The organism is Aeromonas sp. Y318-1 (genome assembly GCF_027706125.1).
Taxonomy (GTDB): domain Bacteria; phylum Pseudomonadota; class Gammaproteobacteria; order Enterobacterales; family Aeromonadaceae; genus Aeromonas; species Aeromonas hydrophila.
This window is the reverse complement of sequence record NZ_JAPDCM010000002.1, coordinates 56673-114343: the sequence shown is the minus strand read 5'-3', so window position 1 is coordinate 114343 and position 57671 is coordinate 56673. Positions and strand designations below refer to the sequence as shown.

48 protein-coding genes, 1 tRNA gene and 2 pseudogenes (2 of these 51 cut by a window edge) are annotated in these 57671 nt (G+C 61.4%); 19 read left to right on the top strand and 32 right to left on the bottom strand.

From position 1 onward, the window contains the following. From OKB87_RS03110 to OKB87_RS03100, 3 genes are all read right to left on the bottom strand, one after another. Nucleotides 1–543, bottom strand: partial view of an alkene reductase gene (locus OKB87_RS03110; protein WP_270826422.1) — the 5' portion only. 579 nt of this gene lie to the left of the window's left edge; 543 of the gene's 1122 nt are visible here — the first part of the coding sequence; the start codon lies at nt 541–543; its stop codon lies beyond the left edge, outside the window. 189 nt (nt 544–732) lie between these two features. Continuing rightward, complete coding sequence (locus tag OKB87_RS03105; protein ID WP_011706466.1) at nt 733–2268, bottom strand: TerC family protein; 1536 nt, start codon at nt 2266–2268, stop codon at nt 733–735. Nucleotides 2269–2581: 313 nt separating this feature from the next. Further along, nucleotides 2582–3508: a cation diffusion facilitator family transporter gene (locus OKB87_RS03100; RefSeq protein ID WP_201355789.1), complete on the bottom strand. Its 927-nt coding sequence runs from the start codon at nt 3506–3508 to the stop codon at nt 2582–2584. A gap of 169 nt (nt 3509–3677) precedes the next feature. Between OKB87_RS03100 and ydiJ the strand changes: the two genes are divergently transcribed. From ydiJ to OKB87_RS03080, 4 genes are all read left to right on the top strand, one after another. Then, nucleotides 3678–6737 carry a D-2-hydroxyglutarate dehydrogenase YdiJ gene (ydiJ, locus tag OKB87_RS03095; RefSeq protein ID WP_270826420.1) on the top strand — a complete coding sequence of 1020 codons (3060 nt, stop codon included), beginning with the start codon at nt 3678–3680 and terminating at the stop codon, nt 6735–6737. Further along, a complete protein-coding gene (locus OKB87_RS03090; RefSeq protein ID WP_041217621.1) occupies nt 6737–7225 on the top strand; it encodes a hypothetical protein in 489 nt (162 codons plus the stop codon). Before ydiJ ends, OKB87_RS03090 begins: the two co-directional genes overlap by 1 nt. Nucleotides 7226–7351: 126 nt before the next feature. After that, a complete protein-coding gene (locus tag OKB87_RS03085; RefSeq protein WP_270826419.1) occupies nt 7352–7813 on the top strand; it encodes a hotdog fold thioesterase in 462 nt (153 codons plus the stop codon). A 180-nt stretch (nt 7814–7993) separates the two neighbouring features. Next, nucleotides 7994–9889, top strand: coding sequence for a DEAD/DEAH box helicase (locus OKB87_RS03080; protein WP_016351112.1), 1896 nt, complete (start codon nt 7994–7996; stop codon nt 9887–9889). Between the two features lie 365 nt (nt 9890–10254). Here the strand turns inward: OKB87_RS03080 and OKB87_RS03075 are convergent, their stop codons facing one another. Continuing rightward, nucleotides 10255–11577: a Na+/H+ antiporter family protein gene (locus OKB87_RS03075; RefSeq protein WP_024944876.1), complete on the bottom strand. Its 1323-nt coding sequence runs from the start codon at nt 11575–11577 to the stop codon at nt 10255–10257. 247 nt (nt 11578–11824) lie between these two features. Then, nucleotides 11825–12484, bottom strand: coding sequence for a ribonuclease T (gene rnt / locus OKB87_RS03070; RefSeq protein WP_029300258.1), 660 nt, complete (start codon nt 12482–12484; stop codon nt 11825–11827). Nucleotides 12485–12632: 148 nt separating this feature from the next. On the opposite strand from rnt, the gene OKB87_RS03065 reads away from it, so the two are divergent. Both OKB87_RS03065 and OKB87_RS03060 read left to right on the top strand, forming a co-directional pair. Beyond that, on the top strand, nt 12633–14606 hold the full coding sequence (locus tag OKB87_RS03065; protein WP_219280159.1) for a methyl-accepting chemotaxis protein: 1974 nt from the start codon (nt 12633–12635) through the stop codon (nt 14604–14606). A 68-nt stretch (nt 14607–14674) separates the two neighbouring features. Beyond that, nucleotides 14675–15550, top strand: a complete 876-nt coding sequence (locus OKB87_RS03060; protein WP_024944879.1) for a flagellar protein MotY — start codon at nt 14675–14677, stop codon at nt 15548–15550. Nucleotides 15551–15615: 65 nt separating this feature from the next. On the opposite strand, the gene gloA is transcribed toward OKB87_RS03060, so the two are convergent. From gloA to rsxA, 8 genes and pseudogenes are all read right to left on the bottom strand, one after another. After that, entirely contained in the window at nt 15616–16029 is a 414-nt protein-coding gene (gene gloA, locus OKB87_RS03055) for a lactoylglutathione lyase (RefSeq protein ID WP_016351107.1), read from the bottom strand. 133 nt (nt 16030–16162) lie between these two features. Then, nucleotides 16163–16804: an endonuclease III gene (gene nth / locus OKB87_RS03050; protein ID WP_017408071.1), complete on the bottom strand. Its 642-nt coding sequence runs from the start codon at nt 16802–16804 to the stop codon at nt 16163–16165. A gap of 14 nt (nt 16805–16818) precedes the next feature. Further along, nucleotides 16819–17577, bottom strand: coding sequence for an electron transport complex subunit E (locus tag OKB87_RS03045; RefSeq protein WP_039214550.1), 759 nt, complete (start codon nt 17575–17577; stop codon nt 16819–16821). A gap of 16 nt (nt 17578–17593) precedes the next feature. Next, nucleotides 17594–18226, bottom strand: coding sequence for an electron transport complex subunit RsxG (gene rsxG / locus OKB87_RS03040; protein ID WP_270826417.1), 633 nt, complete (start codon nt 18224–18226; stop codon nt 17594–17596). A gap of 34 nt (nt 18227–18260) precedes the next feature. Next, nucleotides 18261–19313: an electron transport complex subunit RsxD gene (gene rsxD / locus OKB87_RS03035; protein WP_011706452.1), complete on the bottom strand. Its 1053-nt coding sequence runs from the start codon at nt 19311–19313 to the stop codon at nt 18261–18263. Nucleotides 19314–19340: 27 nt separating this feature from the next. Next, nucleotides 19341–21455 (bottom strand): annotated as a pseudogene (gene rsxC / locus OKB87_RS03030) (electron transport complex subunit RsxC); the annotation flags it as partial. Nucleotides 21456–21461: 6 nt separating this feature from the next. Beyond that, a complete protein-coding gene (gene rsxB, locus OKB87_RS03025; protein ID WP_011706450.1) occupies nt 21462–22025 on the bottom strand; it encodes an electron transport complex subunit RsxB in 564 nt (187 codons plus the stop codon). A 4-nt stretch (nt 22026–22029) separates the two neighbouring features. After that, the gene (rsxA, locus tag OKB87_RS03020) at nt 22030–22611 is read right to left on the bottom strand and encodes an electron transport complex subunit RsxA (RefSeq protein ID WP_005302262.1); all 582 of its coding nucleotides are present in this window, start codon (nt 22609–22611) and stop codon (nt 22030–22032) included. A 112-nt stretch (nt 22612–22723) separates the two neighbouring features. Here rsxA and OKB87_RS03015 point away from each other — a divergent pair, with 112 nt between their 5' ends. Continuing rightward, nucleotides 22724–23620 (top strand): DMT family transporter, encoded by an 897-nt coding sequence (locus OKB87_RS03015; protein WP_219280164.1) that lies wholly within the window; start codon nt 22724–22726, stop codon nt 23618–23620. Nucleotides 23621–23670: 50 nt separating this feature from the next. Beyond that, nucleotides 23671–23868, top strand: coding sequence for a hypothetical protein (locus OKB87_RS03010; protein WP_118880955.1), 198 nt, complete (start codon nt 23671–23673; stop codon nt 23866–23868). A 59-nt stretch (nt 23869–23927) separates the two neighbouring features. Here OKB87_RS03010 and OKB87_RS23645 read toward each other — a convergent pair whose 3' ends face one another. Continuing rightward, entirely contained in the window at nt 23928–24359 is a 432-nt protein-coding gene (locus OKB87_RS23645) for a methyl-accepting chemotaxis protein (protein WP_258955074.1), read from the bottom strand. A gap of 108 nt (nt 24360–24467) precedes the next feature. Continuing rightward, a pseudogene (locus tag OKB87_RS23640) lies at nt 24468–25226 on the bottom strand (PAS domain-containing protein); the annotation flags it as partial. Nucleotides 25227–25551: 325 nt separating this feature from the next. Here OKB87_RS23640 and fabV point away from each other — a divergent pair. Together fabV and OKB87_RS02995 are read left to right on the top strand one after the other, a co-directional pair. After that, nucleotides 25552–26745: an enoyl-ACP reductase FabV gene (gene fabV / locus OKB87_RS03000; protein WP_017408076.1), complete on the top strand. Its 1194-nt coding sequence runs from the start codon at nt 25552–25554 to the stop codon at nt 26743–26745. A 163-nt stretch (nt 26746–26908) separates the two neighbouring features. Continuing rightward, nucleotides 26909–28384, top strand: coding sequence for a YfcC family protein (locus tag OKB87_RS02995; protein ID WP_103828540.1), 1476 nt, complete (start codon nt 26909–26911; stop codon nt 28382–28384). A 65-nt stretch (nt 28385–28449) separates the two neighbouring features. On the opposite strand, the gene OKB87_RS02990 is transcribed toward OKB87_RS02995, so the two are convergent. Then, nucleotides 28450–29664 (bottom strand): pyridoxal phosphate-dependent aminotransferase, encoded by a 1215-nt coding sequence (locus OKB87_RS02990; protein ID WP_011706443.1) that lies wholly within the window; start codon nt 29662–29664, stop codon nt 28450–28452. Between the two features lie 379 nt (nt 29665–30043). Here OKB87_RS02990 and OKB87_RS02985 point away from each other — a divergent pair, with 379 nt between their 5' ends. Beyond that, nucleotides 30044–30256, top strand: a complete 213-nt coding sequence (locus OKB87_RS02985) for a DUF1653 domain-containing protein (protein ID WP_017408079.1) — start codon at nt 30044–30046, stop codon at nt 30254–30256. Between the two features lie 57 nt (nt 30257–30313). Here OKB87_RS02985 and OKB87_RS02980 read toward each other — a convergent pair whose 3' ends face one another. The 11 genes from OKB87_RS02980 to OKB87_RS02930 all read right to left on the bottom strand — a co-directional run bounded on the left by OKB87_RS02980 (nt 30314) and on the right by OKB87_RS02930 (nt 45116). Further along, entirely contained in the window at nt 30314–30577 is a 264-nt protein-coding gene (locus OKB87_RS02980) for a GrxA family glutaredoxin (protein WP_010633640.1), read from the bottom strand. 142 nt (nt 30578–30719) lie between these two features. After that, on the bottom strand, nt 30720–32156 hold the full coding sequence (gene dacB / locus OKB87_RS02975) for a D-alanyl-D-alanine carboxypeptidase/D-alanyl-D-alanine endopeptidase (protein WP_270826413.1): 1437 nt from the start codon (nt 32154–32156) through the stop codon (nt 30720–30722). A gap of 132 nt (nt 32157–32288) precedes the next feature. Continuing rightward, nucleotides 32289–34049, bottom strand: a complete 1761-nt coding sequence (locus tag OKB87_RS02970; protein WP_270826412.1) for a DEAD/DEAH box helicase — start codon at nt 34047–34049, stop codon at nt 32289–32291. Between the two features lie 113 nt (nt 34050–34162). Next, a complete protein-coding gene (locus OKB87_RS02965; RefSeq protein ID WP_017408082.1) occupies nt 34163–35200 on the bottom strand; it encodes an HlyD family secretion protein in 1038 nt (345 codons plus the stop codon). A 3-nt stretch (nt 35201–35203) separates the two neighbouring features. Further along, nucleotides 35204–35542, bottom strand: coding sequence for a DUF3302 domain-containing protein (locus tag OKB87_RS02960; RefSeq protein WP_017408083.1), 339 nt, complete (start codon nt 35540–35542; stop codon nt 35204–35206). 289 nt (nt 35543–35831) lie between these two features. Continuing rightward, nucleotides 35832–37253, bottom strand: coding sequence for a carbon starvation CstA family protein (locus tag OKB87_RS02955; RefSeq protein ID WP_039214540.1), 1422 nt, complete (start codon nt 37251–37253; stop codon nt 35832–35834). A 140-nt stretch (nt 37254–37393) separates the two neighbouring features. Further along, nucleotides 37394–38098 (bottom strand): two-component system response regulator BtsR, encoded by a 705-nt coding sequence (btsR, locus tag OKB87_RS02950; protein WP_270826411.1) that lies wholly within the window; start codon nt 38096–38098, stop codon nt 37394–37396. Nucleotides 38099–38155: 57 nt separating this feature from the next. Then, on the bottom strand, nt 38156–39826 hold the full coding sequence (locus tag OKB87_RS02945; RefSeq protein ID WP_041216999.1) for a sensor histidine kinase: 1671 nt from the start codon (nt 39824–39826) through the stop codon (nt 38156–38158). 353 nt (nt 39827–40179) lie between these two features. Next, on the bottom strand, nt 40180–41415 hold the full coding sequence (locus OKB87_RS02940; protein ID WP_011706434.1) for an HD-GYP domain-containing protein: 1236 nt from the start codon (nt 41413–41415) through the stop codon (nt 40180–40182). Nucleotides 41416–41524: 109 nt separating this feature from the next. Further along, nucleotides 41525–44188 (bottom strand): bifunctional acetaldehyde-CoA/alcohol dehydrogenase, encoded by a 2664-nt coding sequence (adhE, locus tag OKB87_RS02935; RefSeq protein ID WP_016351087.1) that lies wholly within the window; start codon nt 44186–44188, stop codon nt 41525–41527. Between the two features lie 295 nt (nt 44189–44483). Then, nucleotides 44484–45116 (bottom strand): 2OG-Fe dioxygenase family protein, encoded by a 633-nt coding sequence (locus tag OKB87_RS02930; protein WP_270826410.1) that lies wholly within the window; start codon nt 45114–45116, stop codon nt 44484–44486. A 269-nt stretch (nt 45117–45385) separates the two neighbouring features. On the opposite strand from OKB87_RS02930, the gene OKB87_RS02925 reads away from it, so the two are divergent. The 7 genes from OKB87_RS02925 to OKB87_RS02895 all read left to right on the top strand — a co-directional run bounded on the left by OKB87_RS02925 (nt 45386) and on the right by OKB87_RS02895 (nt 53221). Then, entirely contained in the window at nt 45386–46021 is a 636-nt protein-coding gene (locus OKB87_RS02925) for a YchE family NAAT transporter (protein WP_016351085.1), read from the top strand. Between the two features lie 279 nt (nt 46022–46300). Then, nucleotides 46301–47920 (top strand): ABC transporter substrate-binding protein, encoded by a 1620-nt coding sequence (locus OKB87_RS02920; RefSeq protein ID WP_011706430.1) that lies wholly within the window; start codon nt 46301–46303, stop codon nt 47918–47920. A 97-nt stretch (nt 47921–48017) separates the two neighbouring features. After that, on the top strand, nt 48018–48938 hold the full coding sequence (oppB, locus tag OKB87_RS02915; protein ID WP_011706429.1) for an oligopeptide ABC transporter permease OppB: 921 nt from the start codon (nt 48018–48020) through the stop codon (nt 48936–48938). A gap of 14 nt (nt 48939–48952) precedes the next feature. Next, entirely contained in the window at nt 48953–49864 is a 912-nt protein-coding gene (oppC, locus tag OKB87_RS02910; RefSeq protein ID WP_011706428.1) for an oligopeptide ABC transporter permease OppC, read from the top strand. 140 nt (nt 49865–50004) lie between these two features. Continuing rightward, nucleotides 50005–50985: an ABC transporter ATP-binding protein gene (locus tag OKB87_RS02905; RefSeq protein ID WP_270826409.1), complete on the top strand. Its 981-nt coding sequence runs from the start codon at nt 50005–50007 to the stop codon at nt 50983–50985. Further along, nucleotides 50986–51981 carry a murein tripeptide/oligopeptide ABC transporter ATP binding protein OppF gene (gene oppF, locus OKB87_RS02900; protein WP_011706426.1) on the top strand — a complete coding sequence of 332 codons (996 nt, stop codon included), beginning with the start codon at nt 50986–50988 and terminating at the stop codon, nt 51979–51981. Nucleotides 51982–52276: 295 nt separating this feature from the next. Continuing rightward, the gene (locus OKB87_RS02895; RefSeq protein WP_270826408.1) at nt 52277–53221 is read left to right on the top strand and encodes a TerC family protein; all 945 of its coding nucleotides are present in this window, start codon (nt 52277–52279) and stop codon (nt 53219–53221) included. 56 nt (nt 53222–53277) lie between these two features. Here the strand turns inward: OKB87_RS02895 and alr are convergent, their stop codons facing one another. Continuing rightward, on the bottom strand, nt 53278–54504 hold the full coding sequence (gene alr, locus OKB87_RS02890; protein ID WP_011706424.1) for an alanine racemase: 1227 nt from the start codon (nt 54502–54504) through the stop codon (nt 53278–53280). Between the two features lie 189 nt (nt 54505–54693). On the opposite strand from alr, the gene OKB87_RS02885 reads away from it, so the two are divergent. Further along, nucleotides 54694–55149, top strand: a complete 456-nt coding sequence (locus OKB87_RS02885) for a methyltransferase family protein (RefSeq protein WP_270826407.1) — start codon at nt 54694–54696, stop codon at nt 55147–55149. 75 nt (nt 55150–55224) lie between these two features. On the opposite strand, the gene OKB87_RS02880 is transcribed toward OKB87_RS02885, so the two are convergent. From OKB87_RS02880 to OKB87_RS02865, 4 genes are all read right to left on the bottom strand, one after another. Next, nucleotides 55225–56484 (bottom strand): dicarboxylate/amino acid:cation symporter, encoded by a 1260-nt coding sequence (locus OKB87_RS02880; protein WP_026080087.1) that lies wholly within the window; start codon nt 56482–56484, stop codon nt 55225–55227. Between the two features lie 205 nt (nt 56485–56689). Continuing rightward, a complete protein-coding gene (locus tag OKB87_RS02875) occupies nt 56690–57166 on the bottom strand; it encodes a CC0125/CC1285 family lipoprotein (protein ID WP_016351078.1) in 477 nt (158 codons plus the stop codon). A 133-nt stretch (nt 57167–57299) separates the two neighbouring features. Then, a tRNA-Pro gene (locus tag OKB87_RS02870) sits at nt 57300–57376 on the bottom strand. 232 nt (nt 57377–57608) lie between these two features. Continuing rightward, nucleotides 57609–57671, bottom strand: partial view of a dihydroorotase gene (locus OKB87_RS02865; RefSeq protein ID WP_005302169.1) — the end only. 1281 nt of this gene lie beyond the right edge of the window; 63 of the gene's 1344 nt are visible here — the last part of the coding sequence; the start codon falls outside the window, past its right edge; its stop codon occupies nt 57609–57611.

The window sequence follows — 57671 nt, the reverse complement described above, 5'->3', positions numbered from 1 at the left end:
CAGCTCGATGCCGTCAAAACCGGCCAGCATGGCGTTGCGAGCCGCCTGACGGAACTGCCCCACTACCGCGTCGATATCGGCCTGGGTCATGGCGCGCGGGGTGACGGTCTCGACGAACCCGGGGGCATCGCTGCCATTGTCGACGAACACCCGCACCCCTTTCGCCTGAATGGCGGAGGAGGAGATGGGCTGGGCACCGCCGAGGTTGTCAGGGTGAGTGACCCGGCCCACGTGCCAGAGCTGGGCGAACATGGTGCCGCCCTTGGCGTGGACGGCGTCGGTCACCTGCTTCCAGCCGGCCACCTGTTCGGCGCTGTGGATCCCCGGCGTCCAGGCGTAGCCCTTGCCCATGGGGTCAATCTGGGTGCCTTCACTGATGATGAGGCCGGCCTCGGCGCGCTGGGCGTAATAGGTGGCCATCATGGCATTGGCCACGTCACCGGGCTGGCTGGCGCGGGAGCGGGTCATGGGGGGCATGACGATGCGATTGTTGAGGTGCAGCTGGCCGAGACGCAGGGGGCAGAACAGGTGATCGTGGTGCATGGTGAATTCCTCATGGTGATGATGGGCTCACTCTAGTGCCGGCATCCCTTGCGAAAAAGAGGGGTAATTGCACAAAAGAATTGCGCTGATGACAGCAATGGTGAAAAGAGGGAGTGGCAGGGGGAGGCGCCTGAATAAAAAAAGGGGGCCCGCAAGGCCCCCTTTTTCAGCATGGTTCACGCAATGGCGTCAGGCCTCCAGCGGCATGACGCGCACCCGCTCGATGCGCCGCTCGCTCACCTCGACCACCTCGAAGCCGAGCTGCTGCAGTTGCAGCTGCTGGCCCGGGGCGGGCAGGGTGCCGAAGTGGGAGAGCAGCATGCCGGCCAGGGTCACGTACTCGTCGCTCTCGCTCACCAGCCCTTCGTGTTCCAGCACCTGTTCCACGTGGTGGATGTTGGTGCTGCCGTTGATGAGCCAGCCTTCTCCATCGCGGACGATGTCCGGCGTTTCGTCTTCATCGGGCAGCTCGCCGACGATGGCCTCCAGCAGGTCGTGGGTGGTCACCAGGCCCTGGATCACGCCGAACTCGTCGGCCACCAGGATGAGGCTGCCCTTGGCCTGGCGCAGCTCTGCCAGCAGCTTAATCACGTTGATGGTCTGCGGCACTATGATGGGGTCGTTCTGCTTGGCCAGCTCGCTCAAGGATTGCCCTTCATTGAGGGCAAACAGCAGATCGCGTGCCTTGACCACCCCGATCACCTCGTCCAGATCGCCGTCACAGACCGGGAACAGGCTGTGGGGCTCCTGCTGCAGCAGGGCGCGGATCTCGTCGTTGGAGTCGTTGACGTCGATCCAGGCCATCTCGGAGCGCGGGGTCATGATGGTGCGGATGGAGCGTTCGGCCAGCGACAGCACCCCGGTCACCATGTAGCGCTCCTCCTCGCCAAAGCTCACCGGCTCGGCGGCGGGGGCGTCCAGATCGTCGTCCGGTCGGTCCTGATACGCCTTGCTGCCCATCAGTTTGAAAATGGCGGCGGTGGTGCGCTCGCGCAGGGGCTGCTTGGCTTCGTGGCGCTCGGCACTGCGCTGGGAGAGCTGGTTGAAGAATTCGATCAGCACCGAGAAGCCGATGGCCGCGTAGAGATAACCCTTCGGAATATGGAAGCCAAACCCTTCCGCCACCAGGCTAAAACCGATCATCAGCAGGAAGCTCAGACAGAGCACCACCACTGTGGGGTGGGCGTTGACGAAGCGGGTCAGCGGCTTGGAGGCGAGCACCATCACCAGCATGGCGATGGTGACGGCCGCCATCATGACGCCCAGGTGTTCCACCATGCCGACGGCGGTGATGATGGAGTCCAGCGAGAAGATGGCATCCAGCACCAGGATCTGGGTGATCACCACGCCGAAGCTGGCGTAGACGCCGACCGGCCCGTCTTCGGGCGGCTTGGCTTCCAGCCGCTCATGCAGCTCGGAGGTGGCCTTGAACAGCAGGAACAGGCCGCCCCCCATCAGGATCAGGTCCCGGCCGGAGAAGGGGTGATCCCACAGATGCAAAATGGGGGTGGTCAGGGTGACCAGCCAGGACATCACGCTCAAGAGCCCCAGGCGCATCAGCAGGGCCAGCGACAGGCCGATGACGCGGGCCTTGTCCCGCTGGGCGGGGGGCAGCTTTTTCACCAGGATGGCGATGAAGACCAGGTTGTCGATCCCGAGCACGATTTCCAGGACGATCAGAGTAAACAGACCGATCCAGATGTGGGGATCCAGCAGCAATTCCATGTAGTGACCTCAATAAAAAACAGACAGAGCAGAGAGTGAGCACTGCGTACGATGGCCGCAGTGACAGCAAGGCAATGGCGTTATTCAGAGGCGCTGATTAAGCAGATAAAGATAGGCTTTGACGGGAAGAAACGAAGGGCAACTTCGGGGATTGTCCATGATGGGCAATAAAACCTCGGGTTAAAAGTGAGCCCTGATGATAACGGGAATCCCGTATTTGGCAAGAGGGGGCGGGCAGCACCGGGGGAGGCGCGCTCGCCCAGCGGGGCGACAGGAGCGGGCGGAGCTTGCCAGGCAAGCCCCGCCGTGCGGCTTACAGCCAGCGTTTCTCGCGGGTGAAGCAGACCGACAGCCAGGCGTCCCCCAGGGTATCGCCGAGGCGGGACCAGAGTTCCTGGCGCAGGGCATCCTGGCGCTCGACGGGCCACTCCTGGCCGGGGGCCACCAGAATGTTGAGTTCGAGATCGAAGCGGCGGCCGCTTTTCGCCAGATGGCTGTAGCACTCGAAGCCATGGCGCAGGCGCAGGGCCTCGACTTCGCTGGCCACCAGCCGGGAGACATCCCCCTTGGGGGCGATCTTCAGCACTTCCCGCAGGTTGCGACCGAGCACCTTGATGGGGATGAGGGTGGCGCACAGGGCCAGCAGCGAGACCAGCACCGGGTCTATGTAGCGGTTGTAGTGGCCGTAGCCGATGGCATCGAGGCCGATGGCGACCACGAAGCCGATGAGCAGGGTGGTGCTGAGCAGGGTGTCGACCAGCCACTCCTTGGAGTCGACTCGCACCAGCTCGGAGTTGACCCGCTCGGCCACGTCGGCCTCGACCCGGTAGATGATGCCGCAGAAGAAGGTGGAGACGACGGCATAGATGAGGGCGTGGCCGAGATCGATCTCCCGTCCGCCCGCCAGCAGGGTGGTGAGGCCGTTGTAGAGTGCCGCCAGACAGAGCAGCAGAATGATGGTGCCGTTGATGACGTTGGCGATGGGCTCGAAGTGGGCGTAGCCGTATTGAAAGCGGGCGTCGGAGGGACGGGTAACCAGGTAGGCGGTGATGAGCCCCAGCCCCGTCATGCCCATGCTGAACAGGGTGAAGATGCCGTCCAGCATGATGGCGTTGGAACCGACGAACAGGCCATAGCCGATCCCGAAAATGGCAAAGGTGATGCAACCAAACAGCGACAGGGTCAGCGCCTGTTTTTCGGTGCGGATCAGCGTACTGATAACATGGCTGTAATGAGCCATAAAAGTCCTCCTTTCAAATGGTGAAGATTGCGCGCGCAAGCGGTTTTCTAGCTGATATACTGCCCGCTCACATGTGAGCGGACTGGTTCGGGGGCCCGCGAAGAGGCTGGCCCGAACGGTCGTTGTCGCCGGAGTTCCGGCATCAAGCAAAGGAAGGGAACAAGGATTCATGATCCCGAGACTCGATTACCAGGACAGTTTGTCACCTACAACCCTGCAGTTTCTTGAGTTGCTGGCGCGATCAGCATTTCGTGGTGATATCGAAAAGTCTTATGCAAGCCGGTTGGCGATGGCGACGGATAACAGCGTCTATCAGGTAGTACCTCAGGCGGTTCTCTATCCGCGCAATGCGGACGATATTGCGGTGATGCTCAAGCTGGCCCAGGGGCCCGAGTATGCAACCTTGAGTTTCTTCCCTCGCGGCGGCGGTACCGGCACCAATGGTCAATCCTTGGGCGGCGGCATTATCGTCGATCTCTCGCGCCATATGAACCAGATCATGGAAATTAATCTGGAAGAGGGTTGGGTGCGGGCCCAGGCCGGGGTGGTTAAAGATCAGCTCAACGCCTATTTGAAGCCCCACGGCTACTTCTTCTCGCCGGATCTCTCCACTTCCAACCGCGCTACTCTGGGCGGCATGGTCAACACCGACGCCTCGGGACAGGGGTCGCTGGTGTACGGCAAGACCTCGGATCATGTGCTGGGCCTCAAGGCCGTGCTGGAAAACGGCGATCTCATGGCCACCGAGCCGGTGACCGGTCAGCGTCTGGCGGACAAGCTGGCGCTGGATAACCGTGAAGGGGAGATCTATCGCACCCTCTATCGCATCGGCCGTGAGCGGCGCGCCGACATCGAAGCCACCTTCCCCAAGCTCAACCGCTTTCTGACCGGTTACGATCTCAAGCACCTCTATCAGCCCGATACCGACACTCTGGATGTCAGCCGGGTGCTGTGCGGCTCGGAAGGCTCCTTGGGCTTTATCACCGAAGCCCGGCTCAACATCACCCCCATTCCGCGCTACCGCACCCTGGTCAACATCAAGTACGACAGCTTCCCGTCGGCCCTGCGCAATGCCCCCTTTATGGTGGAGGCCCATGCGCTGTCGGTGGAGACGGTGGACTCCCGGGTGCTGGGACTGGCCCGCGCCGACATCATCTGGCACTCGGTCAAAGAGTTCATTCAGGAGGTGCCGGGCAAGGATCTGCAGGGGCTCAACATCGTCGAGTTTGCCGATACCGACGAGAATGAGCACAAGGCCAAGGTGGCCGAGCTGTGTCGGCGCATCGACGCCCTGCTGGCCAAGGGGGAGGCGGGGATCATCGGCTATCAGGTGTGCAACCACCTGGCCAGCATCGAGACCATCTACGCCATGCGCAAGAAGTCGGTGGGGCTGCTCGGCAACGCCGAAGGGCGCAAGAAGCCGGTGGCCTTCACCGAAGACACCGCCGTGCCGCCGGAGTCGCTGGCGGACTTCATCATGGAGTTTCGTGCCCTGCTGGATGGCCATGGCCTTGACTACGGCATGTTCGGCCACGTCGACGCCGGGGTGCTGCACGTGCGCCCGGCGCTGGACTTGTGCGACCCCGAGCAGGAGGTGTTGCTGCGGCGCATCTCCGATCAGGTGGTGGCACTCACCGCCAAATACGGCGGCCTGATGTGGGGCGAGCACGGCAAGGGTTTTCGCTCCGAATACAGCCCCGCCTTCTTCGGCGAGCTGTGGGAGGAGCTGCAACGGGTCAAGGGGGCGTTCGACCCCGCCAACCGCATCAACCCGGGCAAGATCTGCATGCCTTATGGCAGCGGCGCCGAGCTGGTGTCGGTGGACGGGCCCAAGCGCGGCAAGTTTGACCGCCAGATCCCGCTGGCGGTGCGCACCAGCTATACCCGGGCGCTCGATTGCAACGGCAATGGTCTCTGTTTCACCTTCGAGACCGACTCCCCCATGTGCCCCTCGGTCAAGATCAGCCGCGATCGCCGCCACTCCCCCAAGGGGCGGGCCGGCCTGATGCGCGAATGGCTGCGCCAACTGGCACAGCAGGGCTTCGATCCGCTGAGTGAGGAGGTGGCCCTGCAAAGCGGCGGTCTGCGCTTCAAGCAGATTGTCGACAAGTTTCGCAACACAGTGGCCCGCGCCCGTGGCGAGTATGACTTCTCCCACGAGGTGATGGAGGCGATGGAGGGGTGCCTGGCGTGTAAAGCCTGCACCAGCCAGTGCCCCATCAAGGTGGATGTGCCCACCTTCCGCGCCCGCTTCATGCAGCTCTATCACAGCCGCTATCTGCGCGGCCCCAAGGATTACTTCGTCGGCACGGTGGAGAGCTACGCCCCCCTGCTGGCCAAGGCGCCGAAACTGGTCAACTTCTTCCTCGAGAAGGAGTGGGCCCAGAAGGCGACCGAGAAGAGCATCGGCATGGTGGACGTGCCGCTATTGAGCGTGCCGACCCTGGCCGAGGAGCTGCGCGACCATCGCGCCCGCTATTTCGACCTGCCGGGCCTGGAGGCCATGAGCCCCGAGCAGCGTCAAAAAGTGGTGCTCATCGTGCAGGATCCTTTCACCAGCTACTACGACGCCCCCGTGGTGCGTGATCTGGTGAAACTCGCCAGCAAGCTCGGCCTGCAGCCCTATCTGCTGCCGTTCAAGCCCAACGGCAAGCCCCAGCACGTGAAGGGTTTCCTGCGCGCCTTCGCCCGTACTGCCGCCAGCAGCGCCCAGTTCCTCAACAAGGTGGCGGCGCTCGGCATTCCCATGGTGGGGGTCGATCCCTCTCTGGTGCTCTGCTATCGGGACGAATACGTGAAGGCGCTCGGCCCCGCCCGCGGTGACTTCCAGGTGCTGCTGCCCCAGGAGTGGCTGCTCTCCTTGCCGGCCGAGGCGCTGCCGGTGCGGGAGGCGGACGCCGGCGCCGCGCCCTGGTATCTGTTCGCCCACTGCACCGAGAAGACTGCCAAGCCCTCCACCCACGGTGACTGGAGTGCCCTGTTCCGCCGCTTCGGTGCCACCCTGCAACCGGTGTCGGTGGGCTGCTGCGGCATGGCCGGCACCTATGGCCACGATGCCAAACAGGTGGATAACTCCAAGGGGATTTATGGTCTGAGCTGGGCCGAGCCCCTGGCTCGCCTGCCGCAAGCCCGTTGTCTGGCCACCGGATATTCGTGCCGCAGCCAGGTGAAGCGGATGGAGGGGGAGAAGCTCAAACACCCGCTGCAGGCCCTGCTGGAACTGCTCTGATGCTGACGCTCCCCAAGCGGTTTCGGGTGCCGCAAGCCTATCGGCACCCGCACTTCCTGCTGCTGCCGGTCAATCCAACCCAGGCGGTGGTGGAGTTCGTCGCCATGCTGCGCGAGCGCGAGCAGCTTCATCAGCTGTTTCGCCCGGACGACGTGTGGCCCTCCGCCAATTTCAGCCTGAGCCAGCACGAGGCCGATCTGGAGTGGCAGCACTCCGAGTTTCTGGCCAAACGCTCCTTTGCCTATGGCCTCTGGAGCCCGGCGCGGGAGCCCGAGTTCTGGGGCGGGGTTTACCTCTACCCCTCGGTGTTGCCGGAGGTGGCGGTGGAGCTCTTCTTCTGGAAGGTGGCCGAGGCGCCGCTCACTGATGCCGAACTGGAGGCCGAATTGCGCGCCTGGCTTGGCAAGGTATGGCAGTGGCCTGAGCCGCGCCTGCCGGGGCGCGACCAGACCTGGGCCGAGTGGCCAGGGGTGACCTATCCCTGGTGAGAGTCAACCTCGATGCAAGATGCCCCGGCGTGGGCATCTTTTTTTTTGGTCCTTTTTCGCCGACACTGCTGGTTTGCCGCTACGGCGCAGCGATAACCTGTTGATCACGCAAGGAGTCCGCTCACCATGAGTCAAGAAAGCAGCCCTATCTGGCGCAAACCCATGAGCCTTGAAGGGCTCAACGCCAGCTCTCGCAACACCCTGATGGCCCACCTCGACATCATGTACAGCGCCTTTGGTCCTGACTGGCTGGAGGCCACCATGCCGGTGGATCACCGTACCCATCAGCCGCTCGGCATGCTGCACGGCGGCGCCTCCGTGGTGCTGGCGGAGACGCTGGGTTCCTTGGCGGCCAACATGGCGGTCGGGCCCGACAGTTACTGCGTGGGGCTGGAGGTCAATGCCAACCACCTGAGGGCCAAGCGGGAAGGGGTGGTGACGGGGCGCTGCACGCCACTGCATCTGGGGGCAACGACTCAGGTGTGGCAGATAGAGATTCGCGATGAACGTGGTCGTTTATTGTGCACCAGCCGGTTGACCATGGCGGTGCTCAAACACAAGCGGGACAAGGACTCTGGCGAAGCGTGATCTGCAATAACGCACCATGACTGAAAAATAAGCAAGCCATAGTCGCAAGATCCCTCTATAATTGCCAACGTCTTGAGAGGCTTATCACATTTTTCAAGACAGCAGAACAAAGTGGCGCTATAATCGCCGCCTTTTTGCTATTCCGCGGTGTTAGCCGCCTGCCTTAATCTGGAAGAATCTATGTCTGATACCGAACAACTGCCCCTTTTTAGTGAGCTTGGACTGGCCGCGCCTGTACTGAAAGCGCTGCAGGACGTGGGCTATGAGCGCCCGTCCCCCATCCAGGCCGCAGCAATTCCCCACCTGATGGCGGGCCACGATCTGCTGGGGCAGGCGCAAACCGGTACAGGGAAGACCGCTGCTTTTGCCTTGCCTCTGTTGTCTCGTCTGGAAGCTGGTAACCGCAACACCCAGATCCTGGTGCTGGCACCGACTCGTGAACTGGCCCTGCAGGTGGCTGAAGCGTGCCAACGCTATGCCCACCACATGCCTGATTTCCACGTGCTGCCCATCTATGGCGGCGCCTCCTACGAAACCCAGACCCGCGCCCTGCGCCGCGGTGCTCAGGTTGTCGTGGGTACCCCGGGCCGCGTGATGGACCTGATCCGTCGCAAGAACCTGGACCTCTCCGGCCTGAAAGCCCTGGTGCTGGACGAAGCGGACGAGATGCTGCGCATGGGCTTCATCGACGACGTGGACTGGATCATGGAACAGTGCCCGGCCGGTCGTCAGGTTGCCCTGTTCTCCGCCACCATGCCGGAGCAGATCCGTCGTGTGGCCCAGAAGCACCTGAAGCAGCCCAAAGAGATCAAGATCGCTTCCAAGACTGCGACCGCTACCACCATCCGCCAGCGTTACTGGCAGGTGACCGGTCTGCACAAGCTGGACGCCATGACCCGTCTGCTGGAAGTCGAGCCCTACGAAGCCCTGCTGGTATTCGTACGCACCAAGAACGCCGCCGAAGAACTGGCTGGCAAGCTGGCCGCCCGTGGTCACGCCTGTGAAGCGCTGCACGGTGACATCCCGCAGAAGCTGCGTGAGCGTACCGTCGACAAGCTGCGCCAAGGCCAGCTGGACATCCTGATCGCCACCGACGTGGTTGCCCGTGGTCTGGACGTTGAGCGCATCACCCACGTGGTGAACTACGACATCCCCTACGACACCGAATCCTACGTTCACCGTATCGGCCGTACCGGCCGTGCCGGTCGCAAGGGTGAGGCCATCCTGTTCGTGGCACCGCGCGAGCGTCGCATGCTGCGCGCCATCGAGCACGCAACCCGTCAGGCCATCGAGCCGATGAAGATGCCGAGCACCGAGGACATCAACCAGCACCGTCTGGCCAAGTTCAAGGAACGCATCCGCGAAACCATGATGGGCGAAGAGCTCGAGATCTACGTGAACCTGGTGAACGAGCTGATCGAAGAAGACTCTGCCGATCCGCTGGAGCTGGCTGCTGCACTGGCCAAGCTGGTACAGGGCGACCAACCGCTGCTGCTGGATGACTCCATTCCGGATCCGGTGTTCAACGCCGGCAACGATCGCGGTGGTTTCGAGCGTCGTGACTTCAACGACCGTGGTGGCCGTGATTTCGCTGACCGTGGCGATCGCCCGGCTCGTCGCATGCCGTCCCTGGAGCCGCGTCCGCTCAAGGACAACCCGGACGTGGAGATGGAGCGCTACCGCGTCGACGTGGGTGCCCATCACGGCGTCAAGCCGGGCCAGATCGTGGGTGCCATCGCCAACGAAGCGAACATCGAGAGCCGTTTCATCGGCAACATCGACATCGCCGATGACTTCTCCACCGTCGATCTGCCCAAGGGCATGAGCGCCGAAGTGCTGGAAGTGATCAAGAAGGCCCGTGTCTGCCAGCGTCCGCTGCAGATCAGCCGCTACACCGAAGTGCCGGCCGGCAGCAACACTGCTCCCCGTCCGCCCCGTGGTGATCGTCCGTTCCGTGGCGACCGTCCTTTCAACAAGGATCGCCGTCCGCAGGGTGACCGTCCCTTCAACAAGGATCGCCGTGAAGGCGGTTTCGACAAGGGTCGCAAATTCGGTGGCAAGCGCCGCGACAGCTAAACCCTGACTGCTAGCTAAAAAGGCCGCTCATCGAGCGGCCTTTTTGTTGCCCGTCGTTCACCCAGGCGACGCCGCAGCGCCGCATGGGGGGATGTGGACGGGTAAGTTTATGGCACACCGTGGATATCGCAGGTGAGTTGCCTGACATCGCCCTGGTAGTGTGGGGATGGGGCAGGGAAGAGACGGGTAAACGCAGGTTAGCGGGGGGCTGCGAACCGCGTCTCTGCATAAAAGGGAAGGGGGCAGCAGCAAGAGCAGGCTGAGAGGGGCGCCCGGGCTGGTTTGTGCGGACCTATGCCATCGCGATGAAGGCAGCAAAAAGGCGACCCTGGGGTCGCCTTTTATGTTGATGCATCTTGGGGGGATTAGAGCACCATGGCGGCAATCCAGCCGAAGATGATGAGCGGGATGTTGTAGTGGATGAAGGTGGGCACCACGCTGTCCCAGATATGGTCATGCTGGCCGTCGGCGTTGAGGCCCGAGGTGGGGCCCAGGGTCGAGTCGGAGGCGGGGGAGCCCGCATCCCCCAGGGCGCCGGCGGTGCCCACCAGAGAGATGGTCGCCAGGGGGGAGAAGCCGAGGTGCAGGCACAGCGGCACATAGATGGTGGCGATGATGGGCACGGTGGAGAAGGAGGAGCCGATCCCCATGGTGATGAGCAGACCCACCAGCAGCATCAGGAAGGCGGCCAGCCCCTTGTGGCCGGCCATCATGCCGGAGACGGCCTGGACCAGGCTCTCCACCCCGTGGGTCTCTTTCATCACGGCAGCGAAGCCGGCGGCGGAGATCATGATGAAGCCGATGAGGGACATCATGCGCACCCCCTGGGTGAAGGCATCCTGGCTCTCGCGGAACTTGATGACGCCGCCACAGGTAAAGATGACGAAGCCGGCCAGCGCCCCCAGCACGATGCTGTTGGTCATCAGCTGCAGCCCCAGCGCCACGGCGATGGCCAGCAGGGCGACCCAGATGTGGTTGAGGTTGAGATCGACCGTCTCCGGCTCGGCGGCCAGGATCTTCTCCAGATCATACTGGCGCGGCTTGCGGTAGCTGAAGAAGACGGCGATCAGCAGGCCGACGAACATGCCCAGCACCGGAATGGCCATCGCCAGCGGCAGCTGGCTGTGTTCGACCGGCACGCCGTTGTCGATCAGGTTCTTGGCCAGGATGTTGTTGAGGAAGATGCCGCCAAAGCCCACCGGCAGCAGCATATAGGTGGCGGTCAGGCCAAAGGTGATGACGCAGGCCACCTGACGGCGGTCGATCTGCATCTGGGCCATGACGTGCAACAGCGGCGGGATCAGGATGGGAATGAAGGCGATATGGACCGGGATCAGGTTCTGGGAGGAGATGGAGACCCCCAGCACCGAGCTGAGCAGCAGGGCCTTGACCCAGAGGATGCGCGAGCTGCTGGCATCCTTGCCGAGTTGGCTGATCACCTTGCGCGCCAGCAGATCCGTGATGCCGGAGCGGGAGATGGCGACTGCGAAGGCCCCCAGCATGGCGTAGGAGAGGGCGATCTCGGCGCCGCCACCCAGGCCACCGCTGAAGGTGCTGAGGGTCTGCTCGAGGGAGAGACCGCCGATCAGGCCGCCGACGATGGCGCCGATGGCGAGAGAGACCACCACATTGATCCGCAGCAGGCTGAGCACCAGCATCAGCGCCACCGCGATAACAACAGGATTCATTTGCTTTCCTTATAGTTTGTGTTGCTGTCTGTCGTGTGAAAGGCAGTTAGTTTGCGAAAAATGTGACAAATGTCGAGTAAAAAATCAGGTGAATGGCCTATCTACAGCATTCCCGGCGGTTCAACCCAGGTGAAGAGTCGAGAGAGATAAAAAACGGTGCTGGATGGGCCTTTTTTCGACATTCTGGTCAAACCAGATGGCGCAAGAAAAGAGGCTGCCGTGGCAGCCTCTTGGGAAGGGGGCGTCGTTACTCGCTGGCGTCGTCGGCCACCTCGTCCGGGTGGGCCGGGGGCCAGCCACCCAGGCTCTTCCAGCGGTTGACGATATGACAGAACAGCTCGGTGGTGCGCTCGGTGTCGTAGAGGGCGGAGTGCGCCTCTTTATTGTCAAACGGAATGCGCGCGCTCTGGCACGCCTTGGCCAGCACCGTCTGGCCCAGCGCCAGGCCGGAGAGGGCGGCGGTGTCGAAGGTGGCAAACGGATGGAATGGATTGCGCTTGAGGCCGGCCCGCTCGGCGGCGGCCATGACGAAGCCGTGATCGAAGGTGGCGTTGTGGGCCACTATGATGGCGCGGCCGCAATCCTGCTCCTTCATCCCCTTGCGGATGCCCTTGAAGATCTCGGTCAGCGCCTCTTTCTCGCTGACGGCGCCGCGCAGCGGATTGAAGGGATCGATGCCGGTGAACTCCAGCGCCGCTTTTTCCAGATTGGCTCCTTCGAACGGCTCGACATGAAAATGGAAGATCTGGTCGGGCACGAGCCAGCCCTGCTCGTCCATCTTGAGGGTATAGGCGGCGATTTCCAGCAAGGCGTCGGTTCTGGCATTGAACCCGGCGGTTTCAACATCGATGACGACGGGGTAAAAGCCACGAAAACGGCCCTTGAGGGTGTGAACAGCGTCGGTCATGGTATCTCGGTCGGCGTGAAATGAGGCGGCATTATGGCAAAAAAGCCGGCCTTTGTCCCTCATCGGCCGCCATCGGTACGGTGGCCGATTCTATTATCGACACGCGGGCTTATAATTGACCACTTCAACAATGGAATGGGGAGCAACGATGAAGAAGCTGGGATTGGCGCACAAGATGTTGCTGGTGGTCTGCCTGCCACTGCTGGCCTTGCTGTTTTTCTCCGGCCGATACGTCTATGAGCGTTATCGGGTCGAGCAGGAGATGAGTCAGGCTCAGGCCGCACTGGCGGTGGTACGGGAAGCTGCGCAGTTGGCCCACGAGCTGCAAAAGGAGCGTGGCATGTCGGCCGGCTTCCTGGGGGCCGGTGGCAACAAGTTCCGCGATGCCCTGCCGGCGCAGCGCAAGCAGGTCGATACCCTGCTGCAGCGCTTTCGTGAGGATCCCGCCCTGCTGGCGCTCAAAGAGGTGCAGCAGGAGCTGGCCGGGCTCACCGCCATGCGCGAGCGGGTCAGTGCGCTGGGGGTCGAGGTGGCGGAGCAGGTCAGCTTCTATACCCGGATGATCACTCAGTTGCTAGCGGTGGTGGATCAGATCAGCATCAATAGCCGGGATGCCACCATAGCGCTGCAGACCAATGCCTATGCCGCCTTCTTGCAGAGCAAGGAGAGAATGGGGCTGGAGCGGGCAACCTTGAGCAACGTGTTCGGCCGCGACAGCTTCACGCCGGCGCTGTTGCAGCAGTTCATCTCCCTGTTGGCGGCCCAGAATACCTATCTTGAGCGTTTTCAGGCGGTGGCGAGCCCCTCCCAGCGCCAGCTGCTGGCCGACAGCCTGGCCTCGCCGGTGGTGAGCAAGGTGGCCGCCATGGAGAAGCTGGCGCTGGACAAGGCGGCCAGCGGCGGCTTCGGGGTAGATGCCGAGGCCTGGTTTGCCCTGAGCACCGACAAGATCAGCCTGCTCAAGGAGAGCGAAGACCGCCTCTATCAGCAGCTGTCCGAGCGGGTGGATCAGATGCGGGCGAAGAGTGCCAGCGACTTCTGGTGGGCCGCGACCGGGGTCCTGTTGTGCGTGCTGCTCACCAGTTTTGTCTGCTGGCGGGTGGTGCGGGATCTGCATCTGGGCTTCATGGCCCTGCACCATACCTTCAAGCGGCTGGTGCAGGAGAACGATCTGACGGTGCGGGTCAACTGGCGATCAGGTGACGAACTGGGGGCATTGTCGCGGGATCTGAACCACTTCCTCGAACATCTGGAGGGGCTGATGTTGGCGGTGCGCCGCTCCTGCGAGGTGTTGGCCCGCAGCGCCGCCGCCTCGGCCAACGTCATTGCCGAAGTCAACGCCGGGGTGGCCAAGGGGTTTGGCCAGGTGGATCTGGTGGCGACGGCCGCCACCGAGATGGCCTCGACGGTGGCCGAGATCGCGCGCAACGCGACCCAGACCTCGCTGGCGACCCAGCAGGCCATCGGCCGGGCCCGGCAGGGTGACAAAGAGGTGGATCAGACCATCGATGCCATCCAGCAGGTCGCGGGCACCTTGAGTGATACCCAGCAGCTGGTGGACAGCCTGCATCAGGACACCGAATCGGTGGGCGAGGCGCTCAACCTCATCAAGCAGATCTCGGATCGCACCAACCTGCTGGCCCTCAACGCCGCCATCGAGGCAGCCCGTGCCGGCGAATCCGGCCGCGGTTTTGCGGTGGTGGCGGAAGAGGTGCGGGCGCTGGCGTCGCGCACCCAGCAGGCTGCCGACGACATAGAGCGGATGCTGGTGCGGCTGCGGCAGGGGGCCAATCAGGCGGTCACCGCCATGCACCTGGGGACCGAGCAGGCGGGGCTGAGCGTGACCGAGGCCAAGCGGGCGGGCAGCGAGCTGACCGACATCGTCAACGAGGTGCGCAAGGTGAGCGACATGACCGCCCAGGTGGCCACTGCCACCGAGGAGCAGCGCTATGTCACCGACGACATCCAGCACAACGTGATGACCATCCGCGAGGTGTACGAGGCGCATCGCCAGCACTCGGAAACCCTGCAGCAAAACAGCGCCGAGCTGGATCAGCTGGCGCGGGAGCTGGCGGGGCGCATCGCTCGCTTCAAACTGATGGACGCCGCCTCGACCCACTGATCGGTTTGCCCTAAAGCTTGTCCTGCCCCTGCCGATATCTAACCTGAGATCGTGTGGAGGGCAGGCAGTTGAACGCTTGGATGTTGGGGTTGGTCAGCATATCCGTGAGTATGCAGTTACAGGCGGGAGTCACCGAGTTCGGTGCCGGCCTGGATCAATCCGTCTGGCGCTTGACCTCCGACACCCAGGTGGAGTGCCGGCTCGAGCACCCCATCCCCAACTGGGGCACGGGGGCATTCGTCAGCCGTGCCGGCCGCAAGATCAATCTGGATTTCGAACTCAAGGGGCTGCGCCAGCAGGCCCAGACCCAGACGGTCAGCCTGGGCATCATGCCGCCGGTCTGGCGCCCCGGCATCGCCGGGCGTGAAGTGAGCCAGCTGCGCTTTTACCAGCAGTTTGACGGGCTGGTGGAGGGGCAGACCGCCTGGACCATGCTGGACGAGCTGGAAGGGGGGCGCATGCCGACCTTCCAGTACCGCGACTGGTATCGGCAGAATCGACCGGTGAGGGTCTCGCTCTCCTCGGTCAACTTCCGGGTCAAGTATCAGGCCTTCGTGGATTGCCTCAATGGCCTGCTGCCCTACAGTTTCAACGACATCGCCTTCAGCGTGCTCACCTATGACAAGAACAGTGACGAGCTGTCACTGGCCTCCAAGCGGCGGCTGGCGATGATCGGCGAGTATGTGAAGGTGGACAAGAGCATCGACGTGGTGGTGATCGACGCCTACAGCGACAGCTATGGCGGCCGCTGGCCGAACCAGAAGCTCTCCGAGAAACGGGCCGATGCCATCAAGAAGGTGTTTGTGGATCTGGGCATCGAACCCGGCAAGATTTCGGTGGAGGGGCACGGCGAGAAGCAGCACGTCGCCTCCAACGAAACCGAAGATGGTCGTGCCAAGAACCGGCGGGTGGTGATCAACATGGGCCGCAACGGCGCCATCTGAGGAAAACGAATCCATAAAAAAGAGCGCCTTGGCGCTCTTTTGGTTTTTCTGGGGATCAGGTTGGTTTAGACGCTGTCGCCGAGGCCGCTGCCGGCATCTTTCTTGGCGATCAGCTCAATCTTGTAACCGTCCGGATCTTCCACGAAGGCGATGACGGTGGTGCCGCCCTTGACCGGGCCCGGCTCGCGGGTGATCTTGGCACCGGCGGCGCGCAGCGCCTCGCAGGTGGCATAGATGTCGTCTGCTTCCAGCGCGATGTGACCGTAGGCTGAGCCCAGTTCGTACTCGCTGACACCCCAGTTGTAGGTGAGCTCGATCACCGCTTCATCTTTCTCGTCACCGTAGCCGACGAAGGCCAGGGTGTACTTGTATTCGCTGTTCTCGCTCTTGCGCAGCAGTTTCATCCCCAGCACTCGGGTATAGAAGTCGATGGAGCGTTGCAGATCGCCGACGCGCAACATGGTATGCAGGATTCTCATTGCTCAATTCTCCGGGTAGTGGTTCTTGTGGTATTGGTGCCGCCCAGGGGAGCGGATACCGGCGCTTGGCCTCAAGCCCGTGCTCGCCAGGAGCGGCACCATGGCTGCGCCGCTTGCGAGCCGGCAGCCGTGTTCAGCTCTCCGGGTAGACCTTTTCCTTGTACTCGCACAAGTCCTCGATGATACAGGAACCGCAGCGCGGTTTGCGAGCCAGACAGGTGTAGCGCCCGTGCAGGATCAGCCAGTGGTGCACGTCCAGCTTGAACTCGGCGGGAACCACCTTGAGCAGCTTCTCTTCCACTTGATCGACGTTCTTGCCCACCGCAAAGCCGGTGCGGTTGGAAACCCTGAAGATATGGGTATCGACGGCGATGGTGGGCCAGCCGAAGGCGGTGTTGAGCACCACGTTGGCGGTCTTGCGGCCGACCCCGGGCAGGGCTTCGAGGGCCTCGCGGTTCTCCGGCACTTCACCGCCGTGGCGTTCCAGCAGGATGGCGCAGGTCTTGATGACGTTCTCGGCCTTGGTGTTGAACAGGCCAATGGTTTTGATGTACTCCTTGACCCCGTCTACCCCCAGTTCCAGCATGGCCTGGGGGGTGTTGGCCACCGGGTAGAGCTTGTCGGTGGCCTTGTTGACGCTCACATCGGTGGCCTGGGCCGACAGCAGCACGGCGATCAGCAGCTCGAATGGCGTCTTGAAGTTGAGCTCGGTGGTGGGGTGGGGGTTGTCGTCCCGCAGTCGCTCCAGTATCTGCCTACGTTTCTGATTGTTCATGGCTCTCTCTTGGCTCAGAGCTGGGTCGCGCGGGCACCCGCGGCCGGCACGCTGCAGTGGGCCTTCTCGGCGCTCTGCTTGCGACCCATCCAGTCGTTGATGGCGTTCTTGCCGGCGATCATCAGGCCGAGGCCGATGAAGCCGCCAGGGGGCAGGATTGCCAGCAGCAGGCTGGCATCGGCGTGGAACAGCTCGATGCGCAATGACTTGGCCCACTCTCCCAGCAGCAGGTCGGCACCGTCGAACAGGGTGCCCATGCCGATGATCTCGCGCAGCCCACCCAGCACCAGCAGCACCAGAGTAAAGCCCAGCCCCATCATGAAGCCGTCGAGGGCCGCCAGCAGCGGCGGGTTCTTGGAGGCATACGCCTCGGCCCGGCCGATGATGACGCAGTTGGTGACGATGAGGGCGATGAAGATGCCGAGCGCCTGATAGAGGCCGTAGGTGTAGGCGTTCATCAGCAACTGCACGCTGGTCACCAGCGCCGCGATGATCATCACGTAGACCGGGATGCGGATATCCTTGGGCACCAGGTTGCGCACCAGCGAGATGGCGAGGTTGGAGCTGACCAGCACCGCCATGGTGGCAAGGCCGAGCCCCAGCGCATTGGTGAAGGTGGAGGAGACCGCCAGGGTGGGGCAGAGGCCCAGCACCTGTACCAGGGAGGGGTTGTTCTTCCACAGCCCCTGCAGCATCAGCTCCTTGAGCTCTTCGCGGCGACCATTGCTCTCGCTGAGCGGGCCCTGCCCGTCAATCACATCGACTTGTTCCATAGCTTGTGCTCCGGCGTTAGGGGGTGGCGTCACAGGCGGGGGCGTCGCGCAGCAACTCTGGGTGCTCCTGTTGCAGCAGCAACAGGTTCTTCACCGCCTTGACCACCGCCCGGGGGGTGATGGTGGCGCCGGTGAAGGCGTCGAACTCGCCGCCGTCTTTCTTCACGGCCCAGCTGGCCTCGTTGTCGTGGCTGAGAAACTTGCCGACGAAGCTGTTGATCCAGTCCGACTTCTTCAGCTCGATCTTGTCGCCAAGGCCGGGGGTTTCCTTGTGGGCCAACACCCGGACCGCGCTCACGGCGCCCTTGGCATCGGTGCCCACGATGAGGCGAATGGCCCCACTGTAGCCGTCGGAGGCGACGGTTTCCAGCGCGTAGCCAGTGATTTCACCCTGCTTGGTCGCGGTGTAGAGCGGCATGGCTTGATCGCTGCCCAGATAGCGTCGGCTCTGCACCAGCTTGCAGCTGGCGACCAGATCGTTGTCATAGCTCCCCTCCGGCAGCAGGGCGGAGAGGGTGCGCAGCTTTTCCAGCTGCTGCTGATGGGCGATCCGCCCCTGGGTCAGCTCGTTGGTCAGCACCACCACGGCGGTGCAGGCGAGGGCAAACAGGGCGAGAGTGACGCCGTTTTTGCGCATGCTCTTTAACATTGCATCATTCCTGAGGGTGAGGTGTGCGCGAGGATCATTTGCGACGGGCTCCGTAGACTTTCGGGCGTGTCAGGCTGTCGATCAGCGGTACGCACAGGTTGGCCAGCAGCACGGCAAAGGCGAAAGCATCCGGGTAGCCACCAAAGCGGCGGATGACATAGACCAGCACGCCGATGAGCACGCCATAGACCAGGCGGCCGCGCGGGGTGGTGCTGGCACTCACCGGATCGGTGGCGATGAAGAAGGCCCCCAGCATGGTGGCGCCGCTGAACAGGTGGAACATGGGGGTGGCGGTGGCGTCCGGGGTCATCAGATAACCCAGGGTGGCCGCCAGCAGCAAGGAGCCGAGGATGGCCCCCGGAATGCGCCAGTTGATCACCTTTTGCTGCAGCAGGAACAGGCCGCCCAGCAGGTAGCCGAGGTTGACCCAGCTCCAGCCGATGCCGCCCCAGCCTTCGAAGACGGTGTGGGTCATCACCTCGCCGGCGGTGAGGCCCTGAGTCAGCCCGGTTTTCAGGGTGTCGAGCGGCGTGGCCATGGTCAGCCCATCCACCCCCTGCTTGAGCTGCGCCATGCTGTAACCGTCGAGGCTGAAGCCGGTGAAGATCACCGAGGCCGCATCGCCAAAGCCGATGTCATAGGCGGCGATGCTGGAGGGCGGCAGCCAGCTGGTCATCTGCACCGGGAAGGAGACCAGCAGCAGCACATAGGCCACCATGGCGGGGTTGAACAGGTTTTGACCGAGCCCGCCATAGAGGTGTTTGGCGATGATGATGGCAAACGCCGTGCCCAGCACCAGCATCCACCAGGGCAGCAGCGGCGGCAGGGAGAGACCGATCAGCACGGCGGTCAGGGCCGCGCTGCCATCCAGCAGGGCCGGTTTGACAGGGCGTCCGCGCAAGCGCAGCACCAGCGCCTCCGAACCCAGCGCCGTGACCAGCGCCAGCAGGATCTGGATCAGGGTGCCCCAGCCAAAGAACCAGCTCTGCGCCAGAAAACCGGGCAGGCAGGCCAGGATCACCAGCAACATCAGGGTTTGGGTCTGTTTGCGGTTGTGGGCAAACGGCGCACTCGCGATATTGAACATGGATCAGTGGCTCTTGTCGGTCGATGGAGAAGGAGAGGCCTGGGCTGCTGCCTCGGCCGCCAGTTTGCGGGCCTTGGCACGGGCCACGGCGGCGGCAATGGCCGCTTTCTTGGGATCCGCATCGGCGGCTGGCTGCGGTGCATCGGCAGCCGGTGCAGCCACGGTGGTTGCCTCGGGTTTGGCTGTGGCCTCCTCGTCTTGCGCCTCTGCGGGCTTGGCAGTGGCCTCCTCACCTTGCGCCTGAGCGGCCTTCTTGGCCTTGGCACGGGCGATGGCGGCAGCAATGGCTGCCTTCTTGGGATCTGCGTCGGCGGTATCAGGCTGCGGCGCTGCAGCAGGGGCTGCCACGGCGGCCTCTTCACCTTCGGTCACGGCTGCATCCCCTTGCGCCTGAGCGGCCTTCTTGGCCTTGGCACGGGCCAGCGCCGCCGCAATGGCGGCTTTCTTGGCATCCTGCCCGTCTGCTGCCGGCGTATCGGCCTGGACCGAGCCGGGCTCGCTGGCGGCCGCCTTGGCAGCGCGGCGGGCGATGGCCTCCTGCTTGCGCGCCTCGCGGGCGGCAATCATGGCGCTGTTGTCCGGCGCGAGTTCGCTGGCCCCAACCGGTGCTGCGTCCTGCTTGGCCTTGATGCGGGCCAGTGCCGCGGCCACCGGATCTTCGCCACCGGCCGCCGTCATGGCCTGGCGACGCTGGGCGGCAGCCTCGGCATGGCGGGCTTCGCGGGCGGCTTTTTCCCGTTCGAAGCGGGCCTGCTTGGCCTCGAAGCGCTGCTTGGCGCGCTCGGCCTTTTCGGCCTCGGCACGCGCCTCGCGGATGTCATCCTTGGCAATCTTGTAGTACTGCACCAGCGGTATCTCGCTCGGGCAGACCCAGGCACAGGCGCCGCACTCGATGCAGTCGAACAGGTTGAGCCCCTCGGCCTTGTCGTACTCCTTGGCCCGGCTGTACCAATAGAGCTCTTGCGGCAGCAGGTTGGCCGGACAGGCGTCGGCACAGGCGCTGCAGCGAATGCAGGCCTGCTCCGGACCGGGCGGCGGCAGCTCGGCCCGGGTGGGGGAGAGCAGGCAGTTGGTGGCCTTGACCACCGGCACCATGGCATGGGGCAGGGTGAAGCCCATCATGGGGCCGCCCATGATCACCCGCTGATCCGCCTCGGGCTGCAGCTCGAAACGCTGCAGCAGCCAGCGCACCGGGGTGCCCAGCAGCACCCAGGCATTGCCCGGTTTCTTGAAGGCGTCGCCGGTGAGGGTGACGATGCGGGAGATGAGCGGCTCGCCGTCGATGATGGCGCGCTTGATGGCAAACACGGTGGCCACGTTGAGCACCATGATGCCCATGTCCACGGCGCGGCCCCCCTTGGGAACCTGGCGGCCGGTGAGCAGCTCGATGGTCTGCTTGGCGCCGCCAGAGGGATACTTGGTGGGCACCGTCTTGACCAGTACGTCTTCGTCTGTAGCATGACGGGTCAGCTCACCGATGGCGGCCGGCTTGTTGTCTTCCACCCCGATCAGGGTCAGCTTGGGCTTGAGCAGGTGCTTGAGCACCCGGATGCCGTCCATGATCTCGTCGGCATACTCCTGCATCAGCCGGTCATCGGTGGTGATGTAGGGTTCGCACTCCAGCCCGTTGACGATCAGGATCTCGGTCAGCTGACCGCGGCCATCAAGCTTGCTGTGGGTCGGGAACACGGCGCCGCCAAGGCCCGCGATACCGGCCTGCTGGATGCGCTCGAGCAGCTCGCCCCGCTCCAGATTCCAGTAGTCGCTGCGGCCCTGACGCTCGCCCCAGGCATCTTCGCCATCCGGGGTGAGGGTGATACAGAGATCGTCGAGACCGGAGGGGTGGGCCACCGTGTGGTGACCGATGGCGGTGATGGTGCCGGAGGTGGAGGCGTGCACCGGCACGAAACGCCCCTTGTCATGGCGGGTGAGCGGCTGGCCCTTCTTGACCTTGTCGCCGACCCGCACCAGCAGGTCGCCGGCCGGGCCCGCGTGCTGGCGCACCGGGATGATGAGCTGGGGTGGCAGACCCGCGTCCACCACCGGGGTGAGACTGGACTGGTCTTTGTTCTCGGGAGGGTGAATGCCGCCGTGAAAATCCCACAGAGTGCCGGCTTTGATGCGTTCGAGTAAGGACTGCATGGTTACTTATTCCACTATCTTGACCGGAATGGCGACGTTGGCCAGATCCCACTTCCAGTTGTCGACCGTGGTCGGCACCGGGATCATTTCGATACAGTCGGTCGGGCAGGGATCGACACAGAGATCGCAGCCGGTGCACTCGTCGGCAATGACGGTGTGCATCGCCTTGGTGGCGCCGACGATGGCATCGACCGGACAGGCCTGGATGCACTTGGTGCAGCCGATGCATTGATCTTCATGAATGAAGGCGACTTTCTTGATGGGGGCGGCGGCCTCGGCGCCGCCCAGCGGCTGGGGTTCGACCCCCATCAGGTCGGCAATCTTGCGCATGGTGGCATCGCCACCTGGCACGCACTTGTTGATCTGGTCGCCATTGGCCAGCGCCTCGGCGTAAGGCTTGCAGCCCGGGTAGCCGCACTGGCCGCACTGGGTTTGCGGCAGCAGGGCGTCGAGCTGATCGACGATGGGATCGGCTTCCACATGAAATTTGACGGCGGCAAAGCCCAGGATGATGCCAAAGGCCAGAGCCAGCAGAGCCAACACCAGAACGGCAAAGAGTATGTGAGTCATAGCGCTATATCTTGATGAGGCCGGTAAAGCCCATAAAGGCCAGCGACATCAGGCCGGCGGTGATCATGGCGATGGAGACGCCGCGAAACGGAGTGGGCACGTCGGCGGCCACCAGACGTTCGCGCATGGCGGCAAACAGGATCAGCACCAGCGAGAAACCGGTGGCGGCGCCGAAGCCGTAGATGATGCTCTGGATGAAGTTGTGGTGCTCGTTGATGCTGAGCAGGGCGACCCCCAGCACGGCGCAGTTGGTGGTGATGAGTGGCAGGAAGATGCCCAGCAGACGATAGAGAGTAGGGCTGCTTTTGCGGATAACCATCTCGGTAAACTGAACCACGACGGCGATCACAAGAATGAAGGCGAGCGTGCGCAGGTAGGCGATGTTCAGCGGGATCAGGATATAGTGTTCCATCAGATAGGAACAGGCGCTGGCCAGGGTCATCACGAAGGTGGTCGCCAGCCCCATGCCGATGGCGGTTTCCAGCTTGCCGGAGACGCCCATGAAGGGGCACAGGCCGAGGAATTTCACCAGCACGAAGTTGTTAATCAGCACAGTGCCGACCAATAAAAGCAGGTACTCAGTCATTGCAGGTTGGTTATCCGGTGTGAAGGCGGCGGTATTATCTGATTTTAGGTGCCTTTTAACAACCGCAAGGCCGCATGGTTATTATTCAAATAGCCAATTTCATGGAGGAAACGTGCGCCCTTTACCCATTTTTACCCTGACCCTGGCGATGCTGCTCTGGTCCAGCTCCTTCATCGCGCTCAAGCACGTGCTGGGGGTCTGGGGCTTCGGTCAGGTGCTGTTCATGCGCATGAGCGTGGCGGCGCTCTGCTGGCTGTGCTGCTACCGCTATCTCGGCAATTTCCGCTATCAGCAAGGGGACTGGCGCTGGCTGGCGTTGATGGGGGCGTTGGAGCCCTGTCTCTATTTCCTGCTGGAGGTCAACGCCCTGCGCTACACCAGTGCCGGTCAGGCCGGCATGGTCTGTGCCCTGTTGCCGCTCATCGTGGCGCTGGTGGCCTTCGTGTTGATCCGCGAGCGGGTGAGCCGCCGTCAGTTGCTCGGCTTTGCCATCGCCATCTTCGGTATCGCGCTGCTCGGTTTTGGCAGCGGGACGGATGAATTTGCCCCCAATGCCCTGCTTGGCAACAGCCTGGAGATGGCGGCCATGCTGTGCGCCGCCACCTACTCGGTGGTGTTCAAGAAGCTCTGCAGCCGCTACAGCGTGTTGACCCTGACTGCGTTGCAGGCCTTCGTCGGCACTCTCTTTTTCGCCCCTTTTGCCTTTGGCGAACCCTGGCCGACGGCCTGGGTCTGGCAGGACATGGCGGTCATCGTCTTTCTCGGCGCCTGCGTGACCCTGGGGGCCTACCTGCTCTACAACTGGTCGGTGACCCAGGTGAAGGTGACGCTGGCGGCGGCCTACGTCAATCTCATCCCGGTGTTCACCCTGCTGCTGGCCTATCTGCTGCTGGGGGAGACCCTCAACGCCTTGCAATGGGTGGCCTGTGGCGCCGTGCTGCTGGGGATCGCGGTGGGACAGCTGCCGGCCAGGCGCGTGCGGATGCCGGCGGCCACCACAGGCCCGTGACGGCCGCAAATTGACTACAGTCAGGGCAGGTAGCAGCGAGGAGCGTGATCATGAGTGACATGAGGTTACTGGCGCAGGCGCGACTGCTGCTTGGCCACCATCCCTTCACCCTGGCCGATGCGCGGGCACTGGAGGCGCTGGAAGAAGAAGCGGTGGGCGAGGAGGGGCTCTGCATCGCCGAGCTGTGGGAGAGTGCCCTGCTGCAGGCCGATGAGGAGGCCAGGCACTATCTGTCGGGGCTGGATTGACCTTTGATCGGAAGATAAAAACACGGGGCCTGGCCCCGTGTGTTGTGATGGTGAGGCCCCTAGATGGAGAGGCCCTTGACGGTGTCCGACACCGAGTTGGCGTCCTCGATGATCTCCTGAATGACGCCGGCGATGATGTCGGCCTGGGCCTGGCCCGCCATCGCCTTGTCCGATACCACCGAGACGGTCTGGGTGATCCTCGAGGTGATGTCGGAGTTGAGCCGGATGACGGAGACTATCTCGCCGGTGGAGGTGGAGGTTCTCGCCGCCAGCTGGCGCACTTCATCGGCCACCACCGCGAACCCGCGGCCCTGCTCGCCGGCGCGGGCCGCCTCGATGGCGGCGTTGAGCGCCAGCAGGTTGGTTTGATCCGCGATGCTGCTGATGGTCGAGATGATGGACTCTATGCTTCTGGATTGCTGGTTGAGGTTCTCTATCTGCCGGCTGACTTCACTGACCGAGCTGTTGATGTGGGCCGAGGTTTCCAGCACCTTGTCGATCACCTCCCGTCCCCTGGCGGCGCTCAGCACCGTCTCTCCGGCGATGGCGCAGGCCTTCTGGGCCGCTTCGCGCACCGAGATGGACTTCTCCACCCGCTCGCTGATGTTGCTCGCCAGCTTGATGATTTTGATCACCTTGCCCTCATGGTTGAAGATGGGGTTGTAGGTGGCCTCCAGCCAGATCTTCTCGCCGTGGCGACCACGGCGCATGAAGAGCCCCGACTGGATGGAGCCTGTCCCCAGATCCCGCCAGAAGTTGGGATTCTGCTGATAGAAGGCCTCGTCACAGAACATGCGGTGGGACTGGCCCACCACCTCGTCCAGCCGGTAGCCGAAGCAGTGCAGGAAATTCTGGTTGGCGGTGATGACGGTGCCATCGGGCTGGAAGTCGATGACGGCCAGGGATTTGTCCAGTGCCGCCAGCAGGGCCTGGCTACGTTCCAGGGTGGATTGCTGCTCGGTGACGTTGGAGGCCACCTTGGCTACCTTGATCACCTTGCCATCGAGGAGGATCGGGAAGTAGCTGGCTTCGAGCCAGACCGCCTTGCCCGATTTGGCCTGCCGGATGAAACGGCCGTTGCGCGACTCCCCCCTGCGCAGATCCTGCCACAGCTGCTCATATTCACGGGTTATCACGTCCTCGGGAAAGCAGAGGGCGCTGTGGTGCTTGCCAATCACCTCCTCCCGGGCGTAGCCCACGATGGCGAGAAAGCGATCGTTGACGAAGGTGACTACCCCCTCCGGGGTGAACTCGATATAGGGAACCCGTGACTGGATGGCCTGCTCAAAGGCGCCAAGTTTTGCGATCTGTGCCGCTTGTTCACTCTGTTCACTTTTACCCGTGCGATTCCAAAACATGGCGGAGCTCCTTGTTAAGACCCTGGTGAGGCCTTTCATGACAATACCCGACCGGCTGAATACTAGTACAGGTTGTTTGGTCGTCGCCTCAGCCACCAGGGTTAGTTGTTTGTTTTGTCATTATCGATCTTGCCATGTGGGCAAGCCGTGCAGAGGGGCAAGGAGGCCGGTCCCGCTCCGGCAGGCTGACGGCAGCCTCCTGGGTGGCATTTGTCTCACGCTTTGCTCATTTTCCCTGCGATTCAACACATCAGAGCACCTTATCGCGGCAAGATGAGGTATCTTATGCCCCGATTTCATCCATTAAACGGATCCGAGACCCCATATGATCATCAAACCCAAGGTTCGCGGCTTTATCTGCACCACCACTCACCCGGTCGGTTGTGAAGCCAATGTTCGTCGCCAGATCGCTTATACAAAGGCCAAGGGCACCATCGAAAATGGTCCCAAGAAGGTGCTGGTGATCGGCGCTTCCACCGGTTATGGCCTGGCTTCCCGCATTGCCGCCGCCTTTGGCTCCGGCGCTGCCACCCTCGGTGTCTTCTTCGAAAAAGCCGGCAGCGAGACCAAGACTGCCACCGCCGGCTGGTACAACTCCGCTGCCTTCGACAAGGCCGCCAAAGAGGCGGGTCTCTACGCCAAGAGCATCAACGGCGATGCCTTTTCCAACGAGTGCCGCGCCAAGGTGATCGAGCTCATCAAGCAGGATCTGGGTCAGATTGATCTGGTGGTCTACTCCCTGGCCTCGCCGGTGCGCAAACTGCCGGATACCGGCGAAGTGGTGCGCTCTGCTCTGAAACCGATCGGTGAGGTCTACACCACCACCGCCATCGACACCAACAAGGATCAGATCATTACCGCCACCGTCGAGCCGGCGAATGAGGAAGAGATCCAGAACACCATCACCGTCATGGGCGGTCAGGACTGGGAGCTGTGGATGGCAGCCCTGCGCGATGCAGGCGTACTGGCCGACGGCGCCAAGTCCGTGGCCTACTCCTACATCGGCACCGACCTGACCTGGCCAATCTACTGGCACGGTACCCTGGGTCGCGCCAAGGAAGATCTGGACCGCGCCGCCGCCGCCATCCGTGGCGATCTGGCCGCCAAGGGCGGTACCGCCCACGTGGCCGTGCTCAAATCCGTGGTGACCCAGGCCTCCTCCGCCATTCCGGTGATGCCGCTCTATATCTCCATGGCCTTCAAGATCATGAAGGAGAAGGGCATTCACGAGGGCTGCATGGAGCAGGTGGATCGCATGATGCGCACCCGTCTCTACGCTGCCGACATGGCGCTGGACGATCAGGCCCGCATCCGCATGGATGACTGGGAGCTGCGCGAAGACGTGCAGCAGACCTGCCGCGACCTGTGGCCGTCCATCACCAGCGAGAACCTCTGTGAGCTGACCGACTACACCGGTTACAAGCAGGAGTTCCTGCGCCTGTTCGGTTTCGGGCTGGACGAGGTGGATTACGATGCGGATGTGAATCCGGACGTGAAATTTGATGTGGTCGAGCTCTGAGTCTGACCCAAGTGAAAACAGGGCCCCGTGGGGCCCTGTTTTTTTGGCAAAAATCCCGCTAAGTTACGGAATTTTATTATCCGCGATCACCTTTTTCCCATATCAAACCCGCTAGTCTGGCGGTGATCGGATCACATGACGGCATTGCCGAGGTACGGAAGCTATGACCACTCCACATGAAGCGCCCAAAAAGCGCCAACTCCCCACAGTCTATACCCTGCTTTTCATCATCATCGCCCTGATGGCGGCCCTGACCTGGGTGCTGCCGGCGGGCAAATACAACTACGTGACGGCCAAGACCCAGCAGCCGATTGCGGCGGCGGCCGTGGCCGACTATAGCGGCGACGAGCGGCTGTTGCCGGTGCCCGGCAGCTACACCGAGCTCCCCTCCCAACCGCAGGGGGTATTCGATGTGCTCAAGGCGCCCATTCAGGGCTTCCACAAGGCCGCCGACGTGGCGCTGTTCGTGCTTATCATCGGCGGTTTTCTGGCGGTGACCATGCAGAGCGGGGCACTCGATGCCGGTGTAGGCGCCATCGTGCGCGGCTTTGCCGGGCGCGAGCGGTTGCTGATCCCTGTGCTGATCGCCCTGTTTGCCCTCGGCGGCTCCACCTTTGGCATGGCGGAGGAGACGGTGGCCTTCTGGGCACTGATCGTGCCGGTGATGATGGCGGCGGGCTTCGATCGCATGGTGGCGGCGGGGATCATCCTGCTCGGCTCCGGGGTCGGGGTGCTCGCCTCTACCGTCAACCCGTTTGCCACCGGCATCGCCTCCGGTTTTGCCGGCATCCCCATCGGTGAGGGGATTGGCCTTAGGGTTGTGCAGTGGCTGCTGCTGGTGATCTTCGCCTCCTGGTTCGTGATGCGCTACGCCAAGCAGGTGCAGCAGGACAAGTCCCGCTCCGTGCTGGCCGACATCGCCTATGACGACGAGTTCTCCCAGATGAAGAGCGGCAATCTCGCCTTCAGCGGCAAGCAGAAGCTCACCATGCTGGTCTTCTTCGGCACTTTCCTGCTGATGATCTATGCGGTGGTGCCCTGGTCGGATCTGGGCATCGACCTGCTGCCCACCCTGGGCTGGTGGTTTGACGAGCTCTCCACCCTGTTCTTCAGCGCCTCCATCCTGATCGCGCTGATCAACCGGATGCCGGAGTCCAACTACGTGGCGACCTTCCTGAGCGGCGCGCGGGACCTCATCGGGGTGGCGCTGGTGGTGGCGGTGGCACGCGGCATCTATGTGGTGATGGAGCATGGGGTCATCATCGACACCATACTGCACTGGGCCGAGGGGCTGGTGAGCGGGCTGTCGTCGTCGGTGTTCATCCTGATGGCCTATCTGGTGCACATCATCCTGAGCTTCTTCATTCCGTCCACCTCGGGGCTGGCGACCGTCTCCATGCCGCTGATGGGGCCGCTGGCGGACTTCTCCGGCATCTCGCGGGATCTGGTGATCACCGCCTATCAGTCCGCCTCCGGCTGGATCAATCTGTTCGCCCCCACCGCCGCCCATCTGGTGGCGGGGCTGGCGCTGGCCAAGATCCCCTACGATCGCTTCGTGCGCTGGGTGCTGCCCTTCATCATCGGGGTGGCTCTCATCACCATGGCGGTGCTGGTGGCCGGTGCCCTGCTGCACGGTTGATGGCACGGATAGCAAACGACAGACAACAAAAAGGCTCCCGCGGGAGCCTTTTTCATGAGCCTTGCTTACTGTTTGTAGCCCTTGAGGAAGCGGGCGAGACGGCCGATGGCCTCTTCCAGCTCCTCTTCCCGGGGCAGGAACACCAGCCGGAAGTGATCCGGTGCCGGCCAATTGAAGCCGGTGCCCTGCACCAGCAGCAATTTTTCCTGCTGCAACAGATCGAACACCATCTTCTGGTCGTCGCGGATGTCGTACACCTTGGGGTCGAGGCGCGGGAACATGTAGAGCGCCCCCTTGGGTTTGACGCAGGATACCCCAGGAATATCGTTGAGCAGTTCCCACGCCTTGTCGCGCTGGCGGCGCAGGCGGCCGCCCGGCAGGATCAGCTCGTTGATGCTCTGATAGCCACCCAGAGCGGTCTGGATGGCGTGCTGCATCGGCACGTTGGCACACAGCCGCATGGAGGCCAGCATCTCCAGCCCCTCGATGTAGCCCTTGGCACGGCCCTTGGGACCGGTAATGACCATCCAGCCCTGACGGAAGCCGCAGGCGCGGTAGGCTTTGGAGAGGCCGTTGAAGGTCACCACCATCACATCGTCGCACAGGGTGCAGACGCTGGTGTGGGAGATGTCGTCGTAGAGGATCTTGTCGTAGATCTCGTCGGCGAAGATGATGAGGTTGTGCTGGCGGGCGATCTCGATCACTTCCAGCAGGAACTCGCTGCCGTAGACGGCGCCGGTCGGGTTGTTGGGGTTGATCAGCACCAGGCCGCGGGTGCGCGGGGTGATGCGGGCGCGGATGTCGTCGAGATCCGGATACCAGTCGGCCCCTTCGTCGCAGCGATAGTGCACCGCATGGCCGCCGGAGAGGGTCACTGCCGCCGTCCACAGCGGATAGTCGGGGGAGGGCACCAGCATCTCGTCGCCGTTGTTGAGCAGCGCCTGCATCGCCATCACGATGAGCTCGCTGGCACCGTTGCCGATGTAGATGTCGTCGATGTCGACCTTGCGCATCCCTTTCTGCTGGTAGTACTGCATCACCGCCTTGCGGGCCGAGAACAGCCCCTTGGAGTCGCAGTAGCCCTGGCTGAGCGGCATGTTGAGGATCACATCCTTGATGATCTCTTCCGGTGCATCGAAACCGAACGGGGCCGGGTTGCCGATGTTGAGCTTGATGATGCGGTGGCCTTCGTCTTCGAGACGGCGAGCTTCTTTATGCACCGGGCCGCGGATGTCATAGCAGACATCGTCGAGCTTGTGCGACTTGTCGATAGTGAACATGGTGACTGTGATTCCTTCCCCTGGGGGCGCGTTGGCGAAAAAGGCGTTTTTTAGTATCAAATTTCTTTTCCCCTATTCTTCACAGAATTGAATGCTAGAACAATCCTCTTTTTAGTAGAATTCCCTGATTTTTAGCCCTGAAACAGGGTTGCCAAAACGTTAAATTCAGCACGATCGTTTGTGGTAACCGAGTTTCACCAGTGAAAGATGAGGGGCTGATTAACAAAGCTACCCGACTGTGTTGAAATATTCACTCTCGCTGGCACGATTGGCTTGCGTGAAAAATGTCATTATTTTTGTCGGCGCCGGCCCCAAAAGCAGAGCATGTGGTCTGCGCGCCATGCTGGCGCCGCCCGGCGTCGATATCGAAGGAGTTCCCATGCAAGCCCCCGCAGTTGGTCGCTACCGCCATTTCAAGGGTGGGTATTATCAGGTGTTGACCCTGGCCCTGCACACCGAAACCGGGGAGCAGCTGGTGATCTACCAGAGCGAGCAGGATGGCGCCGTCTACGCCCGCCCGGTGGCCATGTTCATGGAGTGGATCGAGCATCAGGGAGACGTGGTGAGCCGTTTCACCCCGGTTGCCGGCTGAGGCTGACCATTGACCATGAAAAAAGGCGCCTGATGGCGCCTTTTTCACAACGTGAGCTTACTGGTAGAGACCCAGGTTCTCTTTGGCATAGGCTTCGAAATCGGTGCAGCCACCGATGTGCTGCTCGTCCAGGAAGATTTGCGGCACGGTATTGACCGGCTTGCCGGCGCTCTTGGCCAGGTCTTCCTTGGTTATGCCTTCGGCGTGGATGTCCACGTAGCGGAATTTGAAATCGTCACGCTGTTCAACTAGCTGCTCGGCGATCTGCTTGGCACGGACACAATAGGGGCAACCGGGACGACCAAAAATCACTGCAAACATGTTCTCTCTCCATTCATATGAGGCTGGGGACAGGATAGCCCCGCCTCGTGACTAGTCAAAGTGGAAATTGTCGATACGGCCGTTCGCCATCTTCGATAAGGCGCGCTTCGCCGGCCGTGATCGTCAATCACCGGGCGGCAGCTCAACCCTGATCGGCGATCTGGATCGGCTGCTGCTGGTAGATGCTCTCCAGCACTCCCTTCTCGAACACGGTCCAGGGCCAGGCAGCCTTGCTGGCGCGGTAGCGCTCATGGGTCGCCGGATCCTGCGACAGGCCGCGCTGGAACATCACGAAGGCCTTGCGCTGGCCGCCGGCGGTGTCGATGAAGCCCACCAGGTTGGAGGTGCCGGTGATGGTGCCGGTCTTGGCGTGCACCTTGTTTTTCATCATGGGGGCGGTGACGCTGCGCCGCCAGGCCAGGGTGCCATCTACCTGGGAGCTTGGCAGCAGCTTGATGAGGCCAAGCTCGGCATCATTTTTCTGGATGAAGTTAAGCACCGACAGCATCTGGCGGGCGCTGATGAGGTTGTGGGCAGAGAGGCCGGAGCCGTCGGCCAGGGTGGCGTTGCCCAGATCGATGCCGTTCTTGGTCAGGATGGCGCGCACCGCCATGGTGCCGCTGCGATAGCTGCCCGGCTTGTTGTAGTAGTGGCGACCGACGGTCTTGAGGAAGGTATCGGCATAGAGGTTGTCGGATTTTTTCAGCATCTTGGCCAGCATCACCGGCAATGAGACCGAGTAGTGGGTGCCCAGCGTCTCGGCGTTGTCCGGCGACTTGTGGGTGACCCGCAGCAGGCCGTCATGCTTGATGCCGGCACGGTCCATGGCCCAGCGGATGTTGTCCCAGCCCCAGGCTTCCACGTCGTGGATGGCGAAGCGCAGCCCCTGCGGATCCTTGTTCGGGGTGATACAGCCCTTGAGCTCGTAGAAGTTGCCCTTGGCCATGTCCACTTCCAGTGCGCAGAACTGGCGCGCCATGTCGCTATAGCTCATCACCTCCACGTTGTCGGCACCGATGCCGATGGGGACGCCGGTGGCCACGTTGCCGGTGGCCGGTTTGCCGATCTGGGTGGCTGTGATGGTGCCGTAGGCGCAGTTCTTGTCGATGATGACCGAGGAGACCGGGGCGGCGAAACAGAGGGTCTGATCCCCCCACGACCAGCCGTTGCCGCGCTCGTAGCCGTTGTAGGCGCCGGTGTTGACGTAGACGTTGCCCTTGATGCGGTTCACGCCAAGCTGCTTGAACAGGGCCAGCAGATCCATGCGGGAGAGGGTGGGGTCGCCGACGAAGTTGATCCAGATGTCGCCATTGATGGCATCACCCTGTTTGGCGCCGGGCTGAGCCTGGATGTCGGTGGCAAAGCGGAAGTCGGCACCGAGCTCGAGACGGGCCGCCAGCGCGGTGAGTACCTTCATGGTGGAGGCGGGGGCGATCATCTGATCCGCATGGCGGGCAAATTCAACCCCGTTGTTGCCCTGCACTATGATGGCGTACTGGCCACCCTCAGGGGGCGTCAGCGGGGCGGCCTGGGCCGCCAGGGAAAAGAGAGCACAAAAACCAATCAACAGCCGCTGCATAACATCCTCTAAACGTGACGAAGGGGCCCGGCAGTGGTGCCGGCCCTGACAATTCAACCTTGTTTCACCCGCCGATGCGGGATCAACCGTGGCAAAGCCATTCATACGATTTATGCCGGTCGCCACTGGCCATCACGCCATCGAGTTGGCGGTGCGATAGCGACCCTCATAATCAAAAATCTTCTCTTTTATCTGCCAGAACCGCCCCGCTTTGCGGGCGATGACGAAATCGGGGTGGCGAAACTGGCTTTCTGCCGCCAGCACGCTCGCCAGGGTGGCAAATTCGGGTTCCAGACCCGGAGCGGGCCAATGATGACGCACAAAGACCTGTTGAAACAAGCGCCGTGCGCCCTGGGAGTGAAATCCGAAGTATTCATTGAGGGTGAGGCCATCCTCATCGTGATAGACCACCTCCAGCCGCTCCCCTTGTTTGCCAAGCCCGGCATTCAGCGTCAGCCCGGCGCAGCGAATGACCATGCAGTCCTTGAGATTGAGCGCCTCTTTGAGCTTGTCGTCAGGGTCCACCAGCAGCTGATCGCAGCTCTGGCAGCGGCGGGCGGCGATGTCGTTTTCGCTGCCGCAAGCGGGGCAGATCTTGGCGCGAAAGCGGTAGTCGCACTCCTCGCGGTTGCCCTCGTCATCTTCAAACAGTCCCTGACAGCGGCGACCGTAGTGCTCAATCACCTTGCCATCCTCGTCGATCTTGCCCCAGAAGGTGTTGGCAAAGCCGCAGGCGGGGCAGGGCACCTGCACCGGCTCGGTGCCGGCGTGGGGGCGAGGCTCCCCCACTTCGGGGGCGAACAGGTTGAAGTTGTTGCCGGCGTAGTCGAGCACCAGACAGTCCGTCTTACCGGGCGAGAGGCGCAGGCCGCGACCCACGATCTGCTGGTAGAGCGACACCGATTCTGTGGGTCTGAGCATCACGATAAGATCCACGTGGGGGGCGTCGAAGCCGGTAGTGAGCACCGCCACGTTGACCAGAAACTTGAGCTCGCGCGCCTTGAAGGCGTTGATGAGGGCATCGCGCTCCGGCCCCGGCGTCTCGCCGGTGATGAGGGCCGCCTGCTGGCCTCTGGCGCCCAGCAGGCCGTGAATTTCGCGGGCATGTTCGACGGTGGCGGCGAAGATCATCACCCCCTGCCGGTCGGCCGCATACTCCAGCACCTGGCTCAGGATATGGGGGGTGACCCGCTGCTGGCGTTTGAGCTCGCCGTTCAGATCCGCCTCGCTGAAGAGGCCATTCTCCCGCGCCACCAGCTTGCTGAAGTCGTAGTGGACGATGGGGGCATCCACCATGCGCGGCGGCGTCAGATAGCCGTTTTTGACCATGAAGCGCAGCGGCAGCTCGAACACGCAGTCGCCGAACAGTCGCTCGCCGTGGCTTTTCACCATGCCGTGGTAGTGGCGCCGGTAGATCCAGCCCAGCCCGAGCCGATAGGGGGTGGCGGTGAGACCGAGGATCTTGAGGGCTGGATTGGCGGCCTTGAGGTGGTCGATCACCTGATGGTATTGGCTGTCATCATCGAGCGAGACCCGGTGGCACTCGTCGATTATGAGCAGCGAAAACGCCCCGTCGAAGGCAGCCAGATTGCGCGCTACCGACTGCACCGAGCCAAACACCACCTGGGCGCTCGCCTCCTTGCGAGCGAGCCCGGCGGCGAAGATGTCGGCCTTGAGCCCCCACGCCTCGTATTTGGCGTGGTTCTGCTCCACCAGCTCCTTGACGTGGGCCAGCACCAGCACCCGGCCGCGCGCCTTGCGGGCCAGTTCGGCGATCACCAGACTCTTGCCGGCCCCGGTGGGCAGTACCACCACGGCGGGATCCGGGTGCTGGCGAAAGTGGCTGATCACGGCGTTGACGGCGTCGGTCTGATAGGGTCTGAGAACGAACATGCAGGCTTGGGGTATCGATATGGGGTGGTGCAGGATGGCGCCATTATAGGGATCTTGGCGCCAAAAAACAGCGGGCCGGCATGGTGCCGGCCCGCTGGCGTTGACGTCTTCGCTTAGTGGAAGGGGAAGACGTAGTTCATCCAGCTGGCCATGCGCAGCAGCACCTTGCGCATCACCGAGACATGGTGGAAGTGCTTGGTGTAGATGGCGGCTTGGCCGCTGGCCCCGGCGATCACCTGATACTTGGCCCACTCGGGGTCGGTGATGGAGATGAGCACCGGCAGGCGGCCCGGCCGCACGGCACTGGTCTGATCCAGCAGGCCGGCGTTGGCCTGCACATTGCCTGCGGCGATGGCCGGGATCACGGCGGTCACCTTGCCCTGGAAGATCTTGCCGGGGATGCCGTCGATCACCACTTCGGCCTCATCGCCCACCGCCAGGCGCTGCATGCTGTTCTGCCAGAACCAGCCTACATAGGCGTTCTCATCCTCGTGAATGAAGGTCATCACCGGGCGATACATGTAGGGGGTGGCGATCATGCCGGGGCGCAAGGCCAGCTGCACCACGTGACCGTTGCTCGGGGCATAGACCACGGTCTGCGCGACCTGATATTTGGCCTCATCAAGCTGGGCCTGCAGATCTTCCAGCGTTGCCTGTTGCTGCTCAAGCTGGGCCACGATGTCGTCCACGTTGGCCTGGGTGACGTCGAGGTCGCGCTGCTTGCCGACGCCGCGACGCATCAGATCGCTGGCGCGATCCCGGTCGAGCTTGGCGGAGCGCAACCTGGCCTCGATGGACTTGAGGTGGTTGCGGTTGGATTCAACCCGCGCCGTCAGGCTGTCTGCTTTGAGCTGGAAGGGGGCGGCATCCAGGCGAAACAGCACGTCGCCCTTCTTTACCGGCTGGTTGGCCTGTACCGGCACCTCAATGACCCGGCCCTTGACCAGCGGCACGATCGGGGTGGAGACGTAGTAGTTGCGTGCCATCTCGGAGTAGGGATGGTTGTAGTTCATCAGCATGATCAGGGTGCCGATGATCAGCACGCCGCCCAGTACGGCGGTGGGCACGGTCCACTTGTTGAGCGGGATACGGAAGATTTTGAAGATGGCCACGCAGATGGCCGTGTAGGTCAGGATCAGTAGCAGGTCCATGATTTATCCCTGTTGCTCGGTCTGTTCGATGGTGTTGAGACGGGTTTTGAGGTCGGCCAGCTCCTGTTTGAGCTGCTGGATATCCTCTTCATCCTGCTGCAGCCGCTGATTGAACCCCCAGCCCCGCTCGGGACGATAGAGGGTGGCCCAGATCCAGAGGAAGGGCCACAGCACGTGCAAGGTAAACAGACTGACCCAGCCGGCCACGTGAATGGCGTCCTGATGGGGGTGCTGACGATGCTTGGCTATTTCATAGGGAATGTCATGAATGACGATGACCCCATAAAAAATGACCAAACCCACAAAAAAAAGCAGACCAAGAGCAAAATAATCGAGTGCCATTTATGCCTCCGCTGGCTTGACGCACCGCATTGTCATTGGGAACAGGGCTCTGCAAGGCAGTCAGCCACCTGATTTCCCTCCTGTCGGGCCCGAAATCTTAAGTTGTTTTGTTGTACTGAAGCTTAAGTAGTTTCCAAGTCGTCAAAACAGACGCTGATGTTGTTGGGGGCAAGTCCGTAAAGTCGTATCCATGACAAGAACTTACGGGACGAGTATGGCATTAGTGCGATGAGATGAGCAGCAAAAAAAGGAGCCTTTATGGCTCCTTTTTTGACATGGTTGGCGTGGATCAACTTTCGCTGGGCTTGTTGATCAGCGCGGGCCTGAATTTCACCAGGAAGGCCACCGTGACGATCAGGGTGCTGGCCAGCCCAATCATGGTGGAGACGCCCATCTCCAGCCCGAACCCGATGGGGGCGTTGGCCAGATAGGTGAACACCACGGCGGTCATGAACATGGCGGGAATGGTGCAGACCCAGTGCAGCTTGCCCTCTTTGGCGAGGTAGGCCGCCGCCGCCCACAGCATCATCACCGCGGTGGTCTGGTTGGCCCAGCCGAAGTAGCGCCAGATCACCCCGAATTCAGCCTTGGAGATGATGAAGCCGAGGATGAACATGGGGATGGCGATGAGCAGTCGCTTGGCCATGGGCTTCTGGGTCAGTTTCAGGAAGTCCGCGACGATGAGGCGGGCACTGCGAAACGCGGTGTCGCCGGAGGTGATGGGCAGGATCACCACGCCGAGGATGGCCAGGATGCCGCCGACGGTGCCGAGCAGGCTGGTGGAGACCTCGTGTACCACGGCAGAGGGGCCGCCGCTGGCCAGGGTGGCGTTGAGCGCCTCGGTGCTGTCGTAGAAGGAGAGACCCAGGGTGCACCAGATGAGGGCGATGATCCCTTCACCAATCATGGCGCCGTAGAAGATGAAGCGGCCGGAGCTCTCGTTTTGCATGCAGCGCGCCATCAGCGGTGACTGGGTGGCGTGGAAGCCCGACACGGCGCCGCAGGCGATGGTGATGAACAACAGCGGCCAGAGCGGCAGCTCGGTCGGGTGCAGGTTGGAGAAATCCATCCCGGTGTTGTAGAAGCCTTTGCCGGAGACGATGAGGCCGATGATGAGGCCGACCGACATGAACACCAGCAGGGCGCCGAAGATGGGGTAGAAACGGCCGATGATTTTGTCGATGGGGACTATGGTCGCCAGGATGTAGTAGGCGAAGATGGCCGCAATCCAGTAGACCAGATCGGTGGAGGTGAGGTTGGCCAGAAGGCCAGCCGGGCTCAGCACGAACACCACGCCCACCAGCATCAACAGCACCACGGCGAACAGGTTCATGAAGTGCTTGGCGGTAGTGCCGAGGTGTTCACCGACCACGGTCGGCACCGAGGCGCCCTTGGCGCGCACCGACAGCATGCCGGAGAAGTAGTCGTGCACCGCACCGGCGAAGATGCAGCCGAACACGATCCAGAGCATGGCGACCGGACCGTAGAGGGCGCCCAGGATGGGGCCGAAGATGGGGCCGACGCCGGCGATGTTGAGCAGCTGAACCAGATAGACCTTCTTGTCCGACATGGGGACATAGTCCACCCCGTCCGCCATGGTGATGGCGGGGGTTTTCAGCTCCGGCTTGGGGCCAAATATCCGTTCGATGAATTTGCCGTATACGAAATAGCCGGCTATTAACAAGCCGACACAGAGGAAGAACCAGATCATTGCTACGCTCCTGCTTTGTTATTGTTGGGTGTGCGCGGCCAGTGTAGGGGCTTGCTCTGTTGACGGCAGGTAAAACGGCATGAGCGGCCATATGGCGGACCGAGCGGTCGGCGCTCGTGATCCGGCTCACATCGCGGGGCTTACTCCAGCCCCAGCATCTCCTTCAACTCCTTCAGGTAGCGGCGGCTGACCGGCACCCGGGCGCCGCTCGGCGTCACTATCTCCGCCAGCTGGTTCTCCAGCAGCCGGATCTCGAAGATGGCGGCCGGGGCCACCAGATACTGGCGGTGGCAGCGCAGCAGCGGGGTCTTCTCCTCCAGGGATTTGAGGGTGAGCTGGGTGTGGAACAGCTCGCCCTGGCTCGCCACGTGCACCCCGCCGAGATCGGAGAAGGCGTACTCCACCTGCTCGATGGGCAGCAGCCGTACCCGGTTGTGCAGGTAGCCCGGGATGTGGCGAATGGCGGGGGCGAGCGCCGTCATGGGCTGGGGGGTTAGATCTTGCCTGAGCCGCGCCAGCGTCTTAGCCAGACGCGCCGGCTCCACCGGTTTGAGCAGGTAGTCGAAGGCGTTCTCCTCGAATGCCTGGATGGCGTACTCGTCAAAGGCGGTGACAAAGACGATGCGGGGCAGGGGATCGAGCATGGCGACCAGCTCCATGCCGCTGAGCTTGGGCATCTGGATGTCGAGAAACACCACGTCGGGTTTGAGCCGCTGAATAAGCGCCAGCGCCTCGATGGCATTGGCGGCCGCTCCCAGCTGTTCGATATCGGGCTCGGCGGCCAGGTGCTGCATCAGCTCCTCGCGGGCGTAAAGCTCGTCATCGACGATGAGGGTGCGGATCATGGGGTTCTCCTGCGTGGTTGGGGTAGTGAGTGAAGATGAAGTGGGACGGCGGCCGGATCATGGCAGTTCCCTTGGCAGGGTGACGGAGACCCGGGTCCAGCAGTCGGGCTCGCAACTGACGCTCAGGCCATAGCGGTTGCCGAAGGCGCTCTTGAGGCGCCTGTCCACCAGGGTCATGCCGAGCCCGTCACCGGCCGGTTTCTCCTGCCAGGTGCCGGCATTGTCCTCCACGTGAATGGTGACCCGCTCTGCCGTCTGCTCGGTGTAGAGGCGGATGTGCCCCTGCTCCAGCAGGGTGGAGATGCCGTGCTTGATGGCATTCTCGATGAGGGGCTGCAGGGTGAAGCTCGGCAGCTTGAGGTCGGCGAGGGCCGGCGGGATCTCGTTTTGTACCGTCAGCCGGTCGCCAAAGCGGGCCAGCTCGATCTCCAGATAGGATTGGCAGTGCTCCTGCTCCTCCTGCAGGGTGGCCAGGCCGCTCTGGCGCTTGAGGTTCTTGCGAAAGAACAGGGAGAGGTGCAGCAGCAGCTGGCGCGCCCGCTCCGGTTCGCGCCGGGTGATGGCGCTGATGGTGTTGAGGGTGTTGAACAGAAAGTGGGGATTGATCTGGGCCTGCACCAGCTTGAGCTCGGACTGCACCAGCAGTCGCTGCTGCTGCTCCAGCCGGCCGGTCAGCAACTGCTGGGAGAGCAGGTTGGCAATCCCTTCTCCCAGGGTGTGGTTGATCTTGAGAAACAGCCGCTTCTTGGGCTCGTAGAGCTTGATGGTGCCGATCACCCCCTCGTCGCCGTGCAGCGGGATCACCAGCACCGAGCCGAGCTGGCACTGGGGCGAGATGCTGCAGCGGTAGGGCTGGCTGTTGCCGTCGGCAAACAGCACCTTGTTGCGGGCGATGGCCTGCATGGTGATGGCCGAGGTGATGGGGGTACCTGGCTGGTGGTGATCCTCGCCGATGCCGATGAAGGCGAGGATCTTGTCGGTATCCGTGATGGCGACGGCGCCCACCCCGGTCTCCTCCTGGATGATGCGGGCAATCTTGTGGCTGGCCTCGGGGGTGAAACCCTGGCTCATGATGCCGACGGTGCGGTTGGCGATATTGAGCGCCTTGGCGGAGAAGACCCGGGAGAACTTCTCGTACATCTGCTGCTGATCGCGGATCATGCTGATGAAGAGCGCGGCGCCGCAGGAGTTGGCCAGGATCATGGGGGTGGCGATGGTACGCACCAGCAGCAGGGATTTATCGAATGGCGTGGCCACCAGCAGGATGATCACCATCTGCATGATCTCGGCGTAGAGGGTGGTGAAGAAGGCGATGCGCGGCTCGAACAGGGCGTCCATCTTGCCCGCCCGCATCAGCCGCCAGTGCACCAGCCCGCCCAGCAGCCCCTCGCAGGTGGTGGAGATGGCGCAGGCCAGATCGGTGAAGCCACCCAGGGTATAGCGGTGCAGGCCGCCGGTCAGCCCCACCAGAAAGCCCACCAGCGGGCCCCCCAGCAGCCCGCCCAGCACGGCGCCGACGGCGCGGGTATTGGCGATGGCGTCGTCGATATCCAGCCCCACGTAGGTGCCGAGAATGCAGAAGCAGGAGAAGGTAATGTAGATGAGCACCTTGTGAGGCAGCCTGACCGAGTAGTTGGCCAGCGGACGCAGCAGCGGACTCTTGGAAAAGAGGTAGGCGATGACCAGGCTGACGCTCATCTGTTGAAGCAGGGAGAGGACCAACTGCATAAAAAACGTTCCTCAGAGTCCGTGCCGAAAAAATCGGCAACCTTGAATAAATGTGATCAGGATCTTGTTCTGCGGGGCGCCAGGGCGGGATTGCGGCCGCAGTGTGCCAGAAACGTGAAATAAAACCATATTAAATCAGTATGTTAAATTGATATTTGTGTAATCGCCCAAGGGTTGATATTGCTGGATGGAGCATGAATGTATCCGCTGGATACGCCACACGGAGGTGGCATGCTCCGCCCGGCCCCTTGGCTGGGCGTTTTTTATCCATGGTGGATGGCGAACAATTTTGCGGGCAATCGAGTGATTATTCAGGTTTGTCCAATGAGTTATCCCCAGCTTCTGGGGATAACTCAGAAGGCAAAATAGTAACAGAAGCGTCGGGTCAGGTTGAAAAACAGCCGTTGCCCCTCATCCAGCTCTTCCTGCTTGATAAATGATTTGATGGTGCGCTCATCTTCCCGCAGGTCGATCATCGCCACCCCTTCCGGCCGCTGCGCCTTGATGTAGGGCAGCACCTTGGGCTTGAGCGGCATGGTGGGCTCGGTGGAGAGCACCAGCGCCACCGAGTCGTCTGAGAGCATCACCAGCGAACCGGGCGGATAGACCCCCAGCACCTTGATCAGCAGCTTGACCAGATCCTGGTCGAATTTCTTCTGCGACAGCTTGTAGAGCTGGCTGATGGCCTGGCTCGGCGCCGCCGGTGTGGCGCTGTTGCGCGGGTGCAGCAGCTCGTCATAGTAATCCACCAGCCCGATGATCCGCGCCAGCGGCGGGATTTCACCCCCCTTGATGCCAAGGGGAAAGCCGCTGCCGTCGAGGCGCTCGTGATGCAGATGGGCCACCTGGCGGATCTTGGGCTCGAAGGCCTGCAGCTGGGTCAGCATCTCCAGCCCGTACTGGGGGTGCATGTTGAGGAAATTTTGCTCCGACTTGTTGAGCTCCCCCCGTTTCTGGGTGATCTGAGTCGGGATCTTCAGCTCGCCGATGTCGTGCACCAGGCCGGCCAGCCCGGTCTCTTCGATTTCAATGGGGTTCATGCCGAGCTCGCGGGCCATCAACATGGCGATGAAGGCCACATTCAGGCTGTGCTGCAGCAGGATGTCGGTGTGCGGGCTGCGAATGAGGTGCAGACCGAGCGGGCCTTCGTGGGCACTGATGCGGGCGGCAGCGTTGCGCACTATCTGCGCCGTGTTGGCGAGCCCTTCGTCCGGCTTGAGGTTGAGTGCCCCCAGCGCATCGCGCAGCTCGGACATGGATTGGCCGAAGGCCTTGTCGGCGGCGCGCAGGGAGCGGCGAAAGGCTTTCTCATCAAACGGGGCAGGGCCACTCTCCACCAGCTCTTCGATGATCGACAGGTCAGGCCCGGCGGAAGGGATGTCACCGCGCAAGATGGGTTCGATAGGCAGGTCGCTCTTGTCGGGATCCACCATCAGCAGGCTGAGATCGAGATGGCGAATGATGTCGAGTTGCTGCTGATCCTTGATCTTGAATGCATTGAACATAAAAGGGTGGTTGGTCCATCCCGTGGGGAGATGGATGTAGTGGCCTACCCGCAACTGCTCGATGGAGGCTTGTATCAGCGCCATACGCTAGCTCGCATTTCATGAATGCCTATGAACAAGCTAGCAAAATTAAGCAGATAGACAAACAAAAAAGCCCGCGCATGTGCGCGGGCTCTCGAGTCGGTTCAGCTTATCAGGCTTTGGACTTCTTCTTGCCTTCAACCTTGGCTTCAACCTTGGCCGCTACCTGAGCGTCTTCGGTGAAGGGACGGCCGTAGTAGGTGTCCAGCAGGATGGCTTTCAGCTCGCTGATCAGCGGGTAGCGCGGGTTGGCGCCGGTGCACTGGTCATCGAAGGCTTCTACGGCCAGCTGGTCAACCTTGGCCAGGAAGTCAGCTTCAGACACGCCGGCTTCACGGATGGAGGCCGGGATGCCCAGAGTGGCTTTCAGCTCGTCCAGCCATACCAGCAGCTTCTCGATCTTGGCGGCGGTACGGTCACCGGCGGCAGTCAGACCCAGGTGGTCGGCCACTTCGGCGTAGCGACGGCGAGCCTGCGGACGGTCGTACTGGGAGAACGCAGTCTGCTTGGTCGGGTTGTCGTTGGCGTTGTAGCGGATCACATTGCTGATCAGCAGGGCGTTGGCCAGGCCGTGCGGAATGTGGAACTCAGCACCCAGTTTGTGGGCCATGGAGTGGCACACACCCAAGAAGGCGTTGGCGAACGCGATACCGGCGATGGTGGCAGCGTTGTGCACTTTCTCGCGAGCAACCGGGTCGTTGGCACCGTTCTGGTAGCTGGACGGCAGGTACTCTTTGAGCAGTTTCAGGGCTTGCAGCGCCTGACCGTCGGAGTACTCGTTGGCCAGTACGGAAACGTAGGCTTCCATGGCGTGAGTCACGGCATCGATACCGCCGAAGGCACACAGGGATTTGGGCATGCCCATGACCAGGTTGGCGTCGACGATGGCCATGTTCGGGGTTAGCTCGTAGTCGGCCAGCGGGTATTTCATGCCAGTGGCGTCATCGGTCACGACCGCAAACGGGGTCACTTCAGAACCGGTACCGGAAGTGGTGGTGATACAGACCAGTTCGGCCTTCACGCCCATTTTCGGGAACTTGTAGATACGCTTGCGGATGTCCATGAAGCGCATGGCCAAGTCTTCGAACGCGGTTTCCGGGTGCTCGTACATTACCCACATGATCTTGGCCGCATCCATCGGTGAACCACCGCCCAGCGCGACGATCACGTCCGGCTTGAAGGAGTGGGCCATCTCGGCGCCTTTGCGTACTACAGACAGAGTCGGGTCGGCTTCTACTTCGTAGAACACTTCCACTTCCATCTTCAGGCCCTTGAGCAGACGAACCACTTCGTCGGCGTAGCCGTTGTTGAACAGGAAGCGGTCGGTCACGACCAATGCGCGTTTTTTACCTTCCAGGTCGCCCAGGGCGATCGGCAGGGAACCACGACGGAAGTAGATGGATTTCGGAAGTTTGTGCCACAGCATATTTTCTGCCCGTTTTGCGACTGTCTTCTTGTTGATCAGGTGCTTGGGACCCACGTTTTCGGAGATGGAGTTACCACCCCAGGAACCGCAACCCAGCGTCAAGGACGGTGCGATGGCAAAGTTGTACAGGTCACCGATACCACCCTGGGTGGTCGGGGTGTTGATCAGGATACGGGCTGTCTTCATCTTGTCGCCGAAGTACTTGATGCGGTCGGCATTGCGATCCTGGTCTGTGTACAGACCAGAGGTGTGGCCGATACCACCGAGGTTGACCATGGTGCAGGCCATTTCGACGGCTTCTTCGAAGTTCTTGGCACGGAACATACCCAGGGTCGGGGAGAGCTTCTCGTGAGCAAACTCTTCCTCTTCACACACTTCCAGACCTTCACCGATGAGGATCTTGGTGGTGGGGGGCACGGTCACGCCGGACATTTCGGCGATCTTGGTCGCTGGCTGGCCCACGATGTTGGCGTTCATGGCACCGTTGATCAGGATGACCTTGCGGACCTTGTCAGCTTCTTCTTTGGTCAGCACATAACCGTTGTGAGTCGCGAAACGCTCTTTCACCTGGTCATAGATGGAGTCAACGACGATGACGGCTTGCTCGGAGGCACAGACCACACCGTTGTCGAAGGTTTTGGACATCAGGATGGAGGCGACGGCGCGCTTCACATCGGCAGTTTCGTCGATAACAACAGGCACGTTACCGGCACCTACACCGATGGCAGGCTTGCCAGAGGAGTAAGCGGCTTTCACCATGCCCGGGCCACCGGTGGCCAGGATCAGGTTGATGTCGTTGTGCTTCATCAGGGCGTTGGAGAGTTCAACGGTCGGTTGATCGATCCAGCCGATGATGTCTTTCGGCGCACCGGCGGCAATGGCTGCATCCAGTACCAGCTTGGCAGCGGTATTGGTGGAGTTCTTGGCACGGGGGTGCGGGGAGAAGATGATGGCGTTGCGGGTCTTCAGGGAGATCAGTGATTTGAAGATCGCAGTGGAGGTCGGGTTGGTGGTCGGTACGATACCGCAGATGATACCTACCGGCTCGGCGATGGTGATGGTGCCCATCTCGTCATCTTCACTGAGGATGCCGCAGGTCTTCTCTTCTTTGTACTTGTTGTAGATGTATTCGGAGGCGAAGTGGTTCTTGATAACCTTGTCTTCGATGATACCCATACCGGACTCTTCCACGGCCATCTGGGCCAGGGGGATACGGGCATTGCTGGCGGCCAGGGCGGCGGCACGGAAGATCTTGTCTACCTGCTCTTGCGAGAAGCTGGCGAATTCACGCTGTGCTTCTTTGACGCGGGCGACCAGTGCATCCAGTTCAGCCATATTGGTTACTGCCATGTTTATCTCCTGATGATTTGAAAACTGTTTAGTAAGACGTTGGCAATGCCCGGCAATTATAGATGCCCTGTCAAGAACAGAATCACCACAACGGGGTATTTACATGCCTTACTAAATCGCTTTCTGAGTCGATTATAGAGCGGGGCTGACTCAGAAAAACTTGATCTGGATCATGTGTAACAAAAGAACAAAAGAAATTTTGTTTCACAATACATGTTTGCCAGATGTTGCGCAGTTGTTGAGTGGGCCAGAAGCGGGATGAATGGGGCGTGAACAGGGGCTCACGCACCATTTTTCAAGCAGTTAGCACGACTACGTCCCAGTGTCCCCGGTGCGGACCCTGGGGCAGTATGGGGGCGGCATTGTGATAGAAACGGCGATCATCCAGGATCAGATACTCGCCAGCGTTTAATTGTTGTTGAAAAAATGGTTGTTCTTTTAATCCATGATAGAGCTGCAAGGCGCCGCCGCTGACCCCGTCACTGCCACAAAAGAACACCCCGATGAAATCAAAGCCGTCCTGATGCACGCCTTCCGGGGCGGGCGGCACGCTTTCACCTTCGCCGGTGACGATGCGCATCTGGTGAATGCCGATGGCCTGGCCATCCGCCAGCCGGGTATGGCGGGCAAAGCGGGTCAGCATTAGCTGGAAGGTAGGGTGGGCGACGAAGGCGGGATCCAGCTCGGCATAGGTTCTGGGCACGTCCCCCAAAAACTTGTTGATGGCGGCCGCCTGAAAGAAGACGCCGTTGTCGAGGGGATAAAAGCGGCTGCCCTCTTTTTCAACCCGGCCGTAACGGCGTTCGCGAAAGCGGCCCTGGATATAGGGATCAACCGGCAGCCGGTCGAAGAAGCCCTGCAGGGGGGCGACACTGTCTGCGGGCAGTGAATCCAGATGCCATTGCAACTTGATGTCCGTATCAATCATTACAAAATCCTTTTTTACGAAGATGAAATGTTGCGCCAAAACTCCGTGGCCGCATAAAACTCGAAGTGATTTTATCAGAGTGTTAAATGGCGACAATCTTTATTAACAACTCGATATGTTGAATTTCGTCGTGACATTAGAGGAACTAACTGAAAAGCCACGGAAAGGGTGAGATTATTTGATTGGTGAAGGTTTCGGCCATGGTGTAAATTTACGCACGGTTTATCGGGGTGGCCCGCAGGGCCTCGTTCTACTTCTGGATGGCGCCTATGGCAGCAATTGACGTCTCTTTATATCTGAAGTTTTTCATCGGCTTGTTCGCGATCATCAACCCGCTCGGCCTGTTGCCGGTGTTTGTCAGCCTGACCAGCCATCAAACGCCGGAAGAGCGGATGAAGACCAACACCACCGCCAACATTGCGGTGATGATCATCCTGCTGGTTTCCATGTACATGGGGCAGCTGATCCTCGATGGTTTCGGCATCTCGCTGGCGTCGTTTCGCATTGCCGGCGGCTCGCTCATCACCCTGATCGCCTGGTCCATGCTGCAGGGCAAGCTGGGGGAGGTGAAGCACAACAAGCAGGAGAAAGGGGAGCTCGCCGCGCGGGAATCTGTCGCTGTGGTGCCGCTGGCGCTGCCGCTGATGGCCGGCCCCGGCGCCATCTCTTCCTCTATTGTCTATGCCAGCCAGAGCACCTGGTCCCAGATGCTGGGGATGTCGGTGGTGGTGATGGTGTTTGCCTTCTGCTCCTGGCTCATCTTCCGCGCCGCTCCCCTGCTGTTCAAGGTGATGGGCAACACCGGCATCAACGTGGTCACCCGGATCATGGGTCTCATCATGATGTCGCTTGGCATCGAGATCATGGTGGCGGGGATCAAGGGGGTCTTCCCCGGATTGATGTGATTCAGGTCTGTTTTGTTGGAGCCGGTCCTCGTGACCGGCTTTTTATTGTTTCTTTTTTGTTGGTCATTTCCTAGAATCGAGCGAGTTTGTATAAAAAACGTCCATCGCGCGATATTTAAATTCTGAATAATTGGTTAAAAGCTGCTTTTTTGACCATGAAGTCCAGTCCTGCCTGACAATATCTATTGCATTATCAGAAATGTCAGGGAATTATGCTGGCAGCGGGGTACTTATCCCGTTGATGGAAAATTGCATGGAATGTTCTTGTGGAGTATGGAAATGACTCATAAAAAAACAATGATTAATACCCTCTTGGTGGCAGCACTGTTCGGCGGTGTCAACGCGGCACAAGCCGCCGATGTTCCCGCAGGTACCAAACTGGCTGACGTTCAGCAGCTGGTAAAAGGCAATGGCTCCGAGCCTGCCACTCTCGACCCGCACAAAACCGAAGGAACGGTTGAATCCAATATTCTGCGTGACCTGTTCGAAGGTCTCGTTGCCTCCGGCCCCAAAGGGGAAGTGCTTCCCGCCATGGCCGAGTCCTGGGAAACCAAGGACAACAAACACTTCGTGTTCCACCTGCGCAAAGATGCCAAGTGGTCCAACGGGGATCCCGTGACAGCCCACGATTTCGAGTTCGCCTTCAAGCGGGCCGTGGATCCCAAGACGGCGTCTCCCTACTCCTGGTATCTGGAGATCCCGACCATCGTCAATGCCAGCGAGATCATCGCCGGCAAGAAAGCGGCCGACACCCTGGGCGTGAAGGCCGTGGACGACTATACCTTCGAGGTGCAGCTGGAGAAGGCGGTGCCTTACTTCGTCAGCATGCTCTCCCACACCACCACCTACCCGGTGCCGAAGAAGGTGATCGAGAAGTTCGGTGACAAGTGGACCCAGCCCGGCAACATGGTATCCAACGGTGCCTATGTGCTGAAGGATTGGGTGGTCAACGAGCGCGTCGACGTCGAGCGCAACCCGAACTACTGGAACAACGCCAAGACCGTCATCAACAAGGTGACCTATCTGCCGATCCAGTCCACCAACGCCGAGCTGAACCGCTATCTGGCTGGCGAAGTGGATCTCACCTACAACATGCCCATCGAGCGCTTCAAGCAGATGAAGAAAGAGCTGCCGAACGAGGTGAAGGTGAGCGGCTATGTTGGTACCTACTACTACCAGTACAACTTCAAGCACAAGCCGTTTGATGACGTGCGGGTGCGTACCGCCCTCTCTTATGCCATCGACCGCAATGTGATCGCCGACAAGGTGATGGGCAAGGGCGAGACTCCGGGCTACACCCTGGTGCCTGATTTCGTGGACGGCTTCAAGCCGGTGGCGCCGGCCTGGTCCAAGCTGACCCAGGCAGAGCGTGATGCCAAGGCGAAAGAGCTGCTGACCGAAGCCGGTTTCGGCCCGGGCAAGCCGCTCAAGTTCGAGCTGCTCTACAACACCGACGACAATCACAAGAAGGTGGCGGTCGCCGTGGCCTCCATGTGGAAGAAGCTGGGCGTGCAGGTGAGCCTGGTCAACCAGGAATGGAAAACCTACCTGGAAACCAAGAAACAGGGTCAGTTTGATGTGGGCCGTGCCGGCTGGATCGCCGACTACAACGAAGCCTCTTCCATGCTGGATCTGATGCAGACCACGCACGGCAACAACGACGGCAAATACTCCAACCCGGCGTTTGACAAGCTGATGAACGAGTCGCGCAATCAGGTGGATGCCGATGCCCGCAACAAGCTCTATGTGCAGGCTGAAGAGATCCTGGCCAAGGACATGCCGATCGCTCCCATCTATCAGTACGTGACCTCCCGCATGGTCAAGTCCTACGTGGGCGGCTACCCGGCCAACCCGCTGGACAACCTCTACAGCAAAGACATGTACATCATTGCTCACTGAGTAAAGTAACACGTCGCATAACAAAGCAGGCCCGCCGGATGGCGGGCCTTTATTACAACCGCGACCCTTTGGAAGCAGTACAGGACAGGAATTGTCTATGTTGAAATTCATTTTTAAACGTCTACTGGAAGCGATCCCGACTCTGCTGGTCTTGATCACCGTCTCCTTCTTCATGATGCGTTTCGCGCCGGGCAACCCCTTCACCAGCGAACGCTCCCTGCCGCCGGAAGTACTGGCCAACATCGAAGCCAAATATGGCCTCGACAAGCCCATCGGTGTGCAATACCTCACCTATCTGGGTAACCTTGTCCAGGGCGACCTCGGTCCCTCCTTCAAATACAAGGACTTCACCGTCAACGATCTGGTGAGCCAGGCGCTGCCGGTATCGGCCAAGATTGGCTCCTTCGCCTTTCTGTTCGCGGTGACGCTGGGGGTCACCTTCGGCACCATTGCCGCCTTGAAACAGAATACCGTCATCGACTACCTGTTGATGTCGTCGGCGATGGCCGGGGTGGTGATCCCGGGCTTTGTGCTGGCGCCCTTGCTGGTGTTGCTGTTCAGTATTCATCTCGGCTGGTTCCCGGCCGGTGGCTGGCAGGGCGGCGGGGTGCAATTCATGGTGCTGCCGGTGTTCGGCATGATGATGTACTACATCTCCGCCATCTCGCGGATCATGCGGGGCAGCATGATCGAGACCATGAACTCCAACTTCATCCGCACCGCCCGCGCCAAGGGCTTGCCGCTGCGCCACATCATCCTCAAACACGCGCTGCGTCCGGCCATGCTGCCGGTGGTCTCCTATCTGGGGCCGGCGTTCGTCGGCATCATCACGGGTTCCGTGGTGATCGAGACCATCTTCGGCCTGCCGGGGATTGGCCAGCTGTTCGTCAACGGTGCCCTCAACCGTGATTACTCCATGGTGCTCGGTCTGACCATTCTGGTCGGCGCCCTCACCATCACCTTTAACGCCGTGGTCGATATTCTCTATGCCTTTATCGATCCCAAGATCCGTTACTAAGTCGGGAGTACATCATGGTTGTCACAACTGAAAAACGCGAAGCCGTCGAGGCGTTCGCCCAGCAAGTGGAAGTGGTGGAAGGACGCTCCCTGTGGAAGGATGCCCGTCGCCGTTTCCTGCGCAACAAGGCCGCGCTCACCAGCCTCATCATCCTGACCATCATCGGTCTGGCGGTGATCGTGGGGCCGCATCTGTCCCAATACACCTTCGACGATCCTGACTGGGGCGCCATGCAGGCGGCTCCGGACATGGAAACCGGCCACTGGTTCGGCACCGACAGCCTGGGGCGCGATCTGTTCGTGCGTACCCTGCTCGGCGGGCGCATCTCGCTGATGGTCGGCATCATGGGGGCCATGGTGGCCGTCATCATCGGCACCCTCTACGGTGCAGCCTCCGGCTTCATCGGCGGCCGGGTCGACAGCCTGATGATGCGGGTGCTTGAGATCCTCAACGCCTTCCCCTTCATGTTCTTCGTGATCATGCTGGTGACCTTCTTCGGCCGCAACCTGGCGCTCATCTTCATCGCCATCGGCGCGGTGAGCTGGCTCGACATGGCGCGGATCGTGCGAGGCCAGACCCTGAGCCTCAAGAGCAAGGAGTTCATCGAGGCGGCTCACGTCTGCGGCGTCTCCAAGTGGAAGATCATCACCCGTCACATCGTGCCGAACGTGCTGGGTATCGTGGCGGTCTACGCCACCCTGCTGGTGCCGGGCATGATCATGTTCGAATCCTTCCTGAGCTTCCTGGGGCTGGGCGTACAAGAGCCCATGACCAGCTGGGGCGCTCTGCTGGATGAAGGCTCCAAGTCGATGGAAGTGGCCATCTGGCAACTCCTGTTCCCCGCCGGTTTCATGGTGGTGACCCTGTTTTGTTTCAACTTCCTCGGGGATGGTCTGCGTGACGCCCTCGATCCGAAGGATCGCTGAGAAAGCGGCGAAAGATCGCTGATAGAACGGCGAAGAAGCGCTGAAACAACGCGCCGAGGGGCCGCAGAGTGCGGCTCAATCGGGCGGATGGCGCATCGGATCGACAGGAAAACGTCACGAGAGATCGATAAGGAGTTTTTATGAAATTACTGGATGTAAAAGATCTGCGGGTCGAGTTCAAGACCCCGGACGGCAATGTGGTGGCGGTCAACGACCTCAACTTCTCCCTCGCTGCGGGAGAGACCCTGGGGATCGTCGGTGAGTCCGGTTCGGGCAAATCCCAGACCGCGTTCGCCATCATGGGGCTGCTGGCCAAGAACGGTGTCATCACCGGTTCGGCCAAATTTCAGGGCGACGAGATCCTGAATCTGCCGGAGCACAAGCTCAACAAGATCCGCTCCGAGAAGATCGCCATGATCTTCCAGGACCCCATGACCTCGCTCAACCCCTACATGAAGGTGAAGGATCAGCTGATGGAAGTGCTGATGCTGCACAAGGGCGTCAGCAAGGCCGAAGCGTTCGAAGAGTCGGTGCGCATGCTGGACGCGGTCAAGATCCCGGAAGCGCGCAAGCGGATGGGGATGTATCCCCACGAGTTCTCCGGTGGCATGCGCCAGCGGGTGATGATCGCCATGGCGCTGTTGTGCCGGCCGCAACTGCTGATCGCCGACGAGCCGACCACCGCGCTGGACGTGACCGTGCAGGCCCAGATCATGACCCTGATGAACGAGCTCAAGCGCGAGTTCAATACCGCCATCATCATGATCACCCACGACTTGGGCGTAGTGGCGGGTATCTGCGACAAGGTGCTGGTGATGTATGCCGGCCGTACCATGGAGTACGGCAAGGTCAACGACATCTTCTATCGCCCGAGCCACCCCTATACCGAGGGCTTGTTGCGCGCCATTCCCCGCCTCGACACCGAAGGGGAAGAGCTGCCCACCATCCCGGGCAATCCGCCCAACCTGCTGCGTCTGCCCACCGGCTGCCCCTTCCAGGAGCGCTGCCACCGGGTGAGCGAGATTTGCGGCAAGCAGTCGCCGATCCTTACACCGTTCAACGACGGCCGGGAGCGGGCCTGCCACTGGGTATCGGATGCCATGATCAAGGGAGCGAACTAAATGGGGACTGACAAGAAACTGCTGCTGGAAGTGTCCGACCTCAAGGTCCACTTCAGCATCAAGAGTGACAAGGCCTGGCCCTGGGCCAAACCCTCCGCCCTGAAGGCAGTGGACGGGGTGACCCTGCGCTTGTACGAAGGGGAGACCCTCGGCGTGGTGGGCGAGTCCGGCTGTGGCAAGTCCACCTTTGCCCGGGCGCTGATCGGCCTGGTGCCGGCCACCGACGGCAAGGTTGTGTGGCTGGGCAACGATCTGACCAAGCTCGACCAGAAGGCGCTGCGCGAGAAGCGCAAAGAGATCCAGATGATCTTCCAGGATCCGCTGGCCTCCCTCAACCCGCGCATGACCATCGGCGACATCATCGCCGAGCCGCTCATCACCTTCTATCCCGACCTCTCCCGAGATCAGGTGAAGGAGAAGGTGCGGGCCATGATGAGCAAGGTGGGGCTCTTGCCCAACCTGGTCAACCGCTATCCTCATGAGTTCTCCGGCGGTCAGTGCCAGCGCATCGGCATCGCCCGGGCGCTGATCCTCGAGCCCAAGATGATCATCTGTGACGAGCCGGTGTCGGCGCTGGATGTCTCCATCCAGGCGCAGGTGGTCAACCTGCTCAAGGCTATCCAGAAGGAGATGGGGCTGTCGCTCATCTTCATCGCCCACGACTTGTCGGTGGTCAAGCACATCTCGGATCGGGTGCTGGTGATGTATCTGGGCAATGCGGTGGAGCTGGGGACCCGCAAGGAGATCTTCGCCAACCCCTTGCACCCCTATACCAAGGCGCTGATGTCGGCGGTGCCCATTCCGGATCCGGATCTGGAACGCAGCAAGACCATCCAGATCCTGGAGGGGGATTTGCCATCGCCGATGAACCCGCCGTCAGGCTGCGTGTTCCGTACCCGCTGCCCGGTGGCCGGTCCTGAGTGTGCCAAGACCCGGCCTCAGCTCGAGGGCAACTTCGACCATGCGGTCTCCTGCCTCAAGGCGGATCCGCTCTGAGGATGAGCAGGCAGAACTGGGCGCCCGGGTGGCGCCCTGTTTTTTTGCAGCCGGCATGAAGATGCCTCTTGGCGTTATCTTTTACCGCTGTTACTATCCGCGCAACAAGGGGAGTAACTTCTCGCCGGTTTGTCGTCATTACGGTGCACCCATATCCTGCAGTGCACCCGGCAGCCGGGCAGTTGACGCAAGTTGGCTGTAAGTGAGACCTTGCCGAGAGGCAAGGTGTATCTGCTCCAAACGCAAACCCACTGCCTCCCGGTCGTGGGTTTTGTCGTTTTTGGGAGAAGTGAACATGGGTGAATGGTGGATGTGGGCCGGTTTCTTCAGCATAGTGCTGGTCCTGTTATGGATTGATATCCGCTTTGTCGGCGGTGGCAAGGCGCACAAGGTGTCGCTCAAAGAGGCAGGGATCTGGTCCCTCATCTGGATCAGCGTGGCGCTCCTGTTCAACCTGGCCATCTGGTTCTGGCTGGATCACAGCGCAGGCCGTGAAATTGCCAACCAGAAGGGGCTGGAGTTCCTCACCGGCTACCTCATCGAGAAGGCGCTGGCGGTGGACAACGTCTTCGTCTGGTTGATGCTGTTCGGCTACTTTGCCATTCCGGCCGAGCTGCAGCGCCGGGTCCTGCTGTACGGGGTACTGGGTGCCATCGTGATGCGGGCCGGCATGGTGTTCGCCGGCAGCTGGCTCATTGAGCAGTTCCACTGGATCCTCTACCTGTTTGGCGCCTTCCTGCTGCTGACCGGGGTCAAGATGCTGTGGGCGGCCGACAAGGAGCCGGATCTCGCCAACAACCCGTTGCTGGGCTGGATGCGCCGCCGCTTCAAGGTGACGGAGACGCTGGAGAGGGAGAACTTTTTCGTCTGGCGCGATGGCGTGCGTTACGCCACCCCGCTGCTGCTCATTCTGGTGCTGGTGGAGGTGAGCGATCTCATCTTCGCGGTGGACAGCATCCCGGCCATCTTCGCGGTGACCACGGATCCCTTCATCGTGTTGACCTCCAACATCTTCGCCATCATGGGTCTGCGTGCCATGTACTTCCTGCTGGCGGGCGTTGCCGAGCGTTTTGCCCTGCTCAAGTACGGCCTGGCGCTGATCCTGATGTTCATCGGGGTCAAGATGCTGCTGCTGGATATCTTCAAGATCCCCACCGGCATTGCACTCGGCGTGGTCGCGCTGATCCTACTGGCCTCCATGGGGTTGAGCCTCTGGGTGACTCGCAAGAAAACGGCATAATTGGCAAACAAGCAAAAGGGCTCCCGCGGGAGCCCTTTTTTATGGCAAAGACTGGCTTAGCGCTTGATCTTCTTGGGGTTGGTGTAGCCCCAGATGGTGTACATGTCCGCCAGCAGGGCGCCGTTGTACTCTTCCAGATCCGCCTGTTTCACCTCGGCTTCACCCTGGCGGCCGAACAGCACCACCTCGTCACCGGGTTTCACCCCTTTCAGATCGGTCACGTCCACCATGATGGTGTTCATGGAGGTCTTGCCCACCACCGGCACCTTCTGGCCCTGGATCAGCACATAGGCCTTGTTGCTCAGCGCCCGGCGATAGCCGTCGGAGTAGCCCAGCGGCAGGTTGGCGAGCCAGGAGTCGCGCTTGAGGGTGAAGGTGCGGTCATAACCGACGGTATTGCCGGCCGGGTAGTGGTTGACGGAGGCAACCTGGGTCTTGAACGCCATCACCCGCTTGTACTCGGTGTAGGAGGGGATGGAGTCGCCGTACAGCAGGCCACCCGGGCGCACCATGTCGAAGTAGGCGTCCGGCACTTCCAGGGTGGCGAAGGAGTTGGCGGCGTGGATGGTGATCTTGCTGCGATCCAGCTTGCCCGCTTCCAGCAGCCACTGGGAGTCCAGCTTGAACTGGGCCAGCCCCATCTTGACGTCCTCTTTCTCCTCCACCGGGAAGTGGGTCATGATGCCGACCGGGGTGATCCCCTTGAGCTTGAGCATGGCCAGCGCGTCTTCCTTGGAGTCTGCCAGGCGCAGATCGATGCCGTTGCGGCTCATGCCGGCGGAGTTGAGCGCGATGTGCACCGGGATATTGGTGTGGTGGCGCTGGGCGATGTCGGCGATGCCCTGGGCACTCACCAGGCTGCCGATGAGCTCTTCCATCTTGTAGGGCAGGGCCTGTTCCACTTCGGCCGGGGTGGCGGCACGTACCCGCATCAGACGGCCGGTGAAGCCCTTCTCGCGGGCGACGCGGGCCTCTTCGTTGCTGGCGATGCCGATGCAGGGGATGCCGGCCTTGACCACAGAGGGCACCAGCAGGTCGATGCCGTGGCCGTAAGCGTCGGCCTTCATGATGGCGCAGATCTTCGGCCCTTTGTCGCCGAGACGATCCTTGAGGGTCTGGATGTTGTGCTCGAAGGCGCCGAGATCGACTTCCAGCCAGGCATTGCTGGCGGTCTGCACTTCGCCGTTGCGATGATCGCTGGCCAGCGGCAGGTAAGGGGCCGCGACGGCCTGACCGGCCAGCAGGCCCAGGATCAGGGTGGCCAGCAGTGTCTTCTTGTGCATGGGGTGGTTCCTTTTTTATTGTTTGGGTTGAGGTGCATGACGGTCGTTAGGGGCCGTTTTCACGCAGATGGGATAAAGTGTAGCCAAGACATTGTTATTGTTATGAACTTTGACAATTTTCCAGGGCGCTATTCCCGTCGGGAAGTGTAACGCAAGGTGCCGATCGTGGCACCCTCCAGGAGTCAATAGATGATGAGTCTTGAGTGTCGGGTGCCACCGCTGCTGTTGTTTGGCCTGATCGTGGCGGCCATGCTGGGATGGGGGGGCGTAGCAGAGAGCAATTCTGGCGCCGGTTGGCGGGTAGCTGCTCTGTTGTTGGCGGTGCTGGGTACTGTGTTTGGCTTGGGGGGCGTGCTGCGCTTTCGCCGCCAGGGTACCACGGTGACGCCGCTGCACCCCGAGCAGGCCAGTGCGCTGGTAACGGGCGGGCTCTATCGCCTCAGCCGCAATCCCATGTACCTGGGGCTGCTCTGCTGGACGATGGCACTGGCCTGTTATCTGGGCGGGCTGCTGGTGTGGCTCGGTCCGCTGCTGCTGTGGGGCTGGCTCAGCCGCTGGCAGATAGTGCCGGAGGAGCGGGCGCTGCGGGCCCGCTTTGGCGATGGCTATGCTGATTATTGCCGGCGGGTGAGGCGTTGGTGCTGAGCCTTGCCGTGTCGCCATGAGACATAAAAAAACGGCCCGCATCTGCGGGCCGTTTTGATGGAGGTGATGCGGGGATCACGCCTTGGCGGTGTCCACGTCACCCAGGGGTTCGGTTTCACCCAGACTGTCTTCGCTCTTGGCGACCACGCTGGCGGCGATGGCGTTGCCCAGCACGTTGGTGGCGGAGCGACCCATGTCGAGGAAGTGGTCGATGCCAAGCAGCAGCAGGATGCCTGCTTCCGGGATGTGGAACTGGTTGAGGGTGGCGGCAATCACCACCAGGGAGGCGCGCGGTACGCCGGCCATCCCCTTGGAGGTGACCATCAGCAGCAGCAGCATGGTGATCTGCTGGGCCATGGAGAGCTCGATGCCGTAGGCCTGGGCGATGAACATCACCGCGAAGGTGCAGTACATCATGGAGCCATCCAGGTTGAAGGAGTAGCCCATCGGCAGCACGAAGCTGGCGATACGTTTGTCACAACCGAACTTCTCCAGACGATCCAGGGTCTTGGGGTAGGCAGCTTCGGAGCTGGCGGTGGAGAAGGCCAGCAGGATCGGCTCGCGGATCATCGCCAGCAGGGTCACGATGCGGCGGCGGATAAACAGGCTGCCCATGGCGATCAGCAGCAGCCAGAGGCAACCCAGAGCCAGGTAGAACTGCGCCATGAAGGTGCCGTAGGTGGCGAGGATACCGAGCCCTTCCTTGGCGACCATGGCGGCAATGGCGCCAAACACCGCGAACGGGGCGAAGTTCATCACGTAGCCGGTCACTTTGAGCATGATCTCGGCGGCGCTGGCCATCAGCATGACCACCGGTTTGGCGGCATCACCCAGTGCGGCGGCAGCCAGCCCGAAGAACAGGGAGAACACCACGATCTGCAGGATCTCGTTGGTGGCCATCGCCTCGATCACGCTTTTGGGAATGGCGTGGGTGACGAAATCCTTGAGGGAGATGGCGCTGGCAACCACGCCGGAGCTGGCGGTGTCGTCAGGCAGGGAGAGGGAGAGCCCCACGCCCGGTTGCATCAGGGTGACCATCACCAGACCCAGGGTCAGCGACAGCAGGGAGGCCAGCATGAACCAGCCCAGGGTCTTGGCGCCGATACGGCCCACGGTGCGGGTATCGCCCATCTTGGCGATGCCAACCACCAGAGTGGTGAACACCAGGGGGGCGATGATCATCTTGATCAGACGCAGGAAGATATCGGTCAACAGTGTGATGTCGCTGGCAAAGCCGGCGGCCTGGTCAGGGGCAAACATGCGATAGCCCTGGCCAGTCAGGATACCAACCAGCATCGCGATGAGGATGGCAACCGTCAATTTGTTCATTTTCATGGGGTGGGTCCCAGTTTTGATAAGTGCAGAGCGTTTCAAGCGGCAAGGGTGCCACTTCAGTCCGTTTTTGTGATCCGAGCCGTAGATTCCTGACAGCCGGTGTGCTGGCAGCATGCCTAATCCGGGGGGGTAAATCCAGCGCCTTGTGGCAGAATTTTATCTTGTCATTAGTTGTATGTGATATAGATCTTGCAATTTAGCTATATTAATCGCTGTTTATTTTAATGTTTGCAAGATAATCGGCTTTCATGGTTTGGTCGTTTTTCGCGCTTCGAGTGAGGGTGAAGATGAGCAACGCCGAGATGCGGTGCTCCACGGTGCGCTGATCCAGAAAGGGATCTGGCTCGTCGTCATCGAACCCGAACAGGGGGCGACTCGGCGTCACCCTGACCGCGTCCCGTTGCAGGGTCAATTCATTGACCTCAAGCCACTGATAACCTTCGGCCTGTGCCACTTCACCGGCCCGTTTCAGCACATATTTGCGGGCGGTTTCCCGGCTCACCAGATCGTTGCCGACAAATTCCAGCTGCCACTTGTCAGGCGCGAGCCGGGTCTGGGAGAAACCGGTCTGGCCGTTCCAGAACGATGGCTGGCTCTGATAAGGGGTGGCGCAGCCGAGCAGCAGGAGAGCGCAGAGGCCGAGCCACAGCAGACGCTGGCAAAAGGGGCGGGGAGAGGGCATCTCGAACACCGGTTGGCAACACAGGGCATCACTACAGCACAAACCGATCGGCGGCACAATGCAGGCCCCGTGGTGGCGCGCCGCGCCAAAAAGAAAAGGCCTTGTCATCTGACAAGGCCTTTCTCGGGGAATTTGGTCGGTGTGAGAGGATTCGAACCTCCGACCCTCTACACCCCATGCAGATGCGCTACCTGGCTGCGCTACACACCGACGGAGTCAGCTCGGCTGACGGGGGCTGAGTTTATGGAGATGGGCCCTGCCTGTCAACAGCGGAAATTCCACTCCGGGATCGTTCGCCTGCTTTGCGAGCAATCTGCGCTTAAAGTGCCGCCAATCGCCGAAAAACCGCGCATGACAGGGCCGTGAGCGACTGCAAAAAAACAGGCCGCCCGGGTGGGCGGCCTGTGATGGCGCTGTGCTGACGGCGCACATAGAAGAGGGGTCAGCGGGTGAAGGTGAGCCGCTTGCCCAGCACCTCGTTGGTGACCTGACCGTTTTGCCAGGC

Coding starts and splice junctions, on each gene's coding strand:
- gloA (WP_016351107.1), bottom strand. CDS start 16,029: ATGAGAATCCTGCATACCATGTTGCGCGTCGGCGATCTGCAACGCTCC.
- OKB87_RS03085 (WP_270826419.1), top strand. CDS start 7,352: ATGAGTCAAGAAAGCAGCCCTATCTGGCGCAAACCCATGAGCCTTGAA.
- OKB87_RS02990 (WP_011706443.1), bottom strand. CDS start 29,664: ATGTTCACTATCGACAAGTCGCACAAGCTCGACGATGTCTGCTATGAC.
- adhE (WP_016351087.1), bottom strand. CDS start 44,188: ATGGCAGTAACCAATATGGCTGAACTGGATGCACTGGTCGCCCGCGTC.
- OKB87_RS02885 (WP_270826407.1), top strand. CDS start 54,694: ATGATGAGTCTTGAGTGTCGGGTGCCACCGCTGCTGTTGTTTGGCCTG.
- rsxD (WP_011706452.1), bottom strand. CDS start 19,313: ATGTTCAATATCGCGAGTGCGCCGTTTGCCCACAACCGCAAACAGACC.
- OKB87_RS03045 (WP_039214550.1), bottom strand. CDS start 17,577: ATGGAACAAGTCGATGTGATTGACGGGCAGGGCCCGCTCAGCGAGAGC.
- ydiJ (WP_270826420.1), top strand. CDS start 3,678: ATGATCCCGAGACTCGATTACCAGGACAGTTTGTCACCTACAACCCTG.
- OKB87_RS02995 (WP_103828540.1), top strand. CDS start 26,909: ATGACCACTCCACATGAAGCGCCCAAAAAGCGCCAACTCCCCACAGTC.
- OKB87_RS02960 (WP_017408083.1), bottom strand. CDS start 35,542: ATGGCACTCGATTATTTTGCTCTTGGTCTGCTTTTTTTTGTGGGTTTG.
- OKB87_RS02875 (WP_016351078.1), bottom strand. CDS start 57,166: ATGCCCTCTCCCCGCCCCTTTTGCCAGCGTCTGCTGTGGCTCGGCCTC.
- rsxG (WP_270826417.1), bottom strand. CDS start 18,226: ATGTTAAAGAGCATGCGCAAAAACGGCGTCACTCTCGCCCTGTTTGCC.
- rnt (WP_029300258.1), bottom strand. CDS start 12,484: ATGACCGACGCTGTTCACACCCTCAAGGGCCGTTTTCGTGGCTTTTAC.
- dacB (WP_270826413.1), bottom strand. CDS start 32,156: ATGCAGCGGCTGTTGATTGGTTTTTGTGCTCTCTTTTCCCTGGCGGCC.
- nth (WP_017408071.1), bottom strand. CDS start 16,804: ATGAACAATCAGAAACGTAGGCAGATACTGGAGCGACTGCGGGACGAC.
- OKB87_RS02980 (WP_010633640.1), bottom strand. CDS start 30,577: ATGTTTGCAGTGATTTTTGGTCGTCCCGGTTGCCCCTATTGTGTCCGT.
- OKB87_RS03080 (WP_016351112.1), top strand. CDS start 7,994: ATGTCTGATACCGAACAACTGCCCCTTTTTAGTGAGCTTGGACTGGCC.
- alr (WP_011706424.1), bottom strand. CDS start 54,504: ATGCACAAGAAGACACTGCTGGCCACCCTGATCCTGGGCCTGCTGGCC.
- oppB (WP_011706429.1), top strand. CDS start 48,018: ATGTTGAAATTCATTTTTAAACGTCTACTGGAAGCGATCCCGACTCTG.
- OKB87_RS03105 (WP_011706466.1), bottom strand. CDS start 2,268: ATGGAATTGCTGCTGGATCCCCACATCTGGATCGGTCTGTTTACTCTG.
- OKB87_RS03010 (WP_118880955.1), top strand. CDS start 23,671: ATGAGTGACATGAGGTTACTGGCGCAGGCGCGACTGCTGCTTGGCCAC.
- OKB87_RS02905 (WP_270826409.1), top strand. CDS start 50,005: ATGAAATTACTGGATGTAAAAGATCTGCGGGTCGAGTTCAAGACCCCG.
- OKB87_RS03075 (WP_024944876.1), bottom strand. CDS start 11,577: ATGAATCCTGTTGTTATCGCGGTGGCGCTGATGCTGGTGCTCAGCCTG.
- OKB87_RS02920 (WP_011706430.1), top strand. CDS start 46,301: ATGACTCATAAAAAAACAATGATTAATACCCTCTTGGTGGCAGCACTG.
- OKB87_RS02925 (WP_016351085.1), top strand. CDS start 45,386: ATGGCAGCAATTGACGTCTCTTTATATCTGAAGTTTTTCATCGGCTTG.
- OKB87_RS02880 (WP_026080087.1), bottom strand. CDS start 56,484: ATGAAAATGAACAAATTGACGGTTGCCATCCTCATCGCGATGCTGGTT.
- OKB87_RS02930 (WP_270826410.1), bottom strand. CDS start 45,116: ATGATTGATACGGACATCAAGTTGCAATGGCATCTGGATTCACTGCCC.
- OKB87_RS02940 (WP_011706434.1), bottom strand. CDS start 41,415: ATGGCGCTGATACAAGCCTCCATCGAGCAGTTGCGGGTAGGCCACTAC.
- OKB87_RS02895 (WP_270826408.1), top strand. CDS start 52,277: ATGGGTGAATGGTGGATGTGGGCCGGTTTCTTCAGCATAGTGCTGGTC.
- rsxA (WP_005302262.1), bottom strand. CDS start 22,611: ATGACTGAGTACCTGCTTTTATTGGTCGGCACTGTGCTGATTAACAAC.
- oppF (WP_011706426.1), top strand. CDS start 50,986: ATGGGGACTGACAAGAAACTGCTGCTGGAAGTGTCCGACCTCAAGGTC.
- OKB87_RS02970 (WP_270826412.1), bottom strand. CDS start 34,049: ATGTTCGTTCTCAGACCCTATCAGACCGACGCCGTCAACGCCGTGATC.
- btsR (WP_270826411.1), bottom strand. CDS start 38,098: ATGATCCGCACCCTCATCGTCGATGACGAGCTTTACGCCCGCGAGGAG.
- OKB87_RS03100 (WP_201355789.1), bottom strand. CDS start 3,508: ATGGCTCATTACAGCCATGTTATCAGTACGCTGATCCGCACCGAAAAA.
- OKB87_RS02965 (WP_017408082.1), bottom strand. CDS start 35,200: ATGGACCTGCTACTGATCCTGACCTACACGGCCATCTGCGTGGCCATC.
- rsxB (WP_011706450.1), bottom strand. CDS start 22,025: ATGACTCACATACTCTTTGCCGTTCTGGTGTTGGCTCTGCTGGCTCTG.
- OKB87_RS02945 (WP_041216999.1), bottom strand. CDS start 39,826: ATGCAGTTGGTCCTCTCCCTGCTTCAACAGATGAGCGTCAGCCTGGTC.
- OKB87_RS03090 (WP_041217621.1), top strand. CDS start 6,737: ATGCTGACGCTCCCCAAGCGGTTTCGGGTGCCGCAAGCCTATCGGCAC.
- OKB87_RS02955 (WP_039214540.1), bottom strand. CDS start 37,253: ATGATCTGGTTCTTCCTCTGTGTCGGCTTGTTAATAGCCGGCTATTTC.
- fabV (WP_017408076.1), top strand. CDS start 25,552: ATGATCATCAAACCCAAGGTTCGCGGCTTTATCTGCACCACCACTCAC.
- oppC (WP_011706428.1), top strand. CDS start 48,953: ATGGTTGTCACAACTGAAAAACGCGAAGCCGTCGAGGCGTTCGCCCAG.
- OKB87_RS03065 (WP_219280159.1), top strand. CDS start 12,633: ATGAAGAAGCTGGGATTGGCGCACAAGATGTTGCTGGTGGTCTGCCTG.
- OKB87_RS02985 (WP_017408079.1), top strand. CDS start 30,044: ATGCAAGCCCCCGCAGTTGGTCGCTACCGCCATTTCAAGGGTGGGTAT.